The sequence below is a fragment of the Bacillus sp. TH13 genome, assembly GCF_016651175.1.
In the GTDB taxonomy this organism is placed as follows: Bacteria; Bacillota; Bacilli; order Bacillales; family Bacillaceae_G; genus Bacillus_A; species Bacillus_A thuringiensis_S.
In genome coordinates this window covers 3,493,384-3,551,054 of sequence record NZ_JAEKEJ010000025.1, presented here as the reverse complement: position 1 = coordinate 3,551,054, position 57,671 = coordinate 3,493,384, and the positions used below count along the sequence as shown (strand labels likewise).

Sequence of the window (57,671 nt, the reverse complement as noted above, 5' to 3'; positions counted from 1 at the left end):
CTTGAAACGTTCAAATCCTTTGTCAAAGAGATTCATATGATCATCCCAATCACTAGAAGCACTCAAAGTTACGACAATTAAGTCTAATCCATCTTTTGATGCAGTTGTAACAAGCGTTCTCCCAGCTTTCTTCGTAAAGCCTGTTTTTCCTCCTGTTGCAAATTCATAATAAGACGTTACCAGCTTATGTTTATTTTTCCACGGATAATCCCAAGAATCGGATTTATACGTTTTTGTTCCAAAGATTTTCTTAAATGACTCGTTTCCCATTGCATATTTCGTTAATAACGCCATATCGTAAGCCGACGAATAATGTGATCCATCTCCATCTAAGCCATGAGGGTTTGAGAAGTGCGTGTCTTTCATTCCAATTTCTTTCGCTTTTTCATTCATTAAATATACGAATCCATCTATACTCCCACCCACACTTTCAGCAATTACTTGCGCTGCGTCATTACCAGATCTAAGCATGAGTCCGTATACTAAATCTTCTAACTTCACTTTTTGTCCAGGCTTTAAATAGATTGCCGATCCTTCCACCCTCACCGCTTCATTACTAACTGACACCATTTCTTTCATCTTCCCTGATTCAGCAGCTAACAAGGCGGTCATAATTTTTGTTATACTAGCAATTTTTTGAGGCTCATGTTCTGCTTTTCCGTATAATACACGACCAGACTGTTGCTCCATTAATACAGCATTTCGAGCACTAACATTGCTGTTCATCTTTGCATATGTAGGAATCGGCATAACGCTTGCATACATAATAAGAAGCGTAATAATTACACAAATTCGTCTCATATTTCCCCCCACGTCCTTTTGGCACTTTTTGTACAAGTGTATGCTTGGCCTTTTAAAATATGAACGAAATCTTCCTTCTGCTTCCATTAAAAAAGACGCAGAGAATTTGCGCCTAATATGGTGTCCATTCAATTTGTTTCGCAGTTTCAAACCTTTTTTCTACATCAGGCCAATTTACAACATTCCACCAATTTTTAATATATTCATCTTTTCGATTGTGGTATTGTAAATAATACGCATGTTCCCAGACATCTAGTACAAGGAGTGGTATCGTATCCCATTGTGTAAATAATTGATGAAGTGTACTTTGCAAAATTTCTAACCTTCCAGACCGGGGCACCCAAACGAGAATCGCCCAGCCTGAACCTTCTACTTTAGAGGCCGCTTCTGTAAAATGTTTTTGGAAACGTAAAAAGCTCCCAAAATCTTGTTCGATTTGTTGTGAAAAAGCACCTCTTGGACTTCCACCACCGTCTTTTTTCATGTTATTCCAAAATATCGTGTGTAAGTAATGACCTGACCCATGAAAAGCCGCTTCTCTTTCCCAATGCTTAATTAAATCAAATTGATTTGTTTTTCTCGCTTCTTCCATCATCTTCTCTGCTTTATTTAACCCTTCCACGTAACTCCGATGATGTTTATCATGGTGTAACATCATAATTTCTTTAGAAATATACGGTTCTAACGCATTATACGGATAAGGTAATGGCGGGAGTGTATGTCCTCCAATTGGAACAGCTCGTTCGCTATCCCCTCTTTCATATAATTCATATTCCTCTTCTTCTTGCATAAATACTTCCTGCAAATGATGCTGAATATGTTCTACATCATCGCTTATTTCATACATAAACTCTGCATCTGTTTCATACTCATGCTCTTTCATACGCTCTAACAACGTCTGAATTTTATAAGCAAGCATATGGACATCATACACTTCCATTGCGCGGCTATCTAATACGTGAAGAACACTTTCACACCAATTTTCTACTTCATGAAAGTAATCTGTAAATACACCTTGCTGATTCATGTCGCACCTCCCTAATACTATCCACTTAACTATATTCAATGAAAATCCCTTATATAACTGTACAAAAGGAAAAGAAGCTAAGTCACCTTAGCTTCTTTTCCTCAATCAATATTTGTGTAACATCTTTGTCTGATAATCCGTCTCATAATATTCTAGTTCTTCACGCATCAATTGAAATTTACCTTCTAAACTCTTCATCACTTGCTCCAAAGATGCAGGTGGTGTTTGTTGAAAAACGATAGAATTTTTCCCTGTATATGCAGACCGACTATTTTCATACCAATAATCACTCTTCGGTGAAAAAAACTCTGCAATTACTTGATGGTAAATCTTATATAAAATTTTTTCAGCTGCTGTTTTTCGAAATGGCTGACTATTCAACAAAACAAAACATGCATCATGTCCTTCTTCGCAAAAAACGAGAAGTCGTCTCATTGATGCTAATAACCCTTTATAATATTGCTCATTCCCTGCTGGTGTTTCCTCTAATAAAGAAGGCAACGTATGATAATTTACATAATCGGTTATCAAATTAATAGCATCTTCTAAAAATATAGAAACTTGTTCTGTTTGATTTTCAACCATCAAATTAGACATTTTCTCTCTCTCCTTTGCCATTTCACGCTATTTCTACTCTTTTATTTTTATGTAATTCAGCCAATATTTCTTGTACTTTCGACACCGTTCCCTCATCAAAATATTGTTGAAATTCTTCCATATTATTTAAATACAAACGTTTTTGCGCACGAAGTTCCCTATCCTTCACTAAACAACATATCGCTACAATATCGCGCAAATATATGTTTTGTTCTTCTACTTTATACACTGGATTTCCTTCAAAAGGAGTAATTTCTTGTAAAACTTCTTCAAAATATCGAACGTATAAAACCGAAAAAGTTTTCTCTTTATCATTTAATATATATGTCACTTCAGATCTGTTAAAAAAATCTTCTGATGTATTAGGTTTCGCTTTTTCTAACTCATATCCTACATAACCTTTTATAATCATATACTCCCCCTCCACCTTCCTTCACCTTATTCTAACTTAATTTTCTGATAAACAAAATATTCTTTTAAATATACCTATATAAAAAATAGCTCCCCTATACAGGAATTTACCTTTTTATTTTTCTTGAAGTTTGTCATAATAATATTATTGTCTCAGTTTTCTTATACAAGGAGAGTTGTATTTATGTCGTTTTCATGGAAACGTTTCTTACAAATCGGGAAAATTATCTTCCCATTTGTTGTATTAACAATTGTATTCTTTCAAGCAAAAAAAGAATTAGCGGGCATTTCTTTTTTAGAAGCGATTGATACAATTAAAAACATTCCAACTGGAGGAGTCTTTTTAGCAATTACACTTGGTGCATTCGCTGTATCAACAATGTTCTTTTATGACTATGTTATGCTTCGTTACTTAAAAGCTGATATCCCTGTCCAAAAGATTTTCCGTATCTCGTGGATTGCTAATACTTTAAACGGATTTATCGGGTTTGGTGGTCTAGTTGGAGCCGGCGTACGCACAATGCTTTATCGTCCATACATAAAAGAAAATGGAAAACTTATTAAAAGTATCGCTTGGATGACAACTGCCTTTATTAATGGATTAGCCATTCTTTCATTTCTTGGTCTTATCGGAATATTAGACACGAGATTTATTTTGCATGAAAAACCATGGCTATGGCCTGTTCTTATCTTCTTTGCTCTTTTCGTCCCTATATATATCGGATTTTCTAAATTAAAAAATAGAAAAGCGATGCAAACAGAGGGACAAGAAGAAGAGGAGAAAAACCCAACTGTTTTATACTCATTAGTTTCATTAGTCGAATGGGTATCTGCTGGTATTGTTATGTACGTCATATTACTATTATTTGGCATTGAAATCGAATTCCAAAAGTTTTTAGGCGTATATGTCATTGCTGCTTTAGCTGGTGTCGTTAGTCTTGTTCCTGGTGGCCTTGGATCATTTGATCTTGTCTTCTTAACTGGGCTTGGGCAATACGGCATCGATACAGGTGTTTTACTTCCTGCTATGTTATTATATCGTCTCGTCTATTACATCTTACCATTCTGCCTTGGTCTCATTTTTGCAGCTTTTGAAATGACAGGAGTAGCCATTAAAAAGTTTGAAGATAAACCCTTTATTGCGCCTGCATTAGAGACAACTGGTGTTATATGGACTTTGCAGCGTGACTTTCTAGGAAAGTTAGGTTCTTGGGCATCTGCTGCTTTAACAGTATTTGCTGGCTTAATGGTTATTTTATCAACTATTCTACCGACAAGTATAAATCGGGCACACGCCTTACATATTCTAGCTCCAAAACATCTTATTCAATTTTCTTTTAGCTTATCGCTAACATTCGGTATTCTCCTCCTCATTCTTTCACGAGGGATATATTACGGAACAAAACGTTCTTATTATATGACGATTGTTTCTTTAATTGGAGCGGCTATTTTTAATACACTAAAAGGAATTGATGTTGAAGAAACTTTTATTTTATTAATCGTACTCGCTGTATTGTATATGCTTCGTAAAAGGTTTGTACGTGAGAAAATGGAAGTCTCACTTTCCGATATCGTAAAAGTTTTTATATTCCTACTTGTAACGTTATATTTATATAAAAACTTAGGTATTTTATTTGCAGGTGCAAAAGAAGCTTTCAAACCTGATTTTGTCGTTCGTAATATTACACAAGTGAAACGAAGTGCATTAGCAGCTGCCTTTTTTGTTCCTACTTTTTTACTAATTGGTTCACTCATTGCAAATCGTTATCGAAATGAATTTCCCGGGCAACCAGCTAATGATAAAAGATTACAAAACTTCTTAGATGAACATGGTGGAAATGTACTTAGTCATTTAGGTTTTTTAGGAGATAAACAGTTCTTTTTCAGTAGTGATGGAAAAGCACTCATTCTCTTCTCAATAACTGGAAAACGACTTATTGTACTAGGTGATCCAATCGGGGACCCTTCCTCCTATCGTACTGTATTGCAAGAGTTTTTAGCTGAGGCTGATCGATTTGGATACATTTGTGTATTCTACCAAATTGAAAGTAAATGGATGAGTTTATATCACGATTTTGGTTATAACTTCTTTAAGCTCGGTGAAGAAGCTGTTGTTGATTTAAATACATTTACAATAACAGGAAAGAAACGCGCTGGGATGCGAGCTACTTTCAACCGTTTTGAAAGAGAAGGCTATACATTCTCTATTCATGAGCCACCTTTCTCAGACGAATTATATGAAGAGTTAAGAAAAGTTTCAGATGCATGGCTTGGTGGAAAAAAAGAGAAAGGTTTTTCACTCGGATACTTCGATCGTGAATATATTAGTCGCGCTCCTATTGCAACATTATCTGATACGGATGGAAAAATTATTGCATTCACAACATTCATGCCCGTATATCAAAACGGATCATTATCTGTCGATTTAATGCGATATTATCCAGATGCGCCTAGCGGCATTATGGACGCAATTTTCATCCACTTATTCCAATGGGCAAAAGAAAATGAATACCACTCCTTTAATATTGGTATGGCACCACTTTCAAATGTTGGTTTATCCACACAGTCTTTCTGGTCTGAAAGAGTGGCTGCTGCAATCTTTAATAACGTTCGTTATACGTATAGTTTCAGCGGATTACGGCATTTTAAAGAAAAATATAAACCAGCATGGAGCGGTAAATATTTAGCATTTAGGAAGAATCATTCTTTACCAATTACAATGCTCTCTGTAACAAAATTAATAGGAAAAAGAAAAAACAGCTAAATTCTTAGCTGTTTTTTCTTTTTGAACTTGTACAATAAATTCTTTTTCATATTTCTTACCATTTATATAGAAATTCCCCCACATTTTATACGTACCCTCGGCAGGAAATGTAATCCGGTATTGTAATTGCTCATCCGTATCCACAGGCATAGCGTATAAAAAGTTCTCCTTCGTTTCATCAACGATATAAAGTGACTCTACTTCTCCTCTCTCTGAATGTAATTTCAATTTTTCACCCTTTTTCGCTTGAAACTGAAATGTTAACGTAACTGGTTCATTCGGATGTAATGCGCCAAATAAAAGAGAAACTTCATACTCTCCTATTTTTTTTGTAAGTACACTGTCGATTGGAAATTTCACTTTTTTCTTATTGTTCTCCTCTTTCGTTCTACCAAAATCTTTCCTAGCGAATGACTCTACGGACTTATTTTTATCTTCGTATAAAAATATTGTATATTCTTCGTCTTTCGCTATTTTGGAAGATAACTTATATGACCCGTTCCCTGCAAATGTAGGTTTAATTTGTTGTATGTGTTTTAACTGTCCATCTACAATCACTGCCCGAATTTGATCATTTACACCACGAATTTCATTATTCTTTTTGTTTAACAACTGAAATATAATATCTACTTTCTCATTTCCCTTTCCAGTTGACACATCCCACTTTACTTCCTGAACATCTCCTACAGTCTCTTCGTTTTCTTGATATTTTTTTATGTAAAATCCTCCTGCCACAATAAGTACTAACGCAATAAGCCCAATGACAAGGTTTTTCAAAACATCACCTACCATTTTTATTGTCTCTGTTCATATAAAACTTCTTAAGCTATATATTCTAGATTATGATTTATGAAATCCTCCTATTTTGCACATATTACAAATAATAAAAAGATTTTAATTGAAAGGATTCGTAGTGTATAATGCAAATGATATTGATTTCTATCAATACATTATAAGGAGGACTTTTCATGAGTGTACATATCGAAGCAAAACAAGGCGAAATCGCTGAATCTATTCTATTACCAGGTGATCCATTACGTGCAAAATATATCGCTGAAACATTTCTAGAGGATGTTACTTGCTATAATAACGTACGTGGTATGTTAGGTTTTACTGGAACTTATAAAGGAAAACGTGTATCTGTTCAAGGTACAGGTATGGGTGTTCCTTCTATTTCTATTTATGTAAACGAATTAATCCAAAGCTACGGAGTTAAAAATTTAATTCGCGTTGGCACTTGCGGTGCAATTCAAAAAGATGTAAAAGTTCGTGATGTTATTATCGCAATGACGGCTTGTACTGATTCTAATATGAACCGTTTAACATTCCCAGGATTTGATTTCGCACCAGCTGCAAACTTTGATCTTTTAAAGAAAGCTTACGATGCTGGAACTGAAAAAGGATTACACGTTCGTGTCGGTAACGTTTTAACAGCAGATGTGTTTTATCGCGAAAGCATGGACATGGTTAAAAAACTTGGAGATTACGGTGTATTAGCAGTAGAAATGGAAACAACTGCTCTTTATACATTAGCAGCGAAATACGGTGTAAATGCATTATCTGTATTAACAGTTAGCGATCACATCTTCACTGGCGAAGAAACAACATCTGAAGAGCGTCAAACTACATTTAACGAAATGATTGAAATCGCTTTAGATGCAGCAATTCAACAATAATACACTAAAGAACTTGTCATACGTCTGGCGAGTTCTTTTTATGTGACTTTTTATAAATAACTATTTTATAAAGAGACAGATTTCTCCCCTCTACTTTATTGTAACGTTTGTTATAATAAAGTGAAACTTTAATCAGTGGTTTTTTCCATCCCCCACTGATTATTAGTTGAACCAATCAGGCTTTTACGGACAGTTGATCTCCCACCTAACTCCCTTGTATTCGCCGAATTTTGAAGTGGGAGTCTTATTGCCTGTTAAAGCGGGATAAAGAAATCATTTACAGTATTTCTCATAAGAGGTGACGCAGTGAAAAACAGAAGTATCGTCTTTAAACTATTTTTATTAACATCAACTTTATTTACAATCATATTCCTACTTTTTTCCTAGGACAATCTCTATTTTTAGAGAAATTTTATATTAATAAAAAAGTAAAAACAGTTCAAACTGCTTTTGAAAAATTCGTAGATAATTATGACAAAAGTGATAAAAGTTATGAGAAAGTTAGGAAACTAAAACAAGAATTTCATGATAAAACAAATGCCGATATGCAGTTTTTGGATTCTAACGGTATTATTAAAAGTGATAACAATTACTATATCGATGTATTTAATCCCAATAATAATAAACAGTATTCCATTCCACTCAATAACCTTTTAACACCAGAAGAATATAATAAATTCGAAAATTTAGGTTTAAAAAAAGATGTAATAATTAATGTTGATGGAGTCGTACAAGAGAATAATATAATTACACCACAAAAATTAGGAACGAATTATAATCAATGGCAAAACGAACATTTCTATTCGGATTTTCAGTCAATTAATGGTAATCCTTCTAAGAATAGACTTGCAAGCCGCTACAAATCTACAACTCGCATCGTCTTTACAGGTGTTATAACTAAGTTACAGCTCCCATCAAAAGCTGAGGTTCGTCTTGCAAATGATATTGAAACATTACAAGCCGTTCAATATTTTGCAGATATTATTAGAGATGGCACTTCTAACTCGAACCAATTAAACACTTTCATATTAGATGGCGGCGAAAATATAAAAAATAGTATCTTTGTAAAGCCGATTATAGAAGACGGAAAGATTACAGAATATGCTTTTGCGATAGCATCTTTACAACCCGTTAATGAAGCGATGCTAGTTTTAAAAGACTATTATGTTTATGCCTTAATCATCGTGTTTCTCGTTATTATTTTATTATCCTTCTACTACTCAAAAATCATTGTTAAGCCATTAATTAAAATGAATCGTGTTACAAAAAAAATGGCTAATTTTGATTTCAGCGAGAAATTACCTGTTACAGCCGACGATGAAATTGGTGGGCTTTCCGGCAGTATCAATACATTATCTGTAAATTTAAAAGATCGAATCGATCGATTAAATGTTGCCAATACAAAGTTACAACAAGACATTGAACGTGAACGTCAATTAGAGAAAACAAGAAAAGAATTCATTTCTGGCGTATCACACGAATTAAAAACACCACTGAGTGTAATTAGAAGTTTTGCAGAAGGTATTAAAGATGGTGTTAGTAAGGATACTTCGTATTATACTGATGTTATTTTAGAAGAAACAGAAAATATGAACAGGCTGATTGTTGAAATGTTAGAATTAGCAAAGTTAGAATCTGGTACTTACAAACTAGATATGACGACGTTCTCAATTGGTGAATTAACGCAACAAGTCTATACAAAATTATTATTTAGCATGGAAGAAAAGCATCTACAAGTGAACGTCGATGCAGACCCTTCTATACTTGTTAAAGCAAATCGTAGCCGTATTGAGCAAGTAGTTGTGAACTTACTAAGTAATGCAATCCGCTATACGCCGGATGGAGAAAAAATACAAGTCTCCATTATAGAAGCAGAAGATACCGTAAAAATCGAAATCGAAAATACAGGAAACCCTATCCCTGAAGAAAGTCTTGAAAAAATTTGGGATCGCTTCTATCGCCTGGATGCATCACGTAGCCGTCACACCGGAGGTACCGGTCTCGGATTATCTATTGTAAAAAACATTCTAGACCTCCATCATGCCGAGTACGGTGTGTATAATACGACTAACAGTGTTGTATTCTATTTCAATTTACAAAAAGTAAAAGAAGTCAAATAATTTGTCTTAATTTCACTAGGAGTTCACATGAAATTCACACTTTCCCTTTATAGTAAGAAACAAGTTAATCCTTTCCTTTACACATATAAAAGAGGAGAGTGCGTGAAATGAAACAAGCAGGACAACCTATTCAAAATGAAAAACAATTAGAAACTATCAAAAATATACTTTTACAATCTTCGAAACGTGATGGCTTATTATTCGTATTAGCTGTAAATTCTGGCTTAAAAGTAAGTGAAATCTTACAATTAAAAGTTAGTGATGTAATCGATGAAAATGAAAATGTTCGCCATTCCATTTTATTTTACAATGAAAAAGTGAAGAAACATAAATGGTTTGCTGTAAATGAAGACTTACAGCACGCAATCGAAGACTACATGAAAGAACGTAAAACTTGGAAACGTAATGAACCATTGTTAAAATCTCAAAAAGGAACAAAATCTATTACGAGACAACATGCATGGTACATTTTAAACAAAGCTGCAAAAGAAGTTGGATTAGAAGGGATTAGCTCACATACACTTCGAAAAACTTGGGGTTATTGTGCATACAAATCAGGTGTTGATATTGCATTTTTACAACACTTCTTTGATCACAGTACTCCATCAAAAACTTTAAAGTATATCGGTATTGCTTAATAACTCTTATACATAAAAAAGGTTACCATTTGAAAATTTGGTAACCTTTTTTATATTTCATATTCTCTTTTCTTGTCTCTCCTATACTGTAGTGGTACTCTAATAATAAGGGGGAGAAATTATGAACACACTTACAATTGAATTACCAAAAGAAACGGCTGAAAAACTTGATTTATTAAAACAAGCTTACGAAAAGAAAACAGGTGCTTCTATCTCTGAGAGCACTCTCGTGCAAACACTTATCTCAAAAGAATTTATCCAGGCGATAACTCCTTTTGATTTACAACAATTCGTCAACGGAAAAGAACAGCATTAATGCTGTTCTTTTTCAGAGTGTTGGGAAACCCTTTAGGGTTCCCCACACTCTGGAATCATTTTGATTTTAGCGAATAAAAACAACATAAAATAATAGAGTTTCAAAAAAATAGCCCTCCACCAGACCTTTTTTGGTCAGATGGAGGGCTATTTTTTTCATGTTTTGACAAGTTGCGGTAAGATAAGCCTGCATTTGGACAGACTTCAGCCCCCGAAATCGAGCATATCGATAGCCATGTAGTTCTTTGGCGTCCGCAAAGCTTCGCTCTATAGTTGAACAGCGTACTTTGTACAACTTTTTCCCTGTAACTGTTAGTTTGTTTTTTCTAGCGATATCCTTATATTTCTCCCATATATGATGAGTGATAACTTTTTGTTTTTGTTTCTTTGAAAAACATACCTCACGTAGCGGACAAACAGCGCAGTCTTCTGGGTTGGATTTATAGTGACGATATCCTTCACGATCCGTTGTCGCATACTCTAAAATACACCCCATCGGACAAGCAAATGCATTCATTTCTTCTACATATTTAAATTGGCTTTTTGGTACTTCTTTATTTCGTTTTCCAAATCGGCGATACCCCATCACCATAAATATATTTCTCTCCGATAATTTCTTACAGATATACCCTGTAAAATAGCCTGCATCAAGAGCTACAGCTTCCACTTTAAATCCGAATTTATCAATTTGAGCTTGTAGACGTGCTAAATATGGCTCGGAATCTGCCATATTTCCAGCCGTTACATAAGTATCTGTAATAATATTGTACTTCGCATCAGTCGTACGATGGTCTAAGAAATGAAAACCGTTCGGTTTTCCATCTCTCATTAAAAATCCACTATCTGAATCCGTAGTACTTATACGAGTTTTTTTAGTGGGAGTATCACTTTCCTTTCTAGGTTTTAATTCTTTTTTTCGTGTACCTCACGATCTTCAATTACCGCAGCTTCTAGTTCATCTATATAAAACTTTGCCTTTTCTTTTTTATATTTATGTACAAACTTATTTTTATTAGCATTGGCCTTAATGTGCGTAGAATCTGTCATCAGCGCACGTCCTCCCACCATCCGGTGCTCTGTCGCTTGCCTCACGATCTCATCAAAAATTTCTTCGAAAATATTTGTATGAATAAAGCGAGTACGACGATTCCAACTGATTGTAGAATGATCTGGAATAGTATCTGATAGAGAAAACCCTAAAAACCAACGGTAGGCGATATTCGTTTTAATCTCTTTTTCCAATTGACGCTCCGAACGAATACCGTAAAAATATCCAATAAACATCATTTTAAATAAAACGATAGGATGGATTGACGGACGTCCATTGTTTTCACAGTAATAAGGGCGTAACTTCTCTTCAATAAAATCAAAACTAATTGTCGCTTCGATCGCACGAAGGAAATGATCTTGTGGAACCAACTCTTCTACAGAAACAGATACACGTTCATCACGATGATTTTTTAAAGCACCCATCATAAAAAATCTCTCCTTTACCTCTTTTTATCAGTGTTGACACATAAAAAGAGGTAAAGACACAAAAACAGGCTGTGGAGAAGACTTTCTCCACAGCCTGGAAAAGAACAGCATTAATGCTGTTCTTTTTTTATCTCTATTTAAAATATACAAAGTTTTTTATATATTTTTAGAAAAACCATTGACAATGATAATGATAACCATTATCATTTATTATGAAGCCAACAATTGATGAATCAACCAAACGCTCAGTAACATTGTTACCCCTCTTTTTCATATAGAAAGGCACTGTACATTCCCCCTGTTTGTACAGTGCCTTTCTTGTTTATTATCATTCAAAAAAATTTAATTGCTCCGGCTTCGGCTCACCATATGTAATGTTCATCATTTTCATAAGCTGTTTCGCATTATCTGCTGCATCCCCACCTGAATTGTTGTTAAACAGTACGTATATATCCTTTGTTTTCTTTTTTAATTGCTCTAGTCGTTCAACCCATTCTTCCAGTTCTTTATTGTTGTAGCGATATAAACAACGGACCGCTCTCCAATTTTCCCCTTTATCAACCCAACCATGAACATTTCGACCGTGAAAACGTATTAATGCCATGTTTGAATTCGTAACCTCTAATACGAGTGGCACAGAACCTATCCCAGCCTGTGGTTCATCACAAATTGTATGAACCCATTTCTCCTGTTCTAGAAACTGTAACGTCTTATCTCTCATTTCTGGATAAAACCATGTTTGATTTCGAAATTCTATTGCACATGGTAAACCTTCCATTTTTTCTTTCGTATATCGAAGAAAATCTACATTTTTCTTTTTGCAATCAAACCATGGTGGATATTGAAATAAAATTGTTTTTAATTTATTAGCTTCTATTAAAGGAAGAATAGACTGCTTATACACATCAAACATCTCATCAAACGTAGAAAAAGGAATTTCCCCTTTCATATGTCCTGTCATTCCTTGATACGCTTTTACGACAAAAGAAAAATCTTTCGGCGTTTCCATTGCCCATTTTATATAATTTCGTGCAGGTTGCATCGCGTAAAATGAACTATCCACTTCCACAATAGGAAAATACTCACTATATGTTCGTAATTTATTTCTATTTTCATAGGAATCTATGTATAAAGAATCATGATCTCCCCATCCTGTCACTCCAATGAACAGCACATATATTCCTCCCTTTTTAACTTTATCTTCTATTCACTCCCCAAACACTTTGGCTAATCAATTTCATTAAGTAGCCCTTTCTTTAAGAGTATCCTTATTAAAATATGATATACTATATGGAAGAATTTTTAAAATGAGGGGTTATTTATTTATGCTTCCAAACGATGCTACTGTATCTCATGAAAAACGAATTGAAGAACTAGAAAATAAAGTGCGTTTTTATGAAGAACTTGTAAATCAATTACCACATCATTTCACATACAAAAATCCACATATTGGTTTACAAATAAAGAAAACTAGAACAACTCATTCCATTCAAGAAATACCAAAAGAGAATAAAGAGGCTCATTTTCAACTTACTTGTGATTCATTATTTTTATTTGAACAACTTGAAAAACACTTTGTACATATTTTTGATGCCTTTTCACATCATGTAACCTTTGTCGATAGTAAAGGGAATATTACTTTATGTAATCAAGTTGCCGCAGATGATTTCGGTGTAATACGAAATGATATTATCGGAAAACCGATTCAACAATTACTAAACTTGCCGGAAGAAAAAATTAAAGCGATTGAAACATTAAGAACGGGAACAGAAATATATAATGAAGAAGTTTTAGACAAAAACTATGGCATTATAAACAACCGAATTATTCGCGATTATAACGGGGAGATTTTTAGGGTTATTAGTGTCTTTCATTATTTAAACACAGAGCGTGATGCAGAGAAGTTTTCGTTAGCAGGACGAATCGCAGCCGGAATTGCACACGAGGTACGAAACCCTCTTACGACAGTACGAGGATACTTACAATTTTTACAAGAAAGTGTTTCTCCATCAAATAAAGAGTTATTTAAAAGCTTACTTATCCCTGAATTAGATCGTGCAAATAGTATTATCACAAAATTTTTAGCCATTTCAAAAACACGTGAATTTACAAGAGAACCGTTTCCTATTAATACATTTTTATGCGACTATATTCAACAGTTACTAGCTAGTGAAGTCTTCTTGCATAACATTTCAATTGATTATAACTTTTCTAATGAATTAGATGATATTTTAGTCAATATTGATCGACATGAACTTGTTCAAGTATTTTTAAACCTATTTCAAAATGCCGTCGATGCTCAAGGCGAAAAGCCTCTTTCTATTCAAATCACTAGTTATCGCCTAGATAACTTCGTTCGGATTACTTTCACAGACAATGGAGTTGGTATTCCTCTAGCTATTCAAGAATATATCTTTGATCCATTCTTCTCAACGAAGGATTCGGGGACAGGACTAGGCTTATCAGTAACAAAAAAAATCATCCAAAATCATAACGGTACGCTCAAAATGACTAGTGCTCCAGACGGTACAACCTTCACTATTTCTATTCCGATTTTACCTAAAGTAAATCGTGAAGCAATTAACTTATAAAATGATAATGCTGTCCTATTAACTCCCTTTAATTGTTAAGCACACTCTAACAATTAAAGGGAGTTTTTTATGCTAATTTGATCTCTTTAAAACATATAGATTTTTCTCTACTTCTTTATTGTTCGTGTTAGGTAGGTAAACTTCTTATTTTTTGAGAAATAGTAGTTTGTCCATCACGAATTTAATTTAAATTTCATTTTAATATATAGTAACGACTATTTATTCTATGAAAGAAAGGAATGAAAAGATAAACAACAAAAATAAAGGGAAAGTATTTTATGGTAATGATTGTTGCGAAGTAAGAGCTTGTAGTTATATCAACATCTCTAAGTCCGAACTTAAATAATTTGTTAGACTTCTTCAAGCTCTCGGCCAAGCTATTCAAGCTGTCTTAGTTCAATATGGATCTGGTTCCTAGGTGGAGGCGCTACTGGACCAGCGGGTACTCCGATTCCGGTAATTATAGCTGCAATAGGAAACTCCAATGCTCAAACAATATCACCTGGAATGAATATCCAATTCAATCGAGTTTTTGAAATAAATAATATTAATTTTAATGACACTACAGATACTTTAACAGTTTTAGAAACAGGCGTATATGATATTAGTTTCTCGGCATCTACAACTTTCCCAGGCCCTTCACCGTTTGGATTCGGTATTTCATTCAATGGCCAACCACCTACTCGTAATTTTTCAACTAATGTTATCGGTAGTGCTGTTTCTTTCTCTACAATCGTTACTTTACAAGCTGGTACAACGATTTCTGTACAACCTACAGCAAATACTATTTCTATTCCTAACACGGGCGATACAACTGCGACACTATCTGTCTTCCGAATTTACTAACCACAATTTCCGATAATATTTTGGGAGGACTAAACACATTTATAAGTAATAGGTGTGATTTTGATTGTCTATTAAATCTCTCTTTTAATAAAAAGGAGCACTTGTTTGGGAGGATAAGTGCTCCTTCTTTACGTTTCTTTACCTCAGATTTACTCTATCTTAATCCTCATTTTGTATGATAAATAATGAAGTCAAAGATATGAAAGAGGGATGAAAAATGAGAGTTATGTCACCGATACGCATTTGGATTGCTCTTATGATATGCATTATTTTATGTGTAGGGTTTTTTTTAACTCTAAAATATTCTACTATTTCAAAAGCAGAGAGAAAAACAGTTCCATACACACTTTTGTATACGAAACAAAACAACATCCTTTATTCCAATTCCACAAATAATGAAAAAAAAGTTATAAAAGGAATGCTTATTACGAAAGCTTCTAGTTACGAAACTCTACTTCAAATTACTGAAACGATTAAAGATCAGTATACAAATAAAGGAATTGATGAAATCACGCTGTCTATCCATAATGAAAATAATGGTAGTTATGAAGAAGAATTACCATACGAACCGATTAGTAAAGGAACAATAATCATCACATACGATTCTCAATCCTTTGGCAGTACGAACATTACTCTTAATGAATAGTAGCATTTACCTCACTAATTATGAGCTCACTTCATTTTTCACATGAGAAAGAGGCGAATAACGAAATTCGCCTCTTTTTTTTACCATAACGATGGAATCCACTCTTTTACTTTATTAAACCACTCTTGCTGTTCTTTTTTCCTTTTTTGTTCTTCTTCTTGCCTTTTCTTTTCTTCTTCTTTTCTTCGCTTTTCTTCTTCAATTGTTTGCAATTGTTTTTTATAGTCCGCCTCAGATATTAACGACAATTGGAACGCTTTTTGGGCTGGGTTTGCATTTGCTTTTTTCATGATATCCCGGAACATCGTCGTTGTAATTTGGCTACCACCTGGAACATAATGCTCGCTATCTGTTTTGTCATATCCTACCCAAATTGCACCTACTAAATCTGGTGTGTATCCTACAAACCACGAGTCCTTTGCCCCTACGCTCGGGCCATTTACAAGTTGAGTAGTCCCTGTCTTCCCTGCTGTATCAACATTAGTAACTTTCGCTTTTCCACCTGTTCCCTTTTCTACAACACCTTTTAATAAATACGTCATCTTTTGAGCAATTTTCTCACTCGTCACTCGTGTCTCTTTCTTATACCATTTCCCTATTATTTCCCCTTCAGCATTTTGAACTTCTCTAATTGCATGAGCCTCTACTTGAACCCCATCATTAGCAAATGTACTATATGCTTGGGCCATTACAAATGGTGATGTCCCTACATGCATCCCACCTAAAGCAATTGGATACGTACGGTCTTCTGGTACTAACGGAATACCAAATCGCTCTAAAGATTTCAATCCTTTATCTAATCCTATTTGTTCTAATAGCCACACAGCGGAAACATTATACGACTTTGCTACCGCTTCATACATTGTCACATTACCATGAAAGGCCTGATCACTATTTTTCGGTTCATATTCTTTAATATGAAATGGTTCATCTTTTAATATATCGTATACTTCATACCCTTGTTCTAAAGCGGGTACATATACAGCTAGAGGCTTTAATGTTGAACCTGGCTGTCTTTTTAATTGCGTAGCATGATTAAATTGTAAAAACTGATATGGTCCTCTACCTCCAACTAAAGCTGGAACACCGCCTGTTTTTGGATTTATAAGGACTACACCCGTTTGCATAAGTTGATCTGAGCCACTATCTTTGAAATAACTATCATTATTCACAACATCTTCTACAGCTTGTTGTTTTTTCGGATCAAGCTCTGTATAAATACGATAACCACCTGCTAAAATTTCATTTTGTGTTAATTCATACTTATCCATCGCTTCTCTAACTATATAGTCTACATATTGGGAGTATTTACCTTTGTATTTATCATCAACCCCACGTTTTAATACAAGGCCTGACTCTTTTTCTTTATTGTATTGCTCTTCAGAAATATATCCTTGTTCCTTCATTAAACTTAATACGACATTACGTCGTTCAATTGATTTATTAAAGTTTTTATAAGGCGAATACGCAGACGGCGCTTTAATTAAACCTGCAATCGTTGCAGCTTCTGAAATTGATAAATCTTTTACCTCTTTATCAAAATAAGATTTAGCTGCCCTCTTTATTCCCCAAGCACCTTCCCCAAAATAAATTTGATTCATATACATTTCAATAATTTCATCTTTTGTATAAGTACGTTCTATTTTTTTGGTTAAAAAGTATTCCTTTATTTTACGAGAAAATGTACGATCTTGTGTCAGAAATACATTCTTTGCAAGCTGCTGTGTAATTGTACTTCCCCCTGCTACAACTTCTCCTGCTGTAATATTTTTAAAAACTGCACTTATAATTCCACTATAATAAATACCATGATGGTTAAAAAAACCCTTATCTTCTACTGCAACAACTGCCTGAACCATAATATCAGGAATATCTTTTCTTTTAACACCTTCTGTTTTCGAAGAAGCTAATTTAGTTGCGACCTCATTATTTGCATCATAAATTAAAGTCGGTTGTGGAACAGCTTGTTTTAATTCAGATATGTCTTGAATGGATATTATTATATTTATAGCAATAAATAGAGTAACGAGTACACTTCCCAATACAATTAATGAATTACGAAGTTTCTTCCTCTTATTGAACCACTCAAGCATTTTTTTAAAATGAGTGTTCTTCAATTTCATTCGTTCACTTCCTTCATTTATTTACACTCTTCTTTTTAAAAGGAAGAATATACCGCCTTTTAAATTTACTATAATAACGTAGTCATTCCTATAGTGTAAAGCTTTTCTTTTACATTCATACTTTTTGCAAGAAAAGGACATTCTACAAGTAAGATATTCACTATTGGATATTAATATTATTAATAGAACAACGAGAGTTATGTTAAGTTTTTGTAAACTTTTCGATAAAATGTTTTAAAAAACGACAGTTTTTTGTTAGAATTGATTAGCCAATATATTTTACATATATTACTTTTGTGGGGGTAACAATAATGGTCTTTAAATCAAAAAAAGATAAATTTTCTGAAATGTTAATGAATGTTTCCGAAAATTTAAAAGAAGGCGCGCAGTTTTTCGTGGAGTATAAAATTAAAAATGCTAGCGATTTAAAAGAGTTTTCTATGCGCATGAAAGAGTATGAGTCAAAAGGTGACTCATTTATTCACGAAATCATTATGGAGCTAAACAAAGCGTTTATTACTCCAATTGAACGTGAGGACATCCTACAACTTGCAATGAGTATGGATGATGTATTAGACGGATTAGATCACAGTGCTGGTCTGTTCGAAATGTATTCTATTACAGAAGCTGATGAATACATGATTAAATTCGTGGAAGCAATTAATCAATGTGCGATTGAGATTGCAAACTCTGTTGAACTACTGTCTAAAAAGAAGTTAGTCGACATTCGTACGAACGCGATTAAGATTAAGGATTACGAATCACAATGCGATGATATTCGTCGTCATGCGATTAAGCACTTATTCTCTCGTGAAAAAGATCCGATTAAGATTATTCAATTTAAAGAGATTTACGAAGAGCTTGAAGAAGTAGCTGATAGCTGTCAAAGCGTTGCAAACGTATTAGAAACAATTATTATGAAGAACGCGTAAGGAGTTTGATCATGGATACACTCTTGATACTGACCGTTTTAGTAGTCATTTGCGCTTTAGCTTTTGACTTTATCAATGGATTTCACGATACAGCAAACGCTATTGCAACGGCTGTTTCAACGAAAGCTCTAAAGCCTAGACATGCAATTATTATGGCAGCTATTATGAACTTTTTAGGTGCAATGACATTTACAGGTGTAGCAAAAACGATTACAAAAGATATCGTTGACCCATTTGCTTTACAAAATGGTTCTCTTGTAATTTTAGCTGCTTTGCTTGCGGCGATAGCATGGAACTTAATTACTTGGTACTACGGTATCCCAAGTAGTTCTTCGCATGCAATTATTGGCTCAATCGCAGGTGCAGCCATTGCTGCTGCTGGTATTAGCTCATTAAACCTTAAAGGATTCATTAAAATTCTTGAAGCTTTAATCATTTCACCAATTATCGCTTTCGTTATTGGTTATATCGTTTACAGTATTTTTAAAGTGGTCTTTAAAAACTTTAACTTAACGAAAACGAATAAAAACTTCCGTATATTCCAGATTTTCACTGCAGCATTACAAGCCTATACACACGGTACGAATGATGCACAAAAAGCAATGGGAATCATTACGATGGCTCTTATGGCTAATAACTATCATACTTCTAGCGATATCCCGTTCTGGGTACAATTATCTTGTGCTATCGCAATGGGGCTTGGTACTTCTGTCGGTGGATGGAAAATTATTAAAACTGTCGGTGGACAAATTATGAAAATTCGTCCTGTAAATGGTGTAGCTGCCGATTTATCATCATCACTTGTTATTTTCGGTGCAACATTCATTCACTTACCGGTTAGTACGACGCACGTTATCTCTTCTTCTATTTTAGGGGTTGGTGCTTCTCACCGTGTGAAAGGGGTAAAATGGGGAACTGCAAAACGTATGTTAATTACATGGGTTATTACACTTCCTATTTCAGCTTCTTTAGCTGCTCTGTTTTACTACCTATTACATTTTGTTTTCTAATCAAAAGTCGTCTTCCTTATTTTTCTAGGAAGACGACTTTTTTGTGAACAAGCCTATTTCTCATTAAAAAGCGTGTATAATAATTGGTGGATAAGTTATTTAGAGGAGTTGGCAATTTTGGAATACATCATGTTACTTTTCATCGGACTAATCGCCGGGACAGTCGGCAGCCTAGTTGGACTTGGAGGCGGAATTATTATTGTTCCGTTATTAATTGGATTACACAGTTTATCACCACAACTTGCAGTAGGGACTTCTATGGTAACAGTCGTTTTCACAGGACTATCTTCTACCCTTACTTACATGAAGCATAAGCGAGTAGATTATAAAAGCGGACTTATTTTATTTATCGGAAGCGGCCCTGGTGGTATTATCGGATCATGGGCAAATAAATTTTTAAACCAAGACACATTTTCTTTATACTTTGGGATTTTCCTTATATTCGTCTCAATTCTACTTATGCTTCGAGACAAATTAAAACCTCTTTCCCTCTCAAATACGTCTGTAATTAAGCGTTCTTTTACAGATAATGATGGAAATGCTGTACACTACCAATTCCCACCGTTTCTTGCTATCTTTATCGCCTTTATAGTTGGGTTTATATCTGGGTTATTTGGAATTGGTGGCGGTGCCTTACTTGTTCCAGCAATGATGCTTCTTTTTGCATTCCCAGCACATATTGCAGTAGCAACTTCAATGTTCATCGTATTTCTATCAGCAATTGTAAGTTCTGCAACTCACATCTCACTTGGAAATGTCAGCTGGATTTATGCATTAATCCTTATTCCTGGTGCATGGATCGGCGGAAAAATCGGGGCTTACATTAATACAAAACTGAGTGGTAACGCCGTAATTAATTTATTACGTATTACGTTAATTATTCTTGGAACTAGATTAATCATTATTTCTCTTTTATAACGTATTCTTTTTAGAATGCGTTTTTCTTATACACATGAATATAAAAATCCTCCGAGGAGAACAAATAAAATTAAACAAACACTTAATAACATATAATTTGAAATATGTACTTTCTTCAAGTTGACCACTCCTATAACTGCGACTGTTATCTTTATGATAGCGAAAAAATAGTTCACTTGCAGTTACAGAGTGCTAACAATGCAAAATCAATTATTACAAATTTTATCCTTATATTTCATTTCTTTGTATATTCTATCGATTTAATAAAAAAAGATGTCATATTGACATCTTTTTTAGTGAAGAAGTGACCATCCCATAAAGTCTTCATGTACTTGGCACGCCCTCTTATCGTTTCGATCATATAATTCAGCATAACTATCTGTTTCTTCATCATAAGCCATCGTATAAATAATTTGGCCGTCTACTTCAACGGATAAAACGACTCCACCTTTCATCTCTTCTACATGAATGATAGCATTCGCCGGAATTCTCATATCCGTCATTCTCATCGCATCTAACAATATACTAAACCCCCTACAGCGTATTCATTGCTAGTACTATTACACACTAAATAGTATACTACTGTAATAGCATACATTTCGTCAATGAAATTGCTGTTGAAATAGCATATTGTCTATATACATATACGCTAAAATAGAAGAAATAGAAACATATTAATGGGGGGCTAACATTGATTCTACACAAAGGAGATGTACTATTCCGTCAAGGCGAGGACGGTCCTTTATACTTTATAAAAACAGGCTTATTAAAAGTAGTTCGGCTAGAAGAAGACGGAACACCATTTTTATTCAACATTATCGTTCCAGGTGAAACGATACCTCATCATTCTTTAATTTCACCGAAAGAATATCACGGTACAGCTATCGCTTTAATAAAGACAGAAGTGGAACCGATCACTAGTAGTGAATGGTACGAGAGACTTCAAGCAAATCCCGAATCGTATGCCAACATCGCTATGCAATTGCAATCTAAATTAAGAATGATGCAACAACGAATTGATCAATTGACAACTGTCTCTCCGAAAGAACGTCTTCATCGTTTACAAGAATGGTTCACATTATATTTAGGTGACATTCCTATATATGAAATATTAACACAAACTGAAATTGGTCAACTGATAGGCATACGCCGTGAAACAGTTAACCGTTTATTACGAGAACAAATAAAAAACGAGGTAAAATAAATACCTCGTTTTTTTGTTTATTCTCATCCGTCTTATTGTAAGCTTGTTGCTGGGCCGAAAAATTCATAATGAATATGCTCTTGTTTCACACCTAAATCAGTTAGTGAAGCATTTATATGTTTCATAAATGCTACTGGACCACAGAAATAAAATTCTGCTTCAGTTGTCGGAATAATAGTTTTTAACCATTCGCTTTCAACGAAACCTTCTTTATCAAAGTTCTTCATTTCTAAATCTTTTTCAGTCGGTGCAGAATAACAAGTATATGCTTTAACTTGTTCATATTCATTTTCTACTGCCTTAACGTGTTCTTTCATTGCATGTGTATTACTATTTATTGCTGCATGAATAAAATATACATTACGTTTTGAATCTTGTTCAATTAACGTATTTAACATACTCATCATCGGTGTAATCCCTACTCCACCACTAATTAGTACAACTGGTAATGTTGAATCCATATTTAACACGAAATCACCCGCTGGTGCACTTACTGGTAAAACATCTCCTTCTTTTACATGTTCATGTAAGTAATTAGACACTTTACCGTCTGGTGTATCTACACCTTTTTCTTTCTTTACACTAATACGATAATATTCTTTCCCAAGTGCATCGGATAAACTGTATTGACGATTATGTGTATATGTCTCACCTTCAATATTGATTTGAACCGTTACATATTGACCTGGGATGAATGAAGAAACTTTCCCTCCATCTTCAGGTTTCAAATAAAATGACGTAATAACATCGCTTTCCTTCACTTTTTTAACAATCACAAAGTTGCGGAAGTCTTTCCATCCACCTTCTTTATGTGCAGCTTCTTCATACATCTCTGCTTCAATGCTAATAAATGCATCAGCAATGACACCATATGCTTCTCCCCATGCATTTAAAACTTCATCAGGTGCACCTGCGACCTCTTTAATGGCACGTAGTAAACATGTACCTACAATCGGATAATGCTCAGCTTTAATACCTAAACTTCTATGCTTATGACCAATTTGTTTTACAACTGGAATAATTGCTTCTAAATTATCAATGTACGTTGCAGCTGCATAAACAGCATTCGCTAACGCTTGTTGTTGTCTTCCCTTTTTCTGATTCGTATGGTTGAAAATATTCAATAACTCCGGATGTTCTGAAAATAAAATTTGATAAAATCTCGTTGTAATTTCAACGCCTTTTTCTTGTAATAATGGTACTGTTGACTTTACGATTTCAATTGTTTTTGCACTTAACATTGTATCCCACTCCTCTATGTCCTTAACTGTTTTTAGTTTAACTGAATCTTATAATGCAGATTGTGATTTTAATCACTATTAACACGTTGTTTTTGTGAATAATATATGAACATTGTACTTACAAAAGAAAATAAGCTAACTAGAATTCTAGCTAGCTTATTATTTTGTTTGTATAGCTTGTTCAATTACTTTTATATCTTTCCCCTCGCCAAACTCTGTATACCCCCAGATATTCGTTTCACCCCTATATTTATTTACGATAATATCCAAGTCATGATATACACGGTGGGCATACACTACATACTCAATATTTTGAAGTTCCACACCTTTTTTTACAATTTCATAGCTTCTATTTACATCGCGTTTTATTTTTTCATTCTTTATTTCCGTATGTATATTTTTTAAAGATGGTTCTTGTTGTTGAAACCATTGCTTAAATTGATTCCAATCCCCGTCTGTATAATTCTCTGCTTTACCGTAATTTAAGAAATTATTATAGCTTTCATGTGTCATTCGAATAAAATCTAGAACTTTTGTCTCTTCTTGCACATCTTCTACTTGAGCTATTGTATTTACCTCAGCAGGCTTATTCGCATAATGTAACAGCACTTTCATAAGACTGTAACTCGCAATGATCATTACGATAATAATCCCGAATACACGTAACAATTTCTTCATATACAGAACTCCTTCTCTACTAAAGATATTACAATGTATGGCTATACTTGTAACATTCTCTCGTAGAAATATACTTCCTGTATAAATTCTTCCTATCATTTCGACAATATTTTTCTATACATTTCTCGTTGGCAAATGTTCTTGTAAAACAATATATCCTTCATAAGCTGTGTAACCGAGTATAGCCATTAATCCGATATAACAAGCAAATACTGTCCATTTCGTTTTCGCATCCACTTTATAATAGTTTTCTTGTTGTTCCTTTTCTATTTTCCATTCATTTAATTTTCTTTCTGACGCTTCAAATGCTTCCCTTATGTGAATTGTATACTCATCTTTTTCATCTTCATATGGAACATAATCTAACGGTTCGAACTTCGGTAAAAGATACTCTAACACTTCCATTTTTTGAAGTTCACCTATTTGTAACTCTTTTTCCCGTTCTCTTTGTCTTAATGCATTCATCTCATGGTGCATCATGTATATAGTCCGATGTACAGCACCCGTTTCTTTTAATTCCTCTTCAAGCCTAGCAACATATTCTTTCATCCCATCAATTTTATGCCCTAATTCCTTAATCGGCTCATCTCTCTTTATCACTCTATATAATTCCATACAACCGATAATAACAATAAATCCTCCCAAAATACTTTTAAAGTAAATTGAATAGCCAAGTAATAAAATAAGGCCTGCTCCCCAAATTTTAGTGCTGACAACTGAAATAATTCGCCCACCATCTAGCGGCGAAACGGGAATTAAATTAAAGAAATTAATCATACTTCCAAGCAAAATAACAAGCGCCCAAAATGGTTCTTTCGTCATTATGTAAAGCGGTATCGCTGGTAAAAATGACAGAAGTCCGAAAAGCGGACCCATATAGGCAATGTAAGCTTCATCTTTTGCATTTTTCGGCATCTCTTTCATTCCAATAAGAGCCCCCATAAATGGGATAAAGATTGCTGGCGATGTTGGGATCCCTTTTCTTTTCGCAGCCCATAAATGGCCCATTTCATGAACAAACAACAAATAAATGAGCGCCACCCCAAATTTCCAACCATATAGAACTGCGTATGCGCCAAGCGATAGAAACATACTAAATACCGTTGAAAACTTTGCTAATTTAAAAATTGCAAATACCCACTTTAACTTAGACAGTAAAAATAATCCTATGGCAACAATAATTCCCCATAATCCTTTTTTATTATTTTTCATCTCTCTCTCCTTTAACCCCCTGTAACGAGTCATACAAGCTCATCAAAAATTATTCTCCTCTTTATTATGACATATTTTTTTCTATTGTTAGAAATAATGTTTATTTAATCCATTTTTAGCCAAAAATATAAATAAAGGAGGTATATACGAATGAATTTACAATCTCTCATAATAAGTGTTTTATCCTTTTTAGCTTCAACTCTTATTTTTTATACAGTGAGCTATGTATTATTATTAGATTGGTTGCCAAATCACTTACTTATCACTCTTATCATTCTTTCCGCTCTTATGATTTCATTTCTTATTACACGAAAATCAATGAATGAGCCATCTGCAAAAGCAAAATAATAGAGAGGGTGTTCTTCTCCCCTCTCTATTATCATTTCCTAGGAAAGGCTATATAGAATTTACAATTCAGTTACAGCCAATAAGGGCCTTACCCCAAAATTCAGTCGAAACAACGAAGTTAAGTGAGAGTCAACGCCGAATTGGCAAAGACTATTAATCAATGAGAAATGAGCAGCCCCCGCCGATTAAATTCTCACTTTATCTTTGGAAATTCATTTTTTCACCATACTCTTTAACGATTTGAATTATATTTTGAAACACACCTATTTTTTCTTTTTCACTGTTTAATATTTTTAAATCATACTTTTCGTAATATGTTTCTAATGATTTTAATTGTGATTCTGAAGCGCCTTTTACCTGCACAGTAGCATGCAATTCATATTGCTTATACCCTTCCTTTACTTTTTCACCTAAAATCATTTCACTCTCTTTTGCTCCAATTAATTTTTGAACTTTTTCTGGGAAAGTGAGTTGCAAATAATATTCTTGTTCCTTCACTAACTTGTTGTATAGTGATTGTGAAATCGTATACCGTACCATATAATTCACGTTTTGATCGCCTGCTTTAATATGAAACGCGGTAATCTGCAAATCTTTTTTTGTTACCTCCGTTAAAGGACCTACCTGCATCTCATCTTCTTTTTGTTCTGAAACATTTGGAAATATACCCAAAAGCTTTTCCGTATCTTTTTCATTCAACATATACATAACTTTCTTATATTGCACCCATCCTCGTCTATCTTCTCCCCTTAACCATGCATAATAAGTTTCTTTTTTCCCCTCTCTACTAATTTGTATTTCATATTCAGGTTCACCGAAGCTTCCGGTTATTTCTTGTTTCTCAGCTTTATCCAAAATGTCTATTACTAACTTCGCTTCTGATTCCTGCAACTTTTTCTCTTTATGTTTTTTTTGTATAACGGTTACCCCTATTGTTTCTTTCACTTCATTCACCGTCTCTTCTACTTTTTTTGTTTCTTGTTTTTGCTCAGCTTGACCACAAGCTGCTAGTAACATAACAAATAACAACAATACATATTTCCCTTTCAAATTAATCCTCCTTTTACGATAAGAAATTCTTATAATCTTCATACATAAAACAAAAACGTGACATCCTATTAAATAAGTTATACTAATCATTGAAAGGAGGTCTTTATCATGTCCATTAATTTTCATGATGCAAATAATAAATACACATACGCAACAAGAAACGCTCATATTTCTTGGGCTGAAATGGTAAAAAACATTACAGACATACAAAACAAGCAAATAATTGATATTGGCTGCGGTGGCGGAATTTATACGAAAGAACTTGCTCTTATGGGAGCCAAAAATGTTGTGGGACTTGATTTTTCAAAAGAAATATTACAAGCTGCAAAAGAAAATTGCAACAATTTCCCAAATATTTCTTTCATCCACGGTAATGCACATAATATCCCATACCCTAATGAAACATTCGACATAGTTATTTCGCGCGCAGTTATTCATCATTTACAAGACATTCCTACATTTTTATGTGAAGCTTCTCGTATATTAAATAAAAACGGTGTACTTATTTTACAAGATCGAACGATTGAAGATTGTACAGTTCCAGGAAGTCCCGAACACATTCGTGGATACTTTTTCTCTATATTTCCAAAACTCATTGAAATAGAGTCAAAAAGACGTCCAAAAACCAACACGATACAGAAAGAATTACAAAAACATTCTCTTCACGTGCTTCCCACACAAACACAATGGGAAGTACGAAAAATACATGATTCTGTAGAAGCATTGCTACAAGATTTATCTCCTCGAACAGGTCGATCCATTCTATATGAGTTAACAGATGATGAACTTTCTCAACTTCTACAACATATACAGACCGCATTACAAAACGTCTCTCCTATTATTGAAAGAGATCGATGGACAATTTGGAGCGCCATGAAGTTGTAAGGAAGGAAGCCTCACAAAATAATGTGAGGCTTCCTTTCTTTCATAATCTAATTTTGCAACACTCTTGATATCCTCCACTTCTGGCCTGTGCACTTCCACACTTCGGACATACTAAATATCTAGACTGATTTGTCAACAAACTACCTTTTTGAAAGAGTAAAACTTCTGCTTGTTTAAACGAACGCGAATAATATAACCACATAAAACCAATTATAGCAATAATGCCAAATAATACTCCCATCGCAAGCATTTCAGTCACCTCTTTTGGTTTGTTCTTTCCAGCAAGTGGATTGTTGTAATATTCTCTGTAAATTCAAATAATCCCTTCTTTACTCCTATAAATATCAACTTTCTCTATAAATTTTACAATTCTCCACAAATTTTTACTCCCATTTTACAATTCATTATTCCTTTTGCAACAACGAATATTACTTTCGATATTTCTGTATATAAATATATCTTTCAAAAAACATATTGACTTTCTAAAAAAAACATGCAACAATACTGTCAGAATACTTGAATAAAAATTCATTGACGAGAACGAGTACGTTATAGAACTGTTCCCCAGAGAGTTGGCGATTTGCTGAAAGCCAACGTTCAGTGCGTAACCGAAAATCATCTCCGAGAAGTAGAACCGAATGTTACAGTAAGTTCTTACCGGCCGTCCCCCGTTACAAGGAACACGTATCATGTTGTACGTTGCAAAGCCGTATACATATAGATTTATTTCTACATGTGTAAATTAGGGTGGTATCGCGGGTAAATATAACTCGTCCCTTTCTTTAGGGACGAGTTTTTTGTGTTCTTACAAATGAATTTAAAAAAGGAGGAAAAACAATGAACACTGTATCAAAAAAACATATTTTTTTCACGGGTCTTATGCTATTTTCTTTATTTTTTGGGGCAGGTAATTTAATTTTCCCTCCCATGCTCGGACAAAACGCAGGTGAAAACTTTTGGCCAGCAATGATTGGATTTTTACTAACAGGAGTTGGCTTACCACTACTTACTGTTATCGCAATTTCTCTATCAGGAAATGGGATGCAGCAACTTGCAAGTCATGTTCATCCATTATTCGGAATTTTCTTTACAGTAGTTGTATACATTGCCATCGGTCCATCCATGGGCATCCCACGTGTTGCAAATGTTGCTTATGAAATGGGTGTTAGTTCTTTCTTACCAGAAACAATCCGCTCTAGCAGCCTAGTGCTATTTGTATATACAATCATATTCTTCACTATCGTATTTTGGCTGAGTTTAAATCCATCTAAACTTGTCGATCGTATTGGAAATATATTAACACCTATTTTATTACTCTCAATTTTCTTATTGTTTGTTAAAAGTGTCTTTACACCACTTGGGCAATCAGGACCAGCTATGCAAGAGTATCAAACTTCTCCAATCTTCAAAGGTTTTATGGAAGGGTACTTAACAATGGACACCATTTCAGCACTTGCATTTGGAATTATCGTTGTAAATGCAATTCGCTCTAAAGGTGTGAATGATCGTAAGTCCATTGCTATCGCCACAGCAAAAGCAGGGCTTATTGCCGCTACAGGACTCGTACTTGTATATGGTGCACTCGGCTGGCTTGGGACAACTAGTGTCTCTCTCGGATATGCAAAAAATGGTGGACAGCTACTTACTGTTATCGTACAACAATTATTCGGCCCATACGGTTTGCTTCTATTATCTCTTATCGTTACACTCGCTTGTTTAACGACATGCGTTGGACTCGTATCTGCGTGCAGCCAATATTTTTCAACATTATTGACTACATTTTCATACAAAACATTCGCGAGTATCATTTGCGCATTAGGATTATTAGTTGCCAACTTAGGTTTAACGAAAATTATCGCAATCTCTGTTCCAATTCTACTTGTTGTGTATCCAATTGCGATTGTACTCGTACTACTATCATTACTTCATAAATACTTCGGTGGATATCGCTCTGTTTATGTAGGTGCTTTAATCGGAGCAGCTGTAGTGAGCGTATTTGATGGATTAAAACAAGGTGGTATTTCAGTTTCATTCATCACACCATATTTTGAATTTATCCCTTTATATAATGAAGGAATCGGTTGGCTAATACCAGCATTAGCAGGAGCTCTTATTGGCCTTGCAATCGCTAAGTTAAGCGGTACGAAAAAAGTTCCATTACTAACCGAATCTAACGAAGTAAAAGCCTCCTAAAAAAACTCCCAAAGGGGAGTTTTTTTACATTTGATAAGCAGTATGATTAAAACTGCTTATTTTATAAGCTTTCGTATAATATTCAATATTCGTATCAACTGTTTCTACCTTGACAACATCATAGTGCTCTTCTTGCTTTACTAAAAATAAATAGTATTCCTCTGTTGCCTCAATAATCGCAATTTTATCTGTTTCAACATTATATTGTTCACAAAGTGCTTGTAATGCGTTCACATACTCCCCTAATTTTTTAGACTTATCCATTCCGAATATAGTTTGAACTAACATATACATTCTCCCCTTTATATGTACTGTTAACACCTTAATGATAACGCTTACATTATTTATCGTCAATAAAAACATTCAATGGTTTTAACGCCAAATCTATATTGTAGCGAGCCAATAATCAACGGGGGATGAACAAAACCCCCACTGATTAAAGTTTCACTTTATCACTTCGTTAATTGATGCCTAAATGCATAAATAACTGCCTGAGTACGATCACTTACATTCAATTTATTTAATATATTACTCACATGTGTCTTTACCGTTTTCAGTGCAATAAATAACTCATCCGCAATCTCTTGATTACTTTTCCCCTCTGCAATTAATAACAAAATCTCAAACTCTCTTTCAGTTAAGTCATCATGCAAAGGTTGCTCTTTCTTTTGACGCATACGGGACATCATTTTCCCGGTAACTTTCGGCTCTAATACCGTTTCTCCATCATAAGTAGCTCGTACAGCATCTGCAATATCACTTGCTTTTGATGTTTTTAATAAATAACTAGTCGCCCCAGCCTCAATAACAGGATACAATTTTTCGTCATCTAAAAAGCTTGTTACAACTACAATTTTTGCTTCTGGCCATTCTTGAATAATAGCACGTGTTGCTTCGACACCATCCATCTCATCCATAACAAGGTCCATTAAAATAATATCCGGTCTTAATTGCAGTGCTAATTCTGATCCTTTTTTTCCATTTTCAGCTTCCCCGACCACTTCAATATCTGGTTGTGTAGATAAATATGCCGATACACCCATACGAACCATTTCATGATCATCGACAAGCAATACTTTTATCATACTTCTCCCCCTCTCTCAAGCATAATCGGTACTTTCACTTCTATTTGTGTACCTTTGGCCGGGAAACTCAGTACCTTGAGTGTCCCACCAATTTCATGAACACGCTCTTGCATCGATCTTAAGCCATAGGAACCGGCTTTATTAACGCCTACTTCAAACCCAACACCGTCATCAATGATTTTTAAAATCGCATATTGATCAATTTTTCGAAGGCGCACTTCTGTTTTCTTTGCCTTCGCGTGTCGCAACGTATTTGATAGCGCTTCTTGCACAATACGGAATAAATGATCTTCTACACCTTTTTTTAATTCTATTGGCTCAATAAGCCATTCAATTTTCATATGTTGTTTTCGCGATAATTCCGTTAATAATTCCTCTATACCTTCTGTCAGTTTCTTACCTTCCAATTGTACAGGACGTAAATGAAGGAGCAATGCTCTCATTTCTGATTGAGCATTTACAACCATATTTTCAACAAGTTGTAATTGTTTTTTTGTCACATCTGGAAATTCAGTTATTTGTTCATTAATCGCTGACATCATCATCGACATTGCGAAAAGCTGCTGACTTACTGAATCATGCAACTCCCTTGCTAAGCGATGCCTTTCTTGAGAAATCGCTTCTTGTCTCATCTCTTCATTCCAATGAGCTCGTTCATTCGTTACTTTTTGAAAGAGTCCAGCTTGCTCCTCTAATCGACGAGCCAGAACGATTACTTTTCGTTCCACTTCATGAAATTCATCATCCGCAGTAAACGAAACATCACTCGGAAAATTCCCTCGCTCTACTTCAAATAGAAAAGTATTTAATCCTTGTATACGCTGCTCTATATAGTAACCGATTGCATATCCTACAATTCCCCCGATAAGTAAACTTGTAGTCATAATAAACAAGCCAATTGGAACAGAAGCGATGGATTCCTTCCATAATAAATCATACACTTGTTGCTCGCTTTTCCATACATATACAATTGTACAAATGAGTGCGATACTAACAGAGGACAACATAGAATAACGAATATACATCCACGAAATATTTTTTTGTTTCTTCATTATACTTTCCTCACTTCCGTGTCGCCTACGACAAGCGAAGAAATAATTTTAATACGACGAGGAGCCTCTTTATACTGCTCTGTTCTAAATGTAACATTGCGGTTAAACCCTGTCTCTTCATGACCTGGCAAGAGCACACGGCCGACAATAACAGAATGATTTAAAGAAAGTTCAATATCATATGGCACATATAAACGAATATTACCAACGACACCTCGAATAACAATTACTGTTTCTCCTTCTGGAATCATAGCAGTTGTTAAATCTATTTCCACATCACAAGCACCATATTGAACATTAATATCCTCAAGTTCATAAATATGATCCATCATTCGTACATTGCCTACAAACATATTTTTCAAATATGGTTCTGTACGATATATTTGCTTCTCTTCGTCTATAATCCCTTTTTCTTTAATTTCAACCTTCATTGCTTTTTGCTGATGTCCTTGTTGAATCAATTGATAACCAATTAAAGCTAAACAAGCAAATACGACAAGAACAAATGCTGCTGATGAAAATAAGAAAAATAAAAATACGATACCACCAACAAATAAAAATACATTTCCCCGTACATAACGATTCTTTTTACGATAATGCCTTCCAAACATAAGCATAATAAATGCAAAAATGAGACCACCTGGTTCAAAATGTCCAAGTATCATATCAAGAAAAAGACCGAATCCAAATATGATGAGGAGCATCCCCATTAATTGTGTCTTTGAAAAATGTTTCTTCACTTCAGCTCCCCCCCTTCTTGTCACATATACATAGAAGAAAAGGCATTGCTTTCCAACACCTTTTCTCCTATCACTATATCATAAGCCTGTTTTATAATATACTACTATTATTTTGTTAACTCTTTCGTTAACGATACATCATTCTTTTCTTTCATTTCACGCTCAAGTTTTGCAATTTTCATATCAAATGTGTCACGCTCATGCTCTTCATTCATACGAGTTTCTAAGTCACGAATGTGATCTTCAATTTCTTCAAATCGTAAGAACGGATTATTTTCATCCATTTTATGCATCGCAGTATTCATCCGACGATTTGCATGTGCCATATTTTCACGTGCCATTAGTTCCATACGCTTTGCGTGCATTTCTTTTAATTTATTTTTCATTTCAGAAAGACGACGCTCTAACTCATCGATTTGCTCTACAACACCTGCATACATTTCTTCTAATCGAGTTACTTGCCCTTCATAATAAGCTACCTCTTCTAACGCACGTTCGTGCAATTGTAATTCGTCTGCTTCTTGAGCAATGATAGCTTGCTTTGATCTTTTATTAACGAAATAACGTGCTTGCTCAAGCTCACGAGCGAAGTTAGATTTTAATGTTTTATGACGCTCAATTAACTTCTCAATTTTTGTTATTTCACGCTCACTATCACGTAAATATTGGTTTAACATCGCAATTGGATTTTTTCTTTCCTTCTCATCTAACACGTTATGAAAATCAGCTAAAATTGCATCGCGTACACGTCCGAATAAAGATTGTTTCATTATAAATCTTCCTCTCTTCTACTTTATTTATAATTTGATTTATTGTTTTAGTTTTTCATTAATTTGTTCCACTCATCTTCAAAGTTGCTATATGGTTTAGAACTTTCTGGAGCAGATTCAACAACTACATCTTTTTCTTTTTTCCACTCACGGTATCCGTAGTATAAAACCACTAAAGCAGCGATACCAATTAATGCTGGTGAATGAGAAAGTGCAATGGATAAACCGATTAAACCAACAATACCCCAAGCTAACTTTCCAAAAAATGATTTAGCTCGCACAAATGATTTATAGCTCCAATATACAACTCCTGCTCCGATTGCGAATCCTACAATACCAGCAAGACTACCAAGAGCAATTAAAGCCAAAATACCGGCTGCGATAAACGCTAGAAATTGTTTCATCTTGTGCTTGCCTCCCTTCGATTTGATACTCTTATCTTAACTATTTTTTCATCTTTCCATAACGAGCTTAAGAACCGTTTTTAACTCAGACTTAAGACCGAGTCATATTCAGCCCTTTACGCAAAAAAACGTGCAGAGTCTATTCTCTGCACGTTTTTTAATTACTAACGTTCATATTAAATTAAGCTGTTTTATGATACTCTTTTTTCTCAGCTACTTTCGAAAACCTTGGAAACCCAATTAAAATAGAAACAATCCCACATACTCCAACTAAAATTGGATAAAATGCATATGGTAACAATTCAACCGGAGATAACGCTGCAAATCCTGCTGCCGTTAACATTTGGGCACCGTACGGAATTAACCCTTGCACACAACATGAGAAAAGATCTAATACACTCGCTGATTTACGAGGGTCTATTTCATATTGATCTGCAATATTTTTTGCAAGCGGGCCTGTAAAGATAATAGAAATCGTATTATTCGCTGTACACATATTCGTCATACTCACTAAACCAGCAATACCAAATTCCGCTCCTTTTTTCGAACGAATATTACGTGTTAATACATTCATTAAATATTGAATACCACCATTATATTGGATTAATTCAACCATACCACCAATTAATATAGCAAGTAATACTAACTCCATCATACCGCCCAGTCCAGTCGTTACACTTTTAAAGAAACTTTCTAACGTATAACTTCCATCTATAAGACCGATAACACCAGATAATACAGTTCCACCAGTTAATACGATAAGTACATTCCACCCAAGTAGCGCTGTAATAAGTACTCCTGCGTACGGTAAAATCTTTATCCAATCAAAGCTATGCGCTTTAATCTGCGTATCACTTCCTGAAGTAACTATCACTAATAGTATAATTGTAATAATAGCCGCTGGTAATACAATTAAAAAATTCGCTTTAAACTTATCTTTCATTTCTGTTCCTTGTGAACGAACAGCTGCGATTGTTGTATCTGAAATAAATGATAAATTATCACCAAACATCGCTCCGCCAACAACAGTAGCCATCGTAAGCGCAATTGAGATATCAGTTTGACCACTAATACCTACAGCAATCGGTGCTAACGCTGCAATTGTTCCCATTGAAGTTCCCATCGCTAATGAAATAAATGCACCAATAACAAAGATTCCAGCTACGATAAATCCTGGCGGTAAAATAGTTAACGCTAAATTAACAGTTGAGTCTACCCCGCCCATTCCTTTAGCAGTTTCAGAAAATGCACCAGCAAGCACAAAAATTAATACCATAATCATAATATCTGGATTTCCTGCTCCTTTAGCGAACCGCTCTACTTTCACATTAAAACTTTCTTTACGATTCATCACTAAAGCGACTCCTACAGCAATTGAAATCGCTACAAGTATCGGCAATTTATAGAAATCACCTGTAATAATTCCAGAACCAATAAATAGCGCCAAAAATATCCCAAGTGGTAATAAAGCTAAACCATTTCCTCTCGTTTCTTTCAAAGTACCATCTCTCCCTAGTTTCAACCTTTTTCTAATGAATAACAAAAGACCTCTTCCGATGAGAAGAGGTCTTATACATCTATAAGAAACACTCTTCTCATCTTTCAAGCACACGCTTGCTGGATTTGGCACAGCACTCTGAAATCGAGTCCGCTGCCGAGGCATCGTAGGGCCAGTCCCTCCGCCTCTCTTTATAAGAAGGTTTCATATTTATTTTTTAATAATAATTTCTTCCCTAACTTTACTCGCTTACAAAACAAAAGTCAATTATTTTTTGTATAGATTTTTTTGGTAATTATACAAAAATTTGAATACAACAATCATTTTAACTTTTCGATTTCTTCTTCCAATATTGAAATCCAATAAAATTCACTATTTTTTATTGCTGCTAATATCCATTTCGTAGTGTACCAAGCTAACTCATACTCTACCTTCGTGACATCGCCACTTTTATAAGCATCCTCTAGCTCCTCTTCATCTAATATATACACCTTACCGCTGGGTAATAATACTACATCTAAATATAAATCATCAAAATACGGTAAACCACGATCGTCTATTTCATATTCTTTCGTCACATCAATATAATATTGCACTAAATTGTGCCTATCATCTAACATAGCTGTAATCGCAAAGTTCTTTCCATTAATGAAATATTGAACCCACGTATACCCATCACTTGCAATACAAATTTCTTTACCATCATATTCTTTACGACTAGGCTCTCTCACCTTTTTTATATCCAGTATTCCGAGTATTCCCTCTTCCACTTGCTTAACCGTATAACTCTTTTCTATTAGCCTCTTCCACGAAGAACCGTCACCATATTTACGTTTCATTATGTCTGCTCCTCTTCTATATACAGAAAAGCTCCCACATATTATGTGAGAGCTTGTTCATATTATAATTAAGCCGCTTGACCCTTTTCAGAAATCTCTTTTAAATAAGCTTGTCCTTTTTCAGCGTCATATTGACCTTCCCACTTAGACATAACTACAGCTGCTAAAGAGTTTCCTACAACGTTAACTGCTGTACGAGCCATATCTAAAATACGGTCAATACCAGCAATGAACGCTAAGCCTTCAGGTGGAATACCTACTGTACCAAGTGTCGCTAATAATACAACGAATGATACGCCCGGTACACCTGCGATACCTTTTGATGTAACCATTAATACAAGCAATAATGTAATTTGTTGTGTAATAGATAAATCAATACCGTACATTTGCGCTAAGAAAATAGCCGCAATTGCTTGATATAAAGTTGATCCATCTAAGTTAAATGAATAACCTGTCGGAATAACGAAAGATGTAATTGCTTTCGGACAACCGAATTTCTCCATTTTCTCCATGATTTTTGGTAAAACTGTTTCTGAGCTTGCTGTAGAATACGCTAAAATCAGCTCGTCTTTTAAAATCTTAAAGAATTGGAAAATGTTAATTCCAAATATTTTCGCTGTAAGTCCTAAGACAACTACGACGAAGAAAATCATTGCTCCATATACGACAATTAGTAATTTCCCTAATGGAATTAATGAAGCAAGACCAAATGTAGAAACTGTAACACCAATTAGTGCAAACACACCAAATGGTGCAAATTTCATAACTTGGTTTGTTACGTAAAACATTGCGTCAGCTACACCTTGGAAAAATTGAAGAACTGGTCTTCCTCTTTCACCAATTGCTGCTACACCTAAACCAAATAGTACAGAGAAGAAAATAATAGCAAGCATATCTCCGTCAGCTAACGACTTCATAATGTTCGTTGGAACAATATTTACAAATGTATCTGCAAATGAATGACTTTGTACTTGCTCTGTCGTATGTGTATATTTCGAAATATCTGTCTTTGTTAACTGCTCCATATTTACGCCTTTTCCTGGTTGGAAAATATTCGCTATTAATAGACCAACAATAATTGCAATTGTTGTAATAATTTCAAAGTAAAGAATTGTTTTTCCGCCTAGTCGACCTAGTTTTTTAACATCGCCAACACCAGCAACCCCAACAACAATACTTGCTACAACAATCGGTACAACGATCATTTTAATTAATCGGATGAAAATATCACCAATTGGTTGTAAATAACTCACTACAGCCGGATTGCCAAAGAAAATCGCCCCAACTGCAATACCAAGTGCAAGTCCTATTAATATTTGCCATGCAAGTCCTATTCTTTTCATATTTGTTGTAACCCCCTCTTCGATGTGTCACTCTATCTCTCATTCTATCTCTATAAAACTAAGAAATTAAGAGTATTACATATTATTCGACAATTCACTACATTTTGTCCCTGTTAAAAATCATAAATCAAAATTTAAAATCTGACAACAAAATAACTTTGCCCGAACACAAATAATTTTCTTGACAAAAAATAAACTCATGTCAGAAAACCTCACATGAGAACGATTCCTTACTAGTATTTTATTGGCTTTCTAAGTAATATTTCACCCCACAAAAACTCTTATTTCCCTCCTGTATTTTACAAATTAATCAAATTTTACCTTTGTTACACATATAAATAAAATGTAAGTACTATGACAATTAAAGTTGAAAAATGATAAATTCCGACAAAACTTAGCAATTTTATAAAGTTTTCTTTACATTATGATTACAACGATAGACACTCTTCTTCTTATGATATATAACATTCATAGGGAAAGGAGTCAGACAACAATGAAAAAGAAATTTGCAGCGTTTAGTGTTTTAGCAGCAGGAACGATTTTTGCTTCCCCGTTACTTTCACCCGCATACGCTGAAACGAATCAAGATAAATTATCTAACATTCAATCTGAATTAGAAGGCAAACAAAGTGACTTACAAAATAAATCAGTCGAGAAAGAACAAATAGAAAAAGAAATTCAAGAATTACAGAAGAAAATCGATGAATTAACTACTTCCATTAATAAAAACGAGACTGAATTAAACGATACAAAAAAAGAAATTAGCAAAACACAACAAGTAATTACTGACAAAAAGAAACATATAGAACAATTACAAACAAACATAGATACACGTCAGGAAGTTATTAAACAACGATTACAATCTATGCAAGAAAAACCGCGTACAAATATCATTACAGAAGTATTAACAAACTCTACCAACATTGCTGATCTTGTTGATAATATGTACTCCGTAAGTTTAATATTAAACAACGATACAGATATTGTAAAAAAACAAACATCTGATCAAAATGCTGTAACGTCAGAAAAAGAGGCTGTTGAGAAAAAAGAACAACAACTGAAAGAATCTGAACAAAAACTAGAACAAAAACAGCAAGAATTACAAAATAACCAACAACAGCAACAAACTCTTATTAACGATCTACATACGAAAGTAGCAAAAGTAGATTCAGAGATTGAAGGATTAGAAGAATCCAAAGGCATTTTAGAAAATCAACGTCAAGCTGTTCAAAAAGCAATTGAAGAAGAAAAACGTGCCGAAGAAGCTCGTAAAGCGGAAGAAGCTCGCCAGGCAGAAGAGGCTCGCAAACAACAAGCTACTAAATCTGCTCAAGCAACTCAAGCGGCCCCAACACCACATGATACAAATATCGGTGGCTTTATCAAACCAGCAGCTGGATCAAAAACTTCCGGATTTGGTGTACGTTCTTTAGATAACCATAAAGGAATTGACATCGCTGCTTCGGGAACGGTTCCAATTATCGCTGCTGCAGATGGCGTTGTTATTCGCTCAGAATTATCATCTAGTTACGGAAACGTAGTGTATTTATCTCACCGTATAAACGGAAAAACATATACGACAGTATATGCTCATATGAATAGCCGTTCTGTATCGAATGGACAAACTGTAAAACAAGGCGATCAGCTTGGATTTATGGGGAATACGGGCCAATCATACGGACAACATTTACACTTCGAACTTCATCTTGGAGAATGGAATGTCGGCAAGACAAACGCAGTTGACCCATCTCCTTATATCGGATTATAAAAAACCTCGGTGCCTACCGAGGTTTTTTATTTACACTTCACACAATATAGGCATTCTACATAAACTATAACTAAATGCCTATAGTTTACGAGGTGATCCATATGAATACGCAATTACAACAAAAAATAGAAGAAGCTAGAGAAACGTATATTGGCCGGATATTTACATTTGGCGGCTCAGTTTTATTTTTAATCGGTTCATTCCTCGCAGTCACCACAGCCTATAAAGCGTATAATCGTCTATTACATTCATCAACATAAAAAAAGACGGGAGATCCCCGCCTTTTTTTATGCAAACATTTTAAATACACCTATCGCATTTAAAAATACAATCATTACAGTTACTGGAATAACATAACGAAGTAAGAAGAACCAAATGTTAAATAGCGTTTTCCCTTTCGTTTCCGTCACTTCTAATTCTTTCATTAACAATTCTTTACTCATTTTATTTGGTACAAATAATGAAATAGCTAGTACTCCTAACGGTAGCAATACGTTACTTACCGAAAAGTCGACTAAATCAAAGAATGTTTTCCCAAATATTTTCACGTCACTCATAATCCCAAATGATAACGCCGATGGAATACCGACTGCAAAAATAAGAATACCAATTAATAATGATGCTGATGGACGCTTCTTCTCATTACCTTTCGCAACAGATGCTACTACAATTTCAAGCATTGAAATTGCTGATGTTAAAGTCGCAAAGAAGAATAAAATTAAAAACATAATAAAGAAAAATTGACCAAATGGTATTTTTGCAAATACTGCTGGAAGGACGATAAACAGTAATCCTGGCCCTTCAGTCGGTTTAACTCCTAATGCGAAAATCGCTGGGAAAATTGCTAATCCTGCAAGTACTGTAACAAAAACAGTTAAACTTACAATAGATGTTGCTGATTTCGTTAAATGTTCCTCTTTCTTTAAATACGAACTATACGTTACCATTACTGAGGCACCTACTGTTAGCGAGAAGAAAGATTGTCCCATTGCATATAAAATCGTATCTGCTGTAAGCTTTGAAAAATCTGGCTTTAAGAAGAACTCTACTCCAGCAAAAGCACCATCGAGTGTTAGCGCACGAACAATAATCGCAATAAATAAAATAAATAATAGCGGCATCATGTACTTACTTGCCTTTTCTATACCTTTCTCTACACCTTTACTTACAACAAAAATCGTACAAAGCATAAAGATAAATTGTGCTCCAATCGCACTTAATGGATTTGAAATCGTTTCACCGAACAATTGTCCATAATCAGCTACTCCATTCCAGAAACTTCCTGTCACACTATAATATAAATAAAGTAAAATCCATCCACCTACAACACTATAAAAAGATAGTACACTAAAACAAGTAACAACTCCCATACGACCAATCCAAGGATATAATTTGCTATTTGGCACTAGTACTTTATAAGCTGTAACCGCCTCTTTTTGCGTGCTACGTCCAATAACAAACTCCGCTATTAGAAGAGGCATACCTATAAATAAAGTTAATAGTAAAAATACAAGGAAGAATGCGCCTCCCCCGCCATTACCTGCAACATATGGAAATTTCCATATTGCACCAAGACCTACTGCGGCTCCGGCTGCTGCGAGTACAAAGCCTATTTTCGACGTCCATTGCTGTGTTTCTTTCATCATAAATTCTCCTTTTCTGAATATTTAAACTTTTGTTAATTATACACTTTCATTTCATACTCGCACACCTCCTTTAGAAAATAAAAAAGTCCCCTACACGCAAATATGCATGTAGAGGACGATATATGTAATGTAAATACCGTGGTACCACCTCAATTGGATTGATAAATCCCACTTGTTCAAGTACAGGAATAATTCCGATACTCTATCCTTTTAACGGCGGAACCCGGGTTGCCTACTACAATGTTCAACATACCTCTCGCAAGCCCATTCTGTATATTTTATCGTACCGGGCTCCCACCTAATCCCAGCTCTCTGAACGCATCAAATATACGTACTCTTCTTGCTCATCGATTTCATCTATTGAAGTTACTTGTGATTATAAATTATATTTTTATATTTGTAAAGCGCACTTTATCTTTTATTATTTTAAAACCTTTTCCTCTAACTCTCGTAAAAAACTTTCTCTTTTCCCCTCGTTTTGCACATATACTGATTTCAACACTTCTTGGAGCAATATATTTCGTTCCCTCTTTTCTAACTGTAAATCTTTTAACTTCAACCTTACTTCATATAAAAAATCTAAATACGATTCATATGTCTCATCATATTTATTTGCAATCTCATCTCGAATTTTTTTTGCGAGCTTTGGGCTCGCTCCCCCAGTAGAAACTGCTATATTAAGCAAACCACGATGAATCGCTGCCGGAAAGTGAACATTACCACTTTCCGGATTTGTAATAACATTTACTAATTGATTCTCGGCGGCATCTTCAGCAACTTGTTCATTTAATATTGAATCACTACTCGCTGCAACAACTAAAAAAGCACTTTTAATATCACTTTTTTCATATTCTCTTTGATACCAACGAATTTTCTTTTCTTCCACAAGTTTTACTAAATTCGCATCTAATTCTGGACTTATCACAACTATATCCGCACCCTGTTTGAGTAAAGGAATAATTTTAAATCCTGCAACTTTTCCCCCGCCAATAACAACAACGCGTTTCTCATTAACTCGCACTGTAAGTGGATACATACTGATCTCCTTTCAATAACTCCGTCGTTTTCTGAATTAACATATCTTGAAACGCTTCATTCTTCCCTAAATATGGACTGATTTTTATCTCTTCCAATTCATATTGGCGCACTTCTTTCTCAATATGTTTCATAAGTAAACCTGTAAATAACAAGTAAGGCAGTACAACGATGTTCTTTTCTTTTCGTTCTACAACTTCCTTTAACTTCTCCTCAAATTTTGGCTCTGCAGCTGCTAAATAACAAACTTCTACTTTTTTAACCTTCTCTTTTGTTTGAAATAAAGAAGCAATCCAGTTTATATCTCTTAATACTTCAGGATCACTGCTCCCTCTTGCAACGAGAAGTAACGTCACTTCATTTTTATCTTCCTGTTCGATGCCACTTCCGCTATACACCGATTTAACAAGTGTTTCTGATACACCAAACGGATTACCATAAGTCACTTTAACATTCGGATATTGATTCTTGAGCTTTACCAATTCAAACGGAATATCTTTCTTCACATGACCTGCCGCTAATAAAAAAACAGGGATAGCAATAATCTCCGTGGCCCCACGCTTCACACATGTACGAAAACCATCTTCAATAGAAGGATTCGCTAACTCTAAAAAACAAACTTCTTGAATAGTCGCTTCTATACGGCTCATGCACGATGTAATAAATTGAATCGCCTCTTCTTTCGCTGTCTTCAAACGACTTCCATGACATATATATAAGACGGCTTTCATTTTACAACACTCCACTTACTTGATAAGCATTTTCTGTTTGCTTCTCAAACCAATGGATTTTTTCTCTAAAACGGACAACTTCTCCAATTACAATCATGCTCGGATTTTGAATTTGCTCTTTTTTCGCAACATCTACAATTGTCCCTAACGTTCCAACAACTGTGCGTTGCATAGACGTCGTCCCCTGCTCAATAATAGCAGCTGGCGTACTTTTATCTTTTCCATGCTTCATAAGTTGCTCACATATGTAGGGCAAATTACTAACCCCCATATATACCGCTAAAGTCTCTACACCTTTCGCTAAACTTTCCCATTTCACTTCTTCTTCAGCACCTTCTTTCCTATGCCCAGTCACAATAGCAAAACTTGCACTTGCATCACGGTGCGTCACTGGAATGCCCGCATAAGCAGGAGCAGCTATTCCAGCTGAAATACCAGGAATGATTTCAAATGGTACACCTTGCTTTGCTAATGCTTCAGCTTCTTCTCCCCCTCTACCAAACACAAATGGATCGCCACCCTTAAGCCTCGTTACAACTTTTCCTTTTTTCGCATACTTAATAAGAAACGTGTTAATTGTCTCTTGCTTCATCGTGTGATAATTCGGGAGTTTTCCGCAATAAATTAAATCCGCGCCAGGCTTTGCGTGTGAAAGCAGCTCTTTATTCACAAGTCGGTCGTATAAAATAACATCTGCCTTCTCAATACATTTCAACCCTTTAACAGTAATTAAATCTGGATCGCCAGGACCTGCTCCAACAATATAAACCTTTCCCATCATCTCTCCTCATTTCTTCTATTAAAATGAAACTTCCATTCGTATATAAGAATGGAAGTTTTTATTTTTTCGTATTACTGATCTCTACTCATGAATAACAAATGCCCCACCTTTTCGAATCTTCTTTTTTTCAAACAAAGAAATCTCTTTTACCTCTGGCAACGGTAAAAAATGCTTTTCAAGCTCAATCTCCGCAAGCTTAAATGCCTGTTCTTCACTTTGAGCAACAACAACAATCGGAACAATACTATTTACTAACACAGCTTCAAATCGATATAAATCCATATCGTCCCTCCTAAGACGCTATTACTTCTTCTAGCACGTTATTTAACGCTATTTGTAATGTATCTACACCAACACGACCTACAAAATCATAAAATGTCTCGGCTGGTAATTTATTCTCTTTGAAATAACTTATAAATGATGCAAGTACATCTGGTAAATCTTCGCCATCTATTTTTCCTTTTAACTTTTGATTATAAGCACCACCATCTAACAACGTTCCACCTACGTATATTTCAAACGCTTCAACAATGCCTTTTTCCTTCGTTTTCATTTTCACCCCTTGTAACCCAATGTCAGCAATTTGACGTTGACCACATGAATTCGGGCAGCCTACCATATGAATTCGAACTGGAACATCGAGTGCAATTTGTGTATCTAAGTATTCTGCAATTTTTCGTAATCTTTCTTTCGTTTCTACTAGTGCAAGATTACAATATTCAATACCGGTACATGAAACCGCATGACCAATAAATGATTTCGGGCTAGCAGATATCGCTTCAAACAGCCGTTCACTAAGTAATCCTTTTACATTTTCCGGAGGAACATTCGGAATAATGAAGTTTTGCGAGTTACATGTACGAATTTGTCCATTTCCATATTGCTTTGCGATTCTTGCAATCTCAAACATTTCTTCTGCATGTAAACGACCTACCGGTACATTAAAACCTACATACTTTAATCCCTTTTGTTTTTGGTCTTGAACACCATAAAAATAGCCTGCATTCCATCCTTTGAGTGCACTTTCCCCTTTACTTTGTAAAGGCCCTGTATACTCTATTAGTTTCTCTTTAAATTTCGCTGCTCCCCAGTCCGCAACAAGAAATTTCAACCGAGCTAAATGACGTTTTTCACGATATCCAAAATCACGGAATATAGTAGCAATCGCAATCGCCACCGCCTTCACTTCTTCTGGTAAAACGAACACATCTAATTCATCAGCTAAATACGGTCGAGCTGATAATCCTCCACCTACTTTTATATGAAAACCAACTTTTTTCTCACCATCTATTTCTTTCGTTGCAGGCGTAAATGCAACACAGTTAATTTCTGCGTTTGCTGAATTATAAATATTAGAACTAATAGACATTTTAAATTTACGTGGCAAGTTAGAAAACTCTTCATTATGTTGGAAGTAATCATATACTTCTTTTACAATATGCGTTGTATCGAATAGTTCATTTGCATCAATTCCAGCAAGCGGATTACCTGTAATATTCCGCGTTATATCACCACAAGCCCCCGCTGAAGATAACCCAACTCTTGCTAATCTTTTAAAAATATCTGGAATTTGCTGAATTTCTAACCAGTGAAACTGAATCGCCTGTCTCGTCGTAATATCTATTACATCACGTCCATAATCTTCAGCGATAGAAGCAAGTACTTCTGCCTGTGCATTTGTAATAATCCCTGACGGAATATTTACCCGCATCATAAAATAACCAGCTTCTTTCGGTCTTTGTAAATACAAGCCTGCCCATTTAAAGGCATCCCACTCTTCTTTCGGAATAGATTCGAAACCATTTTCCGCATAGTAAGGAATATCATTAAAAATTTCTAAGCCATCTTTTTCTAATTTATTTTTCTCGGTCTGATTTAATTTTTCATTGTTAGCCCATACTTTTTCATAACTCATTGTTTATCCCCCTATATAAAACTACGCTCTTGTAAGTACTTCACGATTTGTTCTGCACATTCTTCAATAGAATATTTGTGCGTTTCTACAATTAATTCTGCTTGCTCTGGCTCTTCATAAGGCGAATCAATACCTGTGAAATCCTTAATATCACCTTTTCTTGCCTTTTTATAAAGCCCTTTCGGATCACGTTTCTCACACTCTTCAATCGGACACTTCACAAAAATTTCAATAAATTCATCTGCCGCTAATAAATCTCTTACTTGTTTGCGGTCTACTCGAAATGGTGAAATAAATGCTGTAAGGACAACTGCTCCTTGGTCTACAAATAACTTTGCCACTTCGCCAATACGTCTTATATTTTCCATGCGATCACTTTCAGAAAATCCTAAGTCTTTATTTAAACCGTGGCGAATGTTATCCCCATCCAGCACATAATTTCCAATATTCTTTTCAAACAGTTTACGAGCGACCGCATTCGCTACTGTAGATTTACCCGAAGCTGATAAACCAGTAAACCAAATTACAAAACTGTGATGTCCATTCTTCACTCTTCTATCATCTTTTGAAACCGAAGCTGTATGCCAAGTAATATTCGTATCCATCTCGTTCTCTCCCTATTCTGTTACTACTTCTTTTTTTAAACCTTTAATTAGCACTTCTACTACTTCTTTACGACTAAATGTACTTGGCGGAATCTCACCGTTTCTTAATAATTCTCTTACTTTCGTACCCGATAAAATAACATGATCTTCTTTTCCGTGCGGACATGTTTTCGTTGAAGCCATCGCTTCACATTTCGTGCAGTAAAAACTATGTTCAAAGAATAGTGGTGTAATTCCTAACTCTTCTATCGTAAAATTTGTAAAGATTTCTTGCGCTTCGTATGTTCCGTAATAATCTCCTACTCCAGCATGATCACGCCCTACAATAAAGTGTGTACATCCAAAATTCTTTCTTACTAACGCATGAAATATAGCTTCCCTTGGTCCTGCGTAACGCATTGCAGCAGGAAATACACTTAAAAAGACACGATTTTTCGGATAATAGTTTTGAAGGAGTACTTCATAGCTTTCCATTCTTACATCAGCAGGAATATCATCCGATTTCGTTTCTCCAACGAGTGGATTTAAAAAGAGACCATCTACAATTTCAAGAGCAGATTTTTGAATATACTCATGGGCACGATGTACCGGGTTTCTCGTTTGAAATCCGACCACTGTTTTCCACCCACGTTTTTTAAATGCTTCCCTCGTTTCAATTGGGTCTAAATGATAAGAAGGAAATTGATTATTTTCAAAGCGTTTTGTTAGAATAATAGTTCCTCCAACGTAAACGTTTGGTCGTTCATATAATTTTTTCACTCCTGGATGAGCCTCATCCGTTGTTTTATATACAAGTAACGCTTCTTTTTCTTTATCTGGTACAAAAATATCTTCTATTTGAATGACACCGTATATATTTCCATTGTTGACAAGCTTTACTTCCTCTCCAGCCTTCAGGCTTTCTGCGACTTTTTCTGTTACCGGTAATGTAATCGGTATACTCCACACACTACCATTTGCTAAACGAAGCGTTTCTACAACTGAATCATAATCTTCCTTCCCTAAAAAACCAGTAAGCGGGCTATATCCACCTGTCGCCAATAGTTCTAAATCACTTAACGCAATATTGTCTAATTTAATTTCTTTTTCAATTTGTGATACGTCATATGTCTCATCTATACGGTTTACTAATTCGTTTACTATGCTCATTTTTCTATATCCTCTCTTAGTTTTATTTCAAGATTCATCTTATTGGTAATGAAGACCACATTCAGTTTTCATTTTTCCAGCCCATCTACCATCTCTTAAATCGCCACCATCCCCTACAGGTAACGTACATTTCTCACATCCAATACTTGGATAGCCAACATCATGCAACGGGTTATACGGCAAGCTATGTTTGTATACATATCGCCAAACTTCTTTCCACGTCCAATGAATGAGTGGACAAACTTTAATAGATTGAAAACGATGATCTTGATTTATAAACTTTGTATGCTTACGTGTTTCTGATTGTTCCCTTCTTAAGCCCGATATCCATGCTTTTTCCACGACTAATGATTTTTCTAAAGGTAAAATTTTTCTAATCTTACAACAAAGATTCGGATTGCTCTCCCACAGTTTTTCACCATGCAACTTCGCCTGTTCATCAAGTGTAAGTTCTGGCTGTTTTTCTATAATATTCAATGAAGGAAATCGTTCCCGCACTTTTTGAATTAATTCATACGTTTCTTGAAAATGAACATTTGTATCCAAAAATACAACTTTAGCAGATGGATTTACTTGGTTTATAAGGTGCAGCAATACCATACCTTCCATCCCAAAGCTACATGCGTAGACAATCTCATCTTTATATTCTTTATAAGCCCACTTTAATACTGATAGCGCACCTTTCGTTTCATCTTCTTCCGAAAATGAAACAACATTTTCTTCCCACGTTTCATACGTCAACATGTTTTTTCCCCCTGTAAAAGCAAAAAGACGGTTTTAACCTAATGAAATAGGTTAAAACCGCCTCTAGTTTTTCTAGTCAGCGCTTTTCACTTTAAACGTACTTTTTCACTTTTCTCTAACTGAATTACTTTTCCATCTTGCACAACAATTGTAATCGAACCATATTTCATATCAGCAAGCATCGCTTCAATCTTCTCGGATACTTCATCAAAATGTTCCCGTACACTCACGCGAACAGCCCCCCTTTTTATTCATAAAAAAAATCTTTCCCATTTCGAAAAGACTGTTCGGTAATATATTTTACCTTATCTTTCAAAATGGATTCCATTTTGCTGGATTTAGCACCTTGCTTTCTATAAGCAGGTTGCCGAGCTTCTTCGGGCCAGTTCCCTCCGCTTCTCTTGATAAGCTTTGTATTTGTATTTTATCACAATTCTGATTTTTTTCAATCCTAGTTTTCCGATATATTTTAATTATTTTATTTTACAAAAAAGGAATTGCCCATCCGAACAACTCCTTTTTCTATTTAGACAAGCTCTTTAATACGTATGCGATCGTTCCCAATAATATTTTCATATGTTTCGCGTTCCACAACTACTTGCGATGTTCCGCCTTTTGCAAAGACAACGGCTGGTCTTCGAATCCGATTGTAATTATTCGCCATCGAGTACCCGTATGCTCCTGTACAGGAAACTGCTAGTAAATCAGAAGCAGCGACTTTCGGTAAATGAATATCCCAAATCAACATGTCTCCACTCTCACAGCATTTCCCGGCAATCGAAACGAGTTCCTCATTCTCATCATTCCCTCGATTCGCTAACATCGCTTCATAACGCGCACTATATAAAGCAGGTCTTAAATTATCTGTCATTCCACCATCGACTGATACATATTTCCGAATACCAGGAATATCTTTCACAGATCCAACTGTATAAATTGTTGTCCCAGCATCACCTACAATGCTACGGCCTGGTTCAATCCATATTTCTGGCAATGGATATTCACATACAGTAAATTGTTCTCTCACTGCACTTGTTACAGCTCGCACATATGTCTCAAGAGTTAATGGTGTATCCGACTCTGTGTAGCGTATTCCAAATCCCCCGCCTACATTTAACACTTTTACTACATAGTTTGTTTGCTCTCTCACTTTTTCTAAAAATTGGCGAAGAACTTCAATTGCTCGAACAAAACCAGCTGTTTCAAATATTTGCGATCCGATATGTGAATGAATCCCTAGCACATTATAATTTGATTTTTGTAAAGCAAATCCAATTGCCTGCATCGCTTGACCGTTTGAAACGCCAAATCCAAATTTCGAATCATCTTGGCCTGTTGTAATATATTCATGTGTGTGCGCCTCTACTCCAGGCGTTACACGAATTAATATGTTCACAAATTTCCCATGTTGCATCGCTAAATCGTGTAAAACTTCTAATTCAAAGAAATTATCTACGACAAAACAACCAATATTCGCCTGAAGAGCCATCACTATTTCTTCTTCTGTTTTATTATTTCCATGAAAATGAATACGTGATGCTGGAAATCCTGCTTGGAGCGCAGTATATAATTCTCCCTCAGAAACAACGTCTAATGACATATTCTCTTCACGAACTACTCGGCACATCTCCATGCACAAGAACGCCTTGCTTGCATATGCTACTTGATAAGAGAAACCACTTTCTTTAAAAGCACGATGAAACGCTCGGCATTTTCCTCGAATAGACTCTTCATCGTATACATAAAGTGGTGTTCCGTATTGCTTTGCTAGCTGCGTCGTATCGCACCCTCCAATTTCTAAGTGTCCTTGCCCATTAATTCGGCTTGTGCCGTGTAAATACATTTAAATTCCTCCCTTATTTCCTCTAAAACTCATAACCCCAATCTTCTATTCATTGCAGCACGCTTTTAGATAGACAAAAAACGCGCGGAACAATGTTCACACGCGTTTCTTATTAGGAAAAATATATATTGAAAAAATAAACGAGTTGTTATCTCCTCAAAATAAGAAACCGCATCAACATCTCCAAATAGCTCTCCATAAAATAAATCTTATGACAGTACTACATTTATTCAATGCAGTCCCAATATATGAATAAGATGGTTATTCTTATATTTCGGCAATAGTCCCTTTCAACCTATGATCACAGATTCCATTAAATCTCCCATAGCTTACTCTTTCCTATCGCGGCCTCTACCTTTGAGAGTAGATGAGGTAAGTCTATTTAATTTTCAAACATCTAATTGTTGCTATTAACAATACCAAAGGACCATTTTATTTGTCAAACAATTTTTTATATTGTTTTTTTACAGTTTAACTTTGTATCGTTTGGTAAGCGCTTTACTGAAATCTTTGTCACTTCCCATTCGCCTTCTTCGTTATTAAATGTAATCGTTACCTTCTCAAATGGCGGAGCAATTTTCCCAGCAACACGTTCATACTTTGTCACTTCAATACTTGCTTGAAATAAATATGTACCGCTATACACTTTTTTTAAACTAATAATTTTAGGACATTGATACGGTTTCAAACTTCCATATTGTTTTTCAATTGCTTTATTTATTTTTGGAAATAAAACAGAATAAAGTGCATCTTCCATAAGAGGTGCATCATATTGAGCTATTGACACACTCGGTGAGGTAAAAAGTATAACAATACCGCATGCTATAAAATATAATAATTTCCGCATTATAACCTCCGTATTATCACGCGATTCTTTCTGCGTACGATAATTATCATACATAGAAATTCTGTTTTATTGTCTCCCACCACTCTTTTTCTACTCGATTATTATAAAAAAGCCCACAACTCTCTTTTATTTTCGTATAATGATACTCATAGTATAATAATCATAATAACAAAGGGCTGTTCGTATATATATAATGAGTCGTTAAGCAAACTGACTCACAAGAACTGTCATGCTTTTTAGGAGAGGAGTATATTATGCTACAACATCTGTTTCCAAAACTGCGATTTGCACTCGTTGCAGTCGTTTTACTATGGATTAAAACATATATTGTGTACAAGCTAGCATTTGATATTAAAATTGATAATTTCTTTGAAGAATTCATGCTTTTTATTAATCCACTAGCTGCGTTACTTTTATTTTTCGGCTTAGCTTTACTTGCATCTAAGCACCGAAACCGAATTATAATTGGAATCAGTTTTATACTGTCATTTATTTTATTTGGAAACGCAATGTTTTATGGGTTCTATAACGATTTCGTTACTTTCCCGGTTTTATTCCAAACAAACAATATGGCTGATTTAGGGACAAGTATAAAAGAACTCTTTACGTACAAAACATTACTTTTATTTGCAGATGCAATTATTTTAATGTTTATTTCGCGTAAATTCCCATCATTTGGTGACAAAACACCACTTTCCCGCTCAGAGAAGCGAACTTTCTTTAGCGGTGTAACAGCTTTATTAGCACTACAAATTGTTGTATCAGTTATTTATAAACCACAAATGTTCTCACGCTCATTTGACCGTCAAACTGTCGTGAAGAATTTAGGTTTATACACATATCATCTATTTGATATTACGCTTCAATCCAAGTCTTCAGCTGAGCGTGTATTTGCAAGTGGGGATGGATTTTCTGAAATCAAAAACTATACAGACTCAAAAGACAAACAAGTTGATAAAAAATTATTTGGAGCTGCAAAAGGTAAAAATGTAATTTTAATTTCAATGGAATCTACGCAAAGCTTTGTTATTAATAAAAAAATAAATGGAAAAGAAATTACACCATTTTTAAATGAATTTATTAAGGATAGTTTCTATTTCGATAACTTCTATCATCAAACTGGACAAGGCAAAACTTCTGATGCCGAATTTATCGTTGAAAACTCACTTTATCCGCTAGATCGTGGTTCTGTATTCTTTACTCATGCAACAAATGAATACACAGCGACACCAGAACAATTAAAGAAATACGGATATTCTTCTGCCGTCTTCCATTCAAATGATAAAACGTTTTGGAATCGGGATGTAATGTACCCTGCGCTTGGATATGATCGTTACTTTAATTTAAATGATTACGCAGGAACGGAACAAATGTCTGTCGGTTGGGGATTAAAAGATAAAGAGTTCTTTGAACAATCTATTCCAAAGTTAAAATCTTTACCGCAACCGTTCTATACAAAATTTATTACATTAACAAATCATTTTCCGTTTCTTCTAAATCCGGAAGACCAATATGTTGATGAATTCAACTCAGAAAGTGGTGTTGTAAACCGCTACTTCCCAACTGTTCGTTACACAGATGAAGCTCTTAAATTATTTATTAAACAATTAAAAGAAGAAGGACTGTATGATAATTCCGTTATTGTCATTTATGGTGATCATTATGGTATTTCCGAAAACCATAACGCAGCTATGGCACAGTTCCTAGGAAAAGATACTATTACACCATTCGATTCTATGCAATTACAACGCGTTCCTCTTATTATTCATGTGCCTGGTCAAGAAGGAAAAGTTGTTTCTAAAGTATCTGGTCAAATTGATATTAAACCAACGCTCCTTCATTTACTTGGTATTAAAACAAATAAATCCGTTGAATTTGGAACTGACTTATTTATTAAAGAAAAAGACCCGCTTATGGTAATGCGTGATGGTAGCTTTGTTTCTGAAGAGTATGTTTATACAAAAAATATGTGCTACAAAAGAAGTACGGGTGAAGAAGCTGACATGACGCTATGTCAGCCGTATATTGAAAAAGCAAAAACAGAATTAAAACTCTCCGATAAATTAATTTATGGAGATTTATTACGTTTCGATCCTAATAATCGATATAAAACCGGAACGATGACAACGAAATTTGAATAGTAAAGGAAGCAACTTTATACAAGTTGCTTCCTCTTTTTATTTTCACTTAATTTATTCCTCATCCTTCTATGAAATCTTTCACAAATTGGTAATTTCTTTCGTATGAGGAATAAATTTATGGTATGATAAAATAAGTAAACTTTCATACACTAATTAAGAATTTATTACAGAAAGCAAGGGATCAGATTTTGTATAGAGCAGCTATTCCAAACTTATTTACGCTCGGAAATTTATATAGCGGATTTTTATCAATCGGCTATGCATCTTTAGGATATTATAAATCAGCTGCTATTTTAGTACTTATCGGGATGATGTTAGATAGTCTTGATGGTCGTGTTGCTCGTTTATTACGTGTTGATTCACAAATGGGAAAAGAGCTCGACTCGCTTGCAGATGTCGTAACATTTGGTGCAGCACCTGCTGTTTTAATGTATTACACATCTTTCTCAAACTACGGAATCATCGGATTATACATAGCGGGATTATTCCCTCTTTTCGGAGCATATCGTTTAGCACGATTTAATGTAACACCATCTTCTACTTCAATGAAATATTTCACTGGAGTACCGATTACAGCAGCGGGAGGGCTTGTTGCTTTCTTAACATTATTTTCACATACCATTCCAAAAATCGTTCTTATTACCGTATTTGTAACGTTCGCATTTTTAATGGTGAGCCGCATTCGTATCCCAAGTTTAAAAGATGTACCAATTCCACGATATAGCATCATTATTACACTATTTTTAGTTGGAATCATTATTACAATGTATCAAACAGGATTTGGCAATTTTTCTGTTTTCTTATTCATTGCCATTCCACTATATATTTTGTACATGTTATCTCAATTCATTAGACAAAGACCGTCTAAAAAAGCGAATAAAGAAAAATAAGAAAACCTTCCGAGTCCGGAAGGCTTCTTTTTATTTTGTGACTAATACCTTTTGATTTACAGGTGTTACTGGCTCTTCGCCGTTTAATACAGCTAAAATATTTCTGACAGCCATTTCAGCCATCGCATCACGAGTTTCAAACGTTGCATTCCCTACGTGGGGAGCAAGTACTACATTCTTTAACTCTTTTAGCTCTTCTGTAATTTTCGGTTCAAATTCAAACACATCAAGAGCTGCCCCTTCAATTTCATTCGTTTTTAATGCATGAGCAAGTGCTGCTTCATTCATAATTGGTCCACGTGAAGCATTTACAATATACGCTGTTTTCTTCATCATTTTAAACTGCTCTTCATCAATCATATGATGTAATTTCGGATTATAAGCACAGTTAATTGTAATAAAATCTGCTGTTTGTAATAATTTTTCCAACGTCACATACGTTGCTCCCAGTTCACTTTCAGCTTCAAACTTACGATTTGGCCCTGTATATAAAACATCCATTCCAAATGCTTTCGCACGTTTTGCAACAGCCTTCCCGATTTCTCCAAGACCAATAATTCCGATTGTCTTACCGTGGACTTCTCGTCCTAAGAAAAATAACGGTGCCCATCCGTTAAATCCAGTCGTACGACATAACGTATCCCCTTCAGGAATTCTACGCGCCGCTGCTAAAAGAAGTGCAAATGTTAATTCTGCAGTCGCTTCCGTTGATACTTTCGGTGTATTCGTTACTGCAATTCCTTTTTCACCCGCATACGTGTAGTCAATATTGTCGTAACCAGCACCATAGTTTGCAACAATCTTTAAATGAGGCGCTGCATCAATAACTTCTTTTGGCACCTTTGTCGAAAGTAAACTTAACAATGCATCTTTATCTTTTACACGCTCTGTTAATTCATCTATAGAAATTAACTCCTCTTTATCGTACATTTCTACATCATGATCTTTTAATAGTTCTAATCCAATTTCCGGAATTTTTCCCGCTACTAATATTTTTGCCACTACTAACACCTCTTCTATAGAAAATAAGATATCTCTTATATTTCATTGTAAGAAATCCACATATAAAAACCAAGGAATTTGATTATAGTTTTGAAAATCGACACTTTTCCATAAAAAAAGAGGAGATGCAACTCTCCCCTCTTCTTACGCTTTTTCCTGCGATTCTTTTCCGAGCTTCACATCAATCGTTCCTTCTGCAACCGTATCGCTAATTTGCTCCTCAATAACCGATTGAGATGCAGCATTCGTTTCAGAAGTATAAGCTTGTTGCTGTGCAACTTGTACATTTTGTACATTTTGTTTATTTTGTTGTTTCGCCATTTCTTACCCTCCTTTTCATTCTTTCTTATTTTGAACAAAAAGGGTGGTTTTCATCAAAAAATTGCGTTTCATTTTGAATTTGTTACTTCTTCTTCAAGCGACCTCATTACTCTTGCTCGCTTCGTAAATGTTGCAACCTGAGTAACACCGTGAGCTCGTAGTGTTTGTACATTTTCTTGTACATAGTTCCCTAAATCATTTGGATAATGGGCATCCGAAGAAATCGTAATTGGAACACCATACTTAGCTAATACTTGTAAATATAGTGGACTTGGGCACATTTCACGAACAGGATAACGATAGTACAATCCTGCATTTATTTCTGTTGCCGTATTCGTTTCTACTAACGCACAGGCAATTTCCTCATAATAAGAAAGCTGTTCATTCTCATCCAATCGATAATTAAATACCTTTATATTATCTAGATGAGCGATAATATCAAATAACTCGGTACGAATCGCACTCTCAACTGTTTTAAAAAACGTATCGTATAATGCGCGTAGGTCATGCACCTCAAAATATTCTTTCGTATCTGGATTATCAAATCCCCAGCCATTTAGAAAATGAACGGAACCAATTACATAATCAAAGTCTCCTAGCGCTAATAATTCTTTTAACTCTCCTTCACAACCAATAAAATAATCCGCTTCAATTCCAAGTTTAAGTGTGACACCTCTTTTACTCCATCGTTCTTTCGCCTCTTCAATTGCCTTTGTAAAATCATACAGTGAAACTACCCTTACTTGATCTAACCATTCTTTCTGTATACGACCGAGCTTAGAATCACTAATATCTACATATTTTTCATAATATCCTTTTGCTTCATGAAAACGATATAGATGATCAACAATTCCCACTTCTTTTATTCCTTTTCGCACAGCTTCTTCTAAATATAGATCTATCCATTCTGTTGTAAATGGCCCTTCCTTCACACGCTTTTGCAAACGCTCTTGTGTTTTCATAAGCCAATCAATAGAATGCCTTTCTTGAAGCGGTTCATAACATTCCAACGCTTCATTTATTTTAGCAAGCCACCCTATTGAATACGGTCCTTCTTCTAAGTGAAGATGATAATCTACTTTCATATACATTCCCCCTTATAATGTATCTATTTCCCTTCTATCCCCAATTCTCGAAAGCTTTCCATTTCGTTCTTTCACCTCTCGCATGACATCTTCCAATGCGATATTTTTTTCAGCTAATAAAACGAAACAGTGATAAAATACATCAACCATTTCTTTCACTACTTCTTCTTTATCATTATTTTTACATGCGATAATTACTTCAGCACACTCTTCACCAATTTTCTTTAAAATTTTATCTTCTCCTTTTGAAAATAAATAATTTGTATACGATTCAGGAAGTGGGCTTTCCTTTCGTTCTTCAATTGTTTTATACAGCAACTTAAAGGCATTTTCCATATGTATCCCCCTATATAATTTGATAGTGAAAACATGTCTTCTCCCCCGTATGACAAGCAGGTCCTACTTGTTTCACATTCACAACAATTGAATCTTGATCACAATCTAAGTATAGAGATTGCACATATTGAACATTCCCTGATGTTTCTCCCTTATTCCATAACGACTGCCTCGAACGAGAGTAAAACCATGTTCTTTTCGTCTCTAACGTTTTTTCATATGCTTCTTCATTCATATAAGCTAGCATTAAAACTTCTTTCGTACCTTCTTCGACGACAATTGCCGGTATTAATCCTTTTGAAAAATTAGGTTTCATAATCGCACCTCAACATTTGCATCTCTTAATTTTCGCTTTACACTCTGCACTGTCGCCTCACCATAATGAAAGATGGATGCCGCTAACGCTGCATCAACTGTTGTCTTTTGAAAAACTTCTATAATGTGATCCGTATGACCACAGCCTCCTGATGCGATGACTGGAATGGAAACACTTTTTGAAATTTCTTCTGTTAAACGAAGGTCATATCCGCTTTTCGTTCCATCTGCATCCATACTCGTTAACAAAATTTCACCTGCCCCGAGTTTAACAACACGCTTCGCCCATTCTATGGCATCCATTCCTGTGTCAACTCTTCCGCCGTTGACGTATACGTTCCATTTACCTTCTGCAACTTTTCTAGCATCAATTGCCACGACAATACATTGTGATCCAAAGTGTTCTGCCCCTTCTTCTATTAGCTTCGGGTTTCGCACTGCCGCTGAGTTTATTGAAACTTTGTCTGCTCCAGCTCTTAGTAAATTGTACATATCTTTCACACTTGAAATCCCCCCGCCAACCGTAAGAGGAATAAATACTTTAGCTGCTGTTTTTTCTACAACATCTATAATCGTTTTTCTTCCTTCATGAGTCGCTGTAATATCTAAAAATACGATTTCATCTGCCCCTGCCTCGTTATATGCTTCAGCTATTTCAACCGGATCACCGACATCTTGTAATCCTATAAAATTTACACCCTTTACGACTCGCCCTTCTTTCACATCTAGACATGGAATAATTCGTTTCGCTAACATAACTTCGTTACCTGTAACACTTCTTCTAAATCAATCGTTTTCTCGTAAAGCGCCTTTCCAATTATGACACCATATATATTCATATCATTTAACTTTTTCACATCTTGAATAGATGCCACTCCTCCAGAGGCAATGAGACGAATGCCCACACTTTTTTGAAGTAACACCAATTGTTCAAAATTTGGCCCTGCAAGCGTCCCGTCTTTCGAAATGTCTGTAAACACAATCGTTTGAACACCTAAACTTTCCATTTGTTTCGCTAAACTAATATAAGAAATTTCAGACAGATCAAGCCAACCTCTCGTTGCTACGAAACCATTTTTCGCAT

The 57,671-nt window shown here is 35.0% G+C and carries 59 protein-coding genes, 2 pseudogenes, 3 riboswitches and 2 other annotated features (2 of these 66 only partly in view); of the genes and pseudogenes, 19 read left to right on the top strand and 42 right to left on the bottom strand.

What is annotated here, in order from left to right; all coding sequences use genetic code 11:
• From JFU02_RS26845 to JFU02_RS26830, 4 genes are all read right to left on the bottom strand, one after another.
• Positions 1 to 801 carry the 5' portion of a D-alanyl-D-alanine carboxypeptidase family protein gene (locus JFU02_RS26845; RefSeq protein ID WP_001252624.1) on the bottom strand. It extends 324 nt beyond the left edge of the window, so 801 of the gene's 1,125 nt are visible here — the first part of the coding sequence; its start codon is at positions 799 to 801; the stop codon falls past the left edge of the window.
• Positions 802 to 913: 112 nt separating this feature from the next.
• The gene (locus tag JFU02_RS26840) at positions 914 to 1,828 is read right to left on the bottom strand and encodes a superoxide dismutase (RefSeq protein WP_086405870.1); all 915 of its coding nucleotides are present in this window, start codon (positions 1,826 to 1,828) and stop codon (positions 914 to 916) included.
• Between the two features lie 105 nt (positions 1,829 to 1,933).
• The gene (locus JFU02_RS26835) at positions 1,934 to 2,425 is read right to left on the bottom strand and encodes a YpuI family protein (RefSeq protein WP_000067553.1); all 492 of its coding nucleotides are present in this window, start codon (positions 2,423 to 2,425) and stop codon (positions 1,934 to 1,936) included.
• A 22-nt stretch (positions 2,426 to 2,447) separates the two neighbouring features.
• Entirely contained in the window at positions 2,448 to 2,837 is a 390-nt protein-coding gene (locus JFU02_RS26830; RefSeq protein ID WP_000584361.1) for a hypothetical protein, read from the bottom strand.
• A 183-nt stretch (positions 2,838 to 3,020) separates the two neighbouring features.
• Between JFU02_RS26830 and mprF the strand changes: the two genes are divergently transcribed.
• Positions 3,021 to 5,600 carry a bifunctional lysylphosphatidylglycerol flippase/synthetase MprF gene (mprF, locus tag JFU02_RS26825; RefSeq protein WP_086406464.1) on the top strand — a complete coding sequence of 860 codons (2,580 nt, stop codon included), beginning with the start codon at positions 3,021 to 3,023 and terminating at the stop codon, positions 5,598 to 5,600.
• Here the strand turns inward: mprF and JFU02_RS26820 are convergent.
• Positions 5,574 to 6,392, bottom strand: coding sequence for a hypothetical protein (locus tag JFU02_RS26820; RefSeq protein ID WP_201071901.1), 819 nt, complete (start codon positions 6,390 to 6,392; stop codon positions 5,574 to 5,576). The two genes, mprF and JFU02_RS26820, sit on opposite strands and share 27 nt — an antisense overlap.
• A 176-nt stretch (positions 6,393 to 6,568) precedes the next feature.
• Here JFU02_RS26820 and deoD point away from each other — a divergent pair, with 176 nt between their 5' ends.
• The 4 genes and pseudogenes from deoD to JFU02_RS26800 all read left to right on the top strand — a co-directional run bounded on the left by deoD (position 6,569) and on the right by JFU02_RS26800 (position 10,350).
• Positions 6,569 to 7,276 (top strand): purine-nucleoside phosphorylase, encoded by a 708-nt coding sequence (deoD, locus tag JFU02_RS26815; RefSeq protein WP_000110707.1) that lies wholly within the window; start codon positions 6,569 to 6,571, stop codon positions 7,274 to 7,276.
• Between the two features lie 306 nt (positions 7,277 to 7,582).
• A pseudogene (locus JFU02_RS26810) lies at positions 7,583 to 9,396 on the top strand (sensor histidine kinase).
• Positions 9,397 to 9,503: 107 nt separating this feature from the next.
• A complete protein-coding gene (locus JFU02_RS26805; RefSeq protein ID WP_000806236.1) occupies positions 9,504 to 10,034 on the top strand; it encodes a tyrosine-type recombinase/integrase in 531 nt (176 codons plus the stop codon).
• Between the two features lie 121 nt (positions 10,035 to 10,155).
• The gene (locus tag JFU02_RS26800; protein ID WP_001094860.1) at positions 10,156 to 10,350 is read left to right on the top strand and encodes a DUF3924 domain-containing protein; all 195 of its coding nucleotides are present in this window, start codon (positions 10,156 to 10,158) and stop codon (positions 10,348 to 10,350) included.
• A 66-nt stretch (positions 10,351 to 10,416) separates the two neighbouring features.
• Here the strand turns inward: JFU02_RS26800 and JFU02_RS26795 are convergent.
• Together JFU02_RS26795 and JFU02_RS26790 are read right to left on the bottom strand one after the other, a co-directional pair.
• Positions 10,417 to 11,825 (bottom strand): IS1182 family transposase gene (locus tag JFU02_RS26795; RefSeq protein ID WP_201071899.1). Its coding sequence is split into 2 segments (ribosomal slippage): positions 10,417 to 11,267 and positions 11,267 to 11,825, totalling 1,410 coding nucleotides; the frame shifts between segments, so codons are not numbered across the junction.
• 328 nt (positions 11,826 to 12,153) lie between these two features.
• Complete coding sequence (locus tag JFU02_RS26790) at positions 12,154 to 12,999, bottom strand: DUF72 domain-containing protein (protein WP_086406014.1); 846 nt, start codon at positions 12,997 to 12,999, stop codon at positions 12,154 to 12,156.
• Between the two features lie 151 nt (positions 13,000 to 13,150).
• Between JFU02_RS26790 and JFU02_RS26785 the strand changes: the two genes are divergently transcribed.
• From JFU02_RS26785 to JFU02_RS26775, 3 genes and pseudogenes are all read left to right on the top strand, one after another.
• The gene (locus tag JFU02_RS26785) at positions 13,151 to 14,416 is read left to right on the top strand and encodes an ATP-binding protein (RefSeq protein WP_061666710.1); all 1,266 of its coding nucleotides are present in this window, start codon (positions 13,151 to 13,153) and stop codon (positions 14,414 to 14,416) included.
• Positions 14,417 to 14,642: 226 nt separating this feature from the next.
• A pseudogene (locus tag JFU02_RS26780) lies at positions 14,643 to 15,262 on the top strand (Gly-Xaa-Xaa repeat protein).
• Between the two features lie 217 nt (positions 15,263 to 15,479).
• Positions 15,480 to 15,908: a hypothetical protein gene (locus JFU02_RS26775; protein WP_001265586.1), complete on the top strand. Its 429-nt coding sequence runs from the start codon at positions 15,480 to 15,482 to the stop codon at positions 15,906 to 15,908.
• Between the two features lie 80 nt (positions 15,909 to 15,988).
• Here JFU02_RS26775 and JFU02_RS26770 read toward each other — a convergent pair whose 3' ends face one another.
• Positions 15,989 to 18,031, bottom strand: a complete 2,043-nt coding sequence (locus JFU02_RS26770) for a transglycosylase domain-containing protein (protein ID WP_061666712.1) — start codon at positions 18,029 to 18,031, stop codon at positions 15,989 to 15,991.
• 311 nt (positions 18,032 to 18,342) lie between these two features.
• Here JFU02_RS26770 and JFU02_RS26765 point away from each other — a divergent pair, with 311 nt between their 5' ends.
• The 3 genes from JFU02_RS26765 to JFU02_RS26755 all read left to right on the top strand — a co-directional run bounded on the left by JFU02_RS26765 (position 18,343) and on the right by JFU02_RS26755 (position 20,891).
• Positions 18,343 to 18,963, top strand: coding sequence for a DUF47 domain-containing protein (locus tag JFU02_RS26765; protein ID WP_000231445.1), 621 nt, complete (start codon positions 18,343 to 18,345; stop codon positions 18,961 to 18,963).
• Between the two features lie 11 nt (positions 18,964 to 18,974).
• Positions 18,975 to 19,973: an inorganic phosphate transporter gene (locus JFU02_RS26760; protein WP_000380276.1), complete on the top strand. Its 999-nt coding sequence runs from the start codon at positions 18,975 to 18,977 to the stop codon at positions 19,971 to 19,973.
• Positions 19,974 to 20,090: 117 nt separating this feature from the next.
• Entirely contained in the window at positions 20,091 to 20,891 is an 801-nt protein-coding gene (locus tag JFU02_RS26755) for a sulfite exporter TauE/SafE family protein (RefSeq protein ID WP_000455760.1), read from the top strand.
• A gap of 293 nt (positions 20,892 to 21,184) precedes the next feature.
• Here JFU02_RS26755 and JFU02_RS26750 read toward each other — a convergent pair whose 3' ends face one another.
• Entirely contained in the window at positions 21,185 to 21,412 is a 228-nt protein-coding gene (locus JFU02_RS26750) for a hypothetical protein (protein WP_000883009.1), read from the bottom strand.
• Between the two features lie 170 nt (positions 21,413 to 21,582).
• Between JFU02_RS26750 and JFU02_RS26745 the strand changes: the two genes are divergently transcribed.
• A complete protein-coding gene (locus JFU02_RS26745; protein ID WP_000600585.1) occupies positions 21,583 to 22,095 on the top strand; it encodes a Crp/Fnr family transcriptional regulator in 513 nt (170 codons plus the stop codon).
• Between the two features lie 32 nt (positions 22,096 to 22,127).
• Here the strand turns inward: JFU02_RS26745 and hmpA are convergent, their stop codons facing one another.
• The 3 genes from hmpA to JFU02_RS26730 form a co-directional block, all read right to left on the bottom strand.
• Positions 22,128 to 23,336: an NO-inducible flavohemoprotein gene (hmpA, locus tag JFU02_RS26740; RefSeq protein ID WP_061666713.1), complete on the bottom strand. Its 1,209-nt coding sequence runs from the start codon at positions 23,334 to 23,336 to the stop codon at positions 22,128 to 22,130.
• 159 nt (positions 23,337 to 23,495) lie between these two features.
• Entirely contained in the window at positions 23,496 to 24,014 is a 519-nt protein-coding gene (locus JFU02_RS26735; RefSeq protein ID WP_000735433.1) for a hypothetical protein, read from the bottom strand.
• A 114-nt stretch (positions 24,015 to 24,128) separates the two neighbouring features.
• The gene (locus tag JFU02_RS26730) at positions 24,129 to 25,226 is read right to left on the bottom strand and encodes a site-2 protease family protein (RefSeq protein WP_061666714.1); all 1,098 of its coding nucleotides are present in this window, start codon (positions 25,224 to 25,226) and stop codon (positions 24,129 to 24,131) included.
• Positions 25,227 to 25,376: 150 nt separating this feature from the next.
• Between JFU02_RS26730 and JFU02_RS26725 the strand changes: the two genes are divergently transcribed.
• Positions 25,377 to 25,574, top strand: coding sequence for a hypothetical protein (locus JFU02_RS26725; protein WP_001053359.1), 198 nt, complete (start codon positions 25,377 to 25,379; stop codon positions 25,572 to 25,574).
• 198 nt (positions 25,575 to 25,772) lie between these two features.
• On the opposite strand, the gene JFU02_RS26720 is transcribed toward JFU02_RS26725, so the two are convergent.
• Positions 25,773 to 26,624 carry a YhfM domain-containing protein gene (locus tag JFU02_RS26720; RefSeq protein ID WP_061666715.1) on the bottom strand — a complete coding sequence of 284 codons (852 nt, stop codon included), beginning with the start codon at positions 26,622 to 26,624 and terminating at the stop codon, positions 25,773 to 25,775.
• A gap of 108 nt (positions 26,625 to 26,732) precedes the next feature.
• On the opposite strand from JFU02_RS26720, the gene JFU02_RS26715 reads away from it, so the two are divergent.
• Positions 26,733 to 27,509 (top strand): class I SAM-dependent methyltransferase, encoded by a 777-nt coding sequence (locus JFU02_RS26715; RefSeq protein ID WP_000026264.1) that lies wholly within the window; start codon positions 26,733 to 26,735, stop codon positions 27,507 to 27,509.
• 40 nt (positions 27,510 to 27,549) lie between these two features.
• On the opposite strand, the gene JFU02_RS26710 is transcribed toward JFU02_RS26715, so the two are convergent.
• Positions 27,550 to 27,759: a hypothetical protein gene (locus JFU02_RS26710; protein WP_000880630.1), complete on the bottom strand. Its 210-nt coding sequence runs from the start codon at positions 27,757 to 27,759 to the stop codon at positions 27,550 to 27,552.
• A 272-nt stretch (positions 27,760 to 28,031) separates the two neighbouring features.
• Positions 28,032 to 28,290 (top strand) — a binding site (T-box leader).
• A 56-nt stretch (positions 28,291 to 28,346) separates the two neighbouring features.
• On the opposite strand from JFU02_RS26710, the gene brnQ3 reads away from it, so the two are divergent.
• Positions 28,347 to 29,702, top strand: coding sequence for a branched-chain amino acid transport system II carrier protein BrnQ3 (gene brnQ3 / locus JFU02_RS26705; protein ID WP_061666717.1), 1,356 nt, complete (start codon positions 28,347 to 28,349; stop codon positions 29,700 to 29,702).
• A 24-nt stretch (positions 29,703 to 29,726) separates the two neighbouring features.
• On the opposite strand, the gene JFU02_RS26700 is transcribed toward brnQ3, so the two are convergent.
• The 9 genes from JFU02_RS26700 to gltP form a co-directional block, all read right to left on the bottom strand.
• A complete protein-coding gene (locus tag JFU02_RS26700; RefSeq protein WP_140337705.1) occupies positions 29,727 to 30,065 on the bottom strand; it encodes a DUF3922 domain-containing protein in 339 nt (112 codons plus the stop codon).
• A gap of 89 nt (positions 30,066 to 30,154) precedes the next feature.
• Complete coding sequence (locus JFU02_RS26695; RefSeq protein ID WP_000598701.1) at positions 30,155 to 30,787, bottom strand: response regulator; 633 nt, start codon at positions 30,785 to 30,787, stop codon at positions 30,155 to 30,157.
• The gene (locus tag JFU02_RS26690; RefSeq protein ID WP_000744327.1) at positions 30,784 to 31,839 is read right to left on the bottom strand and encodes a sensor histidine kinase; all 1,056 of its coding nucleotides are present in this window, start codon (positions 31,837 to 31,839) and stop codon (positions 30,784 to 30,786) included. Before JFU02_RS26690 ends, JFU02_RS26695 begins: the two co-directional genes overlap by 4 nt.
• Positions 31,839 to 32,579, bottom strand: coding sequence for a cell wall-active antibiotics response protein LiaF (gene liaF / locus JFU02_RS26685; RefSeq protein WP_000716094.1), 741 nt, complete (start codon positions 32,577 to 32,579; stop codon positions 31,839 to 31,841). Before liaF ends, JFU02_RS26690 begins: the two co-directional genes overlap by 1 nt.
• A 107-nt stretch (positions 32,580 to 32,686) precedes the next feature.
• Positions 32,687 to 33,349: a PspA/IM30 family protein gene (locus tag JFU02_RS26680; RefSeq protein WP_000814124.1), complete on the bottom strand. Its 663-nt coding sequence runs from the start codon at positions 33,347 to 33,349 to the stop codon at positions 32,687 to 32,689.
• 47 nt (positions 33,350 to 33,396) lie between these two features.
• Complete coding sequence (locus JFU02_RS26675) at positions 33,397 to 33,753, bottom strand: lmo0954 family membrane protein (RefSeq protein ID WP_000808640.1); 357 nt, start codon at positions 33,751 to 33,753, stop codon at positions 33,397 to 33,399.
• Between the two features lie 181 nt (positions 33,754 to 33,934).
• Complete coding sequence (locus tag JFU02_RS26670; protein WP_201071898.1) at positions 33,935 to 35,251, bottom strand: Na+/H+ antiporter NhaC family protein; 1,317 nt, start codon at positions 35,249 to 35,251, stop codon at positions 33,935 to 33,937.
• 94 nt (positions 35,252 to 35,345) lie between these two features.
• A riboswitch (SAM riboswitch) is annotated at positions 35,346 to 35,451 on the bottom strand.
• A 120-nt stretch (positions 35,452 to 35,571) separates the two neighbouring features.
• A complete protein-coding gene (locus tag JFU02_RS26665; RefSeq protein WP_000824659.1) occupies positions 35,572 to 36,090 on the bottom strand; it encodes a ribonuclease FAU-1 family protein in 519 nt (172 codons plus the stop codon).
• A gap of 68 nt (positions 36,091 to 36,158) precedes the next feature.
• Entirely contained in the window at positions 36,159 to 37,433 is a 1,275-nt protein-coding gene (gene gltP / locus JFU02_RS26660) for a glutamate/aspartate:proton symporter GltP (protein WP_000821140.1), read from the bottom strand.
• A gap of 493 nt (positions 37,434 to 37,926) precedes the next feature.
• On the opposite strand from gltP, the gene JFU02_RS26655 reads away from it, so the two are divergent.
• Both JFU02_RS26655 and JFU02_RS26650 read left to right on the top strand, forming a co-directional pair.
• On the top strand, positions 37,927 to 39,201 hold the full coding sequence (locus JFU02_RS26655) for a murein hydrolase activator EnvC family protein (RefSeq protein ID WP_000726071.1): 1,275 nt from the start codon (positions 37,927 to 37,929) through the stop codon (positions 39,199 to 39,201).
• Positions 39,202 to 39,302: 101 nt separating this feature from the next.
• Entirely contained in the window at positions 39,303 to 39,461 is a 159-nt protein-coding gene (locus JFU02_RS26650) for a hypothetical protein (RefSeq protein WP_001096001.1), read from the top strand.
• Between the two features lie 27 nt (positions 39,462 to 39,488).
• Here JFU02_RS26650 and JFU02_RS26645 read toward each other — a convergent pair whose 3' ends face one another.
• The 12 genes from JFU02_RS26645 to JFU02_RS26590 all read right to left on the bottom strand — a co-directional run bounded on the left by JFU02_RS26645 (position 39,489) and on the right by JFU02_RS26590 (position 50,497).
• Positions 39,489 to 40,844 carry a sodium-dependent transporter gene (locus JFU02_RS26645; RefSeq protein ID WP_201072172.1) on the bottom strand — a complete coding sequence of 452 codons (1,356 nt, stop codon included), beginning with the start codon at positions 40,842 to 40,844 and terminating at the stop codon, positions 39,489 to 39,491.
• Positions 40,845 to 40,955: 111 nt separating this feature from the next.
• Positions 40,956 to 41,204 (bottom strand) — a binding site (T-box leader).
• A 64-nt stretch (positions 41,205 to 41,268) separates the two neighbouring features.
• Entirely contained in the window at positions 41,269 to 41,883 is a 615-nt protein-coding gene (locus tag JFU02_RS26640; RefSeq protein WP_000283359.1) for an NAD(P)-binding protein, read from the bottom strand.
• Positions 41,858 to 42,613, bottom strand: coding sequence for a sirohydrochlorin chelatase (locus JFU02_RS26635; RefSeq protein ID WP_000648889.1), 756 nt, complete (start codon positions 42,611 to 42,613; stop codon positions 41,858 to 41,860). The genes JFU02_RS26640 and JFU02_RS26635 overlap by 26 nt, the downstream gene beginning before the upstream one ends.
• Before the next feature lies 1 nt (position 42,614).
• Positions 42,615 to 43,391, bottom strand: a complete 777-nt coding sequence (cobA, locus tag JFU02_RS26630; RefSeq protein WP_000521260.1) for a uroporphyrinogen-III C-methyltransferase — start codon at positions 43,389 to 43,391, stop codon at positions 42,615 to 42,617.
• A gap of 84 nt (positions 43,392 to 43,475) precedes the next feature.
• Positions 43,476 to 43,676, bottom strand: coding sequence for a DUF3906 family protein (locus JFU02_RS26625; RefSeq protein WP_000366914.1), 201 nt, complete (start codon positions 43,674 to 43,676; stop codon positions 43,476 to 43,478).
• A 10-nt stretch (positions 43,677 to 43,686) separates the two neighbouring features.
• A complete protein-coding gene (locus tag JFU02_RS26620) occupies positions 43,687 to 45,309 on the bottom strand; it encodes a nitrite/sulfite reductase (protein WP_086406012.1) in 1,623 nt (540 codons plus the stop codon).
• Between the two features lie 11 nt (positions 45,310 to 45,320).
• Positions 45,321 to 45,914, bottom strand: coding sequence for an adenylyl-sulfate kinase (cysC, locus tag JFU02_RS26615; RefSeq protein ID WP_000380491.1), 594 nt, complete (start codon positions 45,912 to 45,914; stop codon positions 45,321 to 45,323).
• Between the two features lie 12 nt (positions 45,915 to 45,926).
• Positions 45,927 to 47,063, bottom strand: a complete 1,137-nt coding sequence (gene sat, locus JFU02_RS26610) for a sulfate adenylyltransferase (RefSeq protein WP_000029491.1) — start codon at positions 47,061 to 47,063, stop codon at positions 45,927 to 45,929.
• A 39-nt stretch (positions 47,064 to 47,102) separates the two neighbouring features.
• Positions 47,103 to 47,807, bottom strand: a complete 705-nt coding sequence (locus JFU02_RS26605; RefSeq protein ID WP_097820684.1) for a phosphoadenylyl-sulfate reductase — start codon at positions 47,805 to 47,807, stop codon at positions 47,103 to 47,105.
• 86 nt (positions 47,808 to 47,893) lie between these two features.
• On the bottom strand, positions 47,894 to 48,037 hold the full coding sequence (locus JFU02_RS26600; RefSeq protein WP_000116158.1) for a YezD family protein: 144 nt from the start codon (positions 48,035 to 48,037) through the stop codon (positions 47,894 to 47,896).
• 72 nt (positions 48,038 to 48,109) lie between these two features.
• Positions 48,110 to 48,218, bottom strand: a riboswitch (SAM riboswitch).
• A gap of 115 nt (positions 48,219 to 48,333) precedes the next feature.
• A complete protein-coding gene (gene lysA, locus JFU02_RS26595; protein ID WP_201071896.1) occupies positions 48,334 to 49,650 on the bottom strand; it encodes a diaminopimelate decarboxylase in 1,317 nt (438 codons plus the stop codon).
• Between the two features lie 180 nt (positions 49,651 to 49,830).
• A riboswitch (Lysine riboswitch) is annotated at positions 49,831 to 50,012 on the bottom strand.
• Between the two features lie 89 nt (positions 50,013 to 50,101).
• Positions 50,102 to 50,497, bottom strand: a complete 396-nt coding sequence (locus JFU02_RS26590; protein WP_001228817.1) for a DUF3888 domain-containing protein — start codon at positions 50,495 to 50,497, stop codon at positions 50,102 to 50,104.
• A 254-nt stretch (positions 50,498 to 50,751) separates the two neighbouring features.
• Here JFU02_RS26590 and JFU02_RS26585 point away from each other — a divergent pair, with 254 nt between their 5' ends.
• Entirely contained in the window at positions 50,752 to 52,638 is a 1,887-nt protein-coding gene (locus JFU02_RS26585) for an LTA synthase family protein (protein ID WP_061666722.1), read from the top strand.
• Positions 52,639 to 52,826: 188 nt separating this feature from the next.
• Positions 52,827 to 53,528, top strand: a complete 702-nt coding sequence (gene pssA, locus JFU02_RS26580) for a CDP-diacylglycerol--serine O-phosphatidyltransferase (protein WP_000285417.1) — start codon at positions 52,827 to 52,829, stop codon at positions 53,526 to 53,528.
• Between the two features lie 30 nt (positions 53,529 to 53,558).
• On the opposite strand, the gene JFU02_RS26575 is transcribed toward pssA, so the two are convergent.
• The 7 genes from JFU02_RS26575 to hisA form a co-directional block, all read right to left on the bottom strand.
• The gene (locus tag JFU02_RS26575) at positions 53,559 to 54,530 is read right to left on the bottom strand and encodes an NAD(P)-dependent oxidoreductase (RefSeq protein WP_001062833.1); all 972 of its coding nucleotides are present in this window, start codon (positions 54,528 to 54,530) and stop codon (positions 53,559 to 53,561) included.
• Positions 54,531 to 54,674: 144 nt separating this feature from the next.
• Complete coding sequence (locus JFU02_RS26570) at positions 54,675 to 54,851, bottom strand: DUF4025 domain-containing protein (RefSeq protein WP_001118890.1); 177 nt, start codon at positions 54,849 to 54,851, stop codon at positions 54,675 to 54,677.
• Positions 54,852 to 54,919: 68 nt separating this feature from the next.
• Positions 54,920 to 55,936 carry a histidinol phosphate phosphatase domain-containing protein gene (locus tag JFU02_RS26565; protein WP_000861840.1) on the bottom strand — a complete coding sequence of 339 codons (1,017 nt, stop codon included), beginning with the start codon at positions 55,934 to 55,936 and terminating at the stop codon, positions 54,920 to 54,922.
• A 12-nt stretch (positions 55,937 to 55,948) separates the two neighbouring features.
• The gene (hisE, locus tag JFU02_RS26560) at positions 55,949 to 56,272 is read right to left on the bottom strand and encodes a phosphoribosyl-ATP diphosphatase (protein ID WP_000426354.1); all 324 of its coding nucleotides are present in this window, start codon (positions 56,270 to 56,272) and stop codon (positions 55,949 to 55,951) included.
• Positions 56,273 to 56,282: 10 nt separating this feature from the next.
• On the bottom strand, positions 56,283 to 56,588 hold the full coding sequence (gene hisI / locus JFU02_RS26555; protein WP_000803966.1) for a phosphoribosyl-AMP cyclohydrolase: 306 nt from the start codon (positions 56,586 to 56,588) through the stop codon (positions 56,283 to 56,285).
• Positions 56,585 to 57,343: an imidazoleglycerol phosphate synthase cyclase subunit gene (hisF, locus tag JFU02_RS26550; protein ID WP_000880109.1), complete on the bottom strand. Its 759-nt coding sequence runs from the start codon at positions 57,341 to 57,343 to the stop codon at positions 56,585 to 56,587. The genes hisI and hisF overlap by 4 nt, the downstream gene beginning before the upstream one ends.
• Positions 57,337 to 57,671: the 3' end of a 1-(5-phosphoribosyl)-5-[(5-phosphoribosylamino)methylideneamino]imidazole-4-carboxamide isomerase gene (gene hisA, locus JFU02_RS26545; protein WP_086790438.1), read on the bottom strand. The gene runs 385 nt beyond the window's last position; only the last 335 of its 720 coding nucleotides appear in the window; its start codon lies off the right edge, out of view; its stop codon occupies positions 57,337 to 57,339. The genes hisF and hisA overlap by 7 nt, the downstream gene beginning before the upstream one ends.

Excerpts from the sequence above, each read along its gene's own strand:
- JFU02_RS26840 (WP_086405870.1), bottom strand. The coding sequence starts at position 1,828 with ATGAATCAGCAAGGTGTATTTACAGATTACTTTCATGAAGTAGAAAAT.
- JFU02_RS26835 (WP_000067553.1), bottom strand. The coding sequence starts at position 2,425 with ATGTCTAATTTGATGGTTGAAAATCAAACAGAACAAGTTTCTATATTT.
- JFU02_RS26830 (WP_000584361.1), bottom strand. The coding sequence starts at position 2,837 with ATGATTATAAAAGGTTATGTAGGATATGAGTTAGAAAAAGCGAAACCT.
- mprF (WP_086406464.1), top strand. The coding sequence starts at position 3,021 with ATGTCGTTTTCATGGAAACGTTTCTTACAAATCGGGAAAATTATCTTC.
- JFU02_RS26820 (WP_201071901.1), bottom strand. The coding sequence starts at position 6,392 with ATGGTAGGTGATGTTTTGAAAAACCTTGTCATTGGGCTTATTGCGTTA.
- deoD (WP_000110707.1), top strand. The coding sequence starts at position 6,569 with ATGAGTGTACATATCGAAGCAAAACAAGGCGAAATCGCTGAATCTATT.
- JFU02_RS26805 (WP_000806236.1), top strand. The coding sequence starts at position 9,504 with ATGAAACAAGCAGGACAACCTATTCAAAATGAAAAACAATTAGAAACT.
- JFU02_RS26800 (WP_001094860.1), top strand. The coding sequence starts at position 10,156 with ATGAACACACTTACAATTGAATTACCAAAAGAAACGGCTGAAAAACTT.
- JFU02_RS26785 (WP_061666710.1), top strand. The coding sequence starts at position 13,151 with ATGCTTCCAAACGATGCTACTGTATCTCATGAAAAACGAATTGAAGAA.
- JFU02_RS26775 (WP_001265586.1), top strand. The coding sequence starts at position 15,480 with ATGAGAGTTATGTCACCGATACGCATTTGGATTGCTCTTATGATATGC.
- JFU02_RS26770 (WP_061666712.1), bottom strand. The coding sequence starts at position 18,031 with ATGAAATTGAAGAACACTCATTTTAAAAAAATGCTTGAGTGGTTCAAT.
- JFU02_RS26765 (WP_000231445.1), top strand. The coding sequence starts at position 18,343 with ATGGTCTTTAAATCAAAAAAAGATAAATTTTCTGAAATGTTAATGAAT.
- JFU02_RS26760 (WP_000380276.1), top strand. The coding sequence starts at position 18,975 with ATGGATACACTCTTGATACTGACCGTTTTAGTAGTCATTTGCGCTTTA.
- hmpA (WP_061666713.1), bottom strand. The coding sequence starts at position 23,336 with ATGTTAAGTGCAAAAACAATTGAAATCGTAAAGTCAACAGTACCATTA.
- JFU02_RS26735 (WP_000735433.1), bottom strand. The coding sequence starts at position 24,014 with ATGAAGAAATTGTTACGTGTATTCGGGATTATTATCGTAATGATCATT.
- JFU02_RS26730 (WP_061666714.1), bottom strand. The coding sequence starts at position 25,226 with ATGAAAAATAATAAAAAAGGATTATGGGGAATTATTGTTGCCATAGGA.
- JFU02_RS26725 (WP_001053359.1), top strand. The coding sequence starts at position 25,377 with ATGAATTTACAATCTCTCATAATAAGTGTTTTATCCTTTTTAGCTTCA.
- JFU02_RS26715 (WP_000026264.1), top strand. The coding sequence starts at position 26,733 with ATGTCCATTAATTTTCATGATGCAAATAATAAATACACATACGCAACA.
- JFU02_RS26710 (WP_000880630.1), bottom strand. The coding sequence starts at position 27,759 with ATGCTTGCGATGGGAGTATTATTTGGCATTATTGCTATAATTGGTTTT.
- brnQ3 (WP_061666717.1), top strand. The coding sequence starts at position 28,347 with ATGAACACTGTATCAAAAAAACATATTTTTTTCACGGGTCTTATGCTA.
- JFU02_RS26700 (WP_140337705.1), bottom strand. The coding sequence starts at position 30,065 with ATGTTTTTATTGACGATAAATAATGTAAGCGTTATCATTAAGGTGTTA.
- JFU02_RS26695 (WP_000598701.1), bottom strand. The coding sequence starts at position 30,787 with ATGATAAAAGTATTGCTTGTCGATGATCATGAAATGGTTCGTATGGGT.
- JFU02_RS26690 (WP_000744327.1), bottom strand. The coding sequence starts at position 31,839 with ATGAAGAAACAAAAAAATATTTCGTGGATGTATATTCGTTATTCTATG.
- JFU02_RS26680 (WP_000814124.1), bottom strand. The coding sequence starts at position 33,349 with ATGAAACAATCTTTATTCGGACGTGTACGCGATGCAATTTTAGCTGAT.
- JFU02_RS26675 (WP_000808640.1), bottom strand. The coding sequence starts at position 33,753 with ATGAAACAATTTCTAGCGTTTATCGCAGCCGGTATTTTGGCTTTAATT.
- JFU02_RS26665 (WP_000824659.1), bottom strand. The coding sequence starts at position 36,090 with ATGAAACGTAAATATGGTGACGGTTCTTCGTGGAAGAGGCTAATAGAA.
- gltP (WP_000821140.1), bottom strand. The coding sequence starts at position 37,433 with ATGAAAAGAATAGGACTTGCATGGCAAATATTAATAGGACTTGCACTT.
- JFU02_RS26655 (WP_000726071.1), top strand. The coding sequence starts at position 37,927 with ATGAAAAAGAAATTTGCAGCGTTTAGTGTTTTAGCAGCAGGAACGATT.
- JFU02_RS26650 (WP_001096001.1), top strand. The coding sequence starts at position 39,303 with ATGAATACGCAATTACAACAAAAAATAGAAGAAGCTAGAGAAACGTAT.
- JFU02_RS26645 (WP_201072172.1), bottom strand. The coding sequence starts at position 40,844 with ATGAAAGAAACACAGCAATGGACGTCGAAAATAGGCTTTGTACTCGCA.
- JFU02_RS26640 (WP_000283359.1), bottom strand. The coding sequence starts at position 41,883 with ATGTATCCACTTACAGTGCGAGTTAATGAGAAACGCGTTGTTGTTATT.
- JFU02_RS26635 (WP_000648889.1), bottom strand. The coding sequence starts at position 42,613 with ATGAAAGCCGTCTTATATATATGTCATGGAAGTCGTTTGAAGACAGCG.
- cobA (WP_000521260.1), bottom strand. The coding sequence starts at position 43,391 with ATGGGAAAGGTTTATATTGTTGGAGCAGGTCCTGGCGATCCAGATTTA.
- JFU02_RS26625 (WP_000366914.1), bottom strand. The coding sequence starts at position 43,676 with ATGGATTTATATCGATTTGAAGCTGTGTTAGTAAATAGTATTGTTCCG.
- JFU02_RS26620 (WP_086406012.1), bottom strand. The coding sequence starts at position 45,309 with ATGAGTTATGAAAAAGTATGGGCTAACAATGAAAAATTAAATCAGACC.
- cysC (WP_000380491.1), bottom strand. The coding sequence starts at position 45,914 with ATGGATACGAATATTACTTGGCATACAGCTTCGGTTTCAAAAGATGAT.
- sat (WP_000029491.1), bottom strand. The coding sequence starts at position 47,063 with ATGAGCATAGTAAACGAATTAGTAAACCGTATAGATGAGACATATGAC.
- JFU02_RS26605 (WP_097820684.1), bottom strand. The coding sequence starts at position 47,807 with ATGTTGACGTATGAAACGTGGGAAGAAAATGTTGTTTCATTTTCGGAA.
- lysA (WP_201071896.1), bottom strand. The coding sequence starts at position 49,650 with ATGTATTTACACGGCACAAGCCGAATTAATGGGCAAGGACACTTAGAA.
- JFU02_RS26590 (WP_001228817.1), bottom strand. The coding sequence starts at position 50,497 with ATGCGGAAATTATTATATTTTATAGCATGCGGTATTGTTATACTTTTT.
- JFU02_RS26585 (WP_061666722.1), top strand. The coding sequence starts at position 50,752 with ATGCTACAACATCTGTTTCCAAAACTGCGATTTGCACTCGTTGCAGTC.
- JFU02_RS26570 (WP_001118890.1), bottom strand. The coding sequence starts at position 54,851 with ATGGCGAAACAACAAAATAAACAAAATGTACAAAATGTACAAGTTGCA.
- JFU02_RS26565 (WP_000861840.1), bottom strand. The coding sequence starts at position 55,936 with ATGAAAGTAGATTATCATCTTCACTTAGAAGAAGGACCGTATTCAATA.
- hisE (WP_000426354.1), bottom strand. The coding sequence starts at position 56,272 with ATGGAAAATGCCTTTAAGTTGCTGTATAAAACAATTGAAGAACGAAAG.
- hisI (WP_000803966.1), bottom strand. The coding sequence starts at position 56,588 with ATGAAACCTAATTTTTCAAAAGGATTAATACCGGCAATTGTCGTCGAA.
- hisF (WP_000880109.1), bottom strand. The coding sequence starts at position 57,343 with ATGTTAGCGAAACGAATTATTCCATGTCTAGATGTGAAAGAAGGGCGA.